Here is a 56,789-nt window from a genome sequence, read left to right on the forward strand (position 1 = left end):
GAGCCGCTCGACCGTGCCGTCACCGTCGATGACGATGACGTCTCCGGCGACGACGTTGCGGTCGCTGGCGATACCTTCGATGACCAGCAGGCGCCCGGCGTGCGCCAGCGGGTAGGCCAGCTGGCTCTCCTGCACCGGGCGGTAGGCCGTGCTGACCTGACCTGTCGGCAGGTGGATCCGACCGAGGTATGCCGTGTACCACCCGGTCTCCCCGGCCTGGTCAGAGACGATGGCGACCAGGTGATCTGCGTCGATCCAGCTCACCGACCACACCTCACGGTTGCCCAGGTCGACCTGCCTGGAGGTCCCGGTCCCGGCGTCCACCACCGTCAGCGTGCGTGGTGCCTGCGGTTCGTCGGTGTAGACCTGTGGCGGGTGAGACGCGGACGTCCCGGTCGCCGCCTGGCCGAGCACCCGTGCCGCCACGGGTGGAGCGACGTCGAAGTTGCTGGGCTGCTCACGAGAACAGACCACTGCGAACCGCGCGCCCTCGCCGGCCTGGTCGGCATACCCAGCAACGTGCTGGGCAGGGCCCGGAAGTGCGGTGCTGAGCAGCGTGGCACCGGCAGGGTCGACCACGGTGAACGTCGGCGCCCCCTGTCCGCCCGTGCCACCGACCCCGAGGACGGTGCCTGCCCACGCCAGGGCGGTGGGACGCAGGGCCAGGTTGCGCGAGGTCCTCTGCGACGTGTTCACGATGGTGACGACGGCGGTGGATCGTTGGTCCAGCGAGTCGATCACCCGCCCGACCCCGGCGCTGTGTGCCCCGTCGCTGCTCACCTGAAGGCCGGTGATCATGCTCACGACCCCCAGGGCTGGCCCTTCGGCCGCAGCGAGCCAGTTGTCGACGTAGTTCTGGGTGGCAGCGATGTCCGCGAAGACCGACATGGCTCAAACCTAGGTCGCGGAGAACAGCCAGCCCACCTGCCCGGGACGCAAGCCCACCGTCGGGACCCCTACTCGTGTCGAAGACCCGAGCTGCCTCTGCGCAGCCGGGCCATGGCCAGCCCGGTGTGCACTGCTGTGCGCACCCTGCCGTCGCGCAGATCGAGGCCGGTGATCTCGGTGAAGCGGCGGAGCCGGTAGTACAGGCTGGTTCGGTGGATGTTGAGCGCGGCGATGGCACCGTGCACATCCGAGCCGTGGTCCAGGTAGACCTCGACGGTGGACACGATGTCCGCCTGCGCCGGATCCTGGAGCGCCTCCCACAGCTGCGGCGGCAGAAGGTCCGCGAGGTCGGCCTCCGGTGGAAGGAGCGTCAGCATCTGGTAGACGCCGAGATCGGCCCAGGTGGCGCTCGTGCCGAAGGCGCCCGTCGCCCGCACGACGGCAAGCGTCGCGCACGCCTGCTCCCTGCTCCGCCAGGCCTCGGTCAGCCCGCCGACCGGGCCGCCGATCCCGGCCAGCACGGGGACGGGGAGTCCGTGTTGCGGTGCTGCCGCGAGCAGCCCGTCCGCCACCCGGGCAGCCAGCCCGGGCCGCCCGTCGTCCAGGGAGAGGACCAGGAGGGCATAGTCGTCCGTCAGTGCCGTGAGGACCGGGCGGCCGCTGTGCCGTGAGGCTGTGCGCTGCAGGTGAAGCTGCAACGGCGTGGCCTGGGCCGGTGGACACGGATGATCCAGGGCGAGCGCGAGCGTGCAGACCTGCCCTGAGAAGTCCAGCATTCCGCCCAGGGTGTGGGCCGCCTGTGCCCGGATGGTGGAGGCCTCCAGGAAGAGGTCCTCCGTCAGGGAACCGAGCAGCAGCTGCTCGCTGTCGGCCGGGAGTCCGCCTCGCCCCATCACCCTCGCGGCGGCCCGCGCCGCGTCGGCGATCGCCGCGAGCTGCTCGTCGGTCAGGGAGTAGTCCTCGTCGATCAGCCACAGGTAACCCAGTGTGCGTCCCTGCCAGCGCAACGGCGCACACACTCTCGACACGACGCCGAGGTGCGGGTTCTCCGGGAGCCGAACCAGGTCCTCGGGGGCGGTCGCAACGATCCCGAGGGCCCACTCGACCACAGCGGCTTCCGCCCGCAGGTACATGATCGACTGGCGCCGGCACTCGTCGACGGAGCCGTGGTGCGGCGTGTGCACGAGCAGCCGCAGGCTCGGGTCATCGATCGCGACGGCGCGGGAGACGCGTCGCGCCAGGGACTGGGCAATGCCATCCAGGTCAGCAAGCACGGCGCTCAGTGTGTCATCGGCTCCGGAGCGCTCTGGCACAGGCAGCCGCGCGTTTGTGTTGACACAAAGCGACCCCCCGGCTACCTTTGTGGCAACACAAACAGGGAGGGTTCACCCCATGCTCAACGACGCGATCGTCATCCTGGTGGTCGGCGCGGCCGCACTCCTGCTGCCGCTCAGCAGCGCCTACCGCTCGCGCCTGCGCCGCAAGCTGACGCGGCAGGCCGAGGCCACCGTCCCTCCCGAGCAGGAGGCGGCCCTCGAGACCCGCGTCACGCGTCGGGCCAGGGCGATGGGCGCCGGCATCCTGCTCGCCGGGGTTGCCGCCCTCCTGCTCAGCGGTCTCTGGGACGGAGCCGACCAAGCATCGGGTGGGTTCTTTGTGCTGTCGATCATGTTCGTCGCCGGCGCCGCCGGTCTCGCGCTGGCCGACATCTGGTGGCCGGGCACCACGACAGATGGTCCGCGCACCGCGCGTGCCACGTCGCCAACAGCCGAGGACTACCTGCCGCCGCAGTCCCGACGCGCGGCTCACCTCTTCGCCTGGAGTGGTCTGGTCGCCCTGACCACGACGCTGCTCCTCAGCCGCTCCGAGTGGTTCGACGCAGCGACCGTCCTGCACAGCCCGGTGCCCCTGCTCGCCGTCGCCATCCCGGTGCTGCTTCTGCTGTCGTGGCTCGCGACCCGACGGGTCCTCGCCGCCCCGCAACCCGCCCGGGACGAGGCCGAGCTCTACTGGCAGGACGCCGTCCGCGCCCAGACCCTGACCTCACTGTCGGTGGCCGCTCCGTTCGTCGGCCTGTTCGCCCTCGTGATCTGCGGCAGCGTCCTGGACGACGCCGCGTCCACCGCAGCCGTCGCGGCGGGGCAGGTCGGCCCGGCCTGGAGCCTGTGGTTGCTCATCGCCGGCTATGTCCTCCCGTTCGCCCTGGTCCTGGGGGTCGCCGCCGTCGCCACCACCCGGAACGGGCAGTGGAACGAGATGCGGCACTACCGCGAGCGCCTCTGGGGTGGGCAGCCGCCGCGCGCCGAGGTCGAGAGGGTGCGTGCCTAGTGCTCCGCATCGACCCGGCCTCCCCTGAGCCTCCGTTCGCCCAGCTCCACGAGCAGATCCTCGCCCAGGTCTCCCACGGCATACTCGCGCCGGGTGACCGCCTGCCCACGGTGCGCCGCCTCGCCGGCGACCTCGGCATCGCCCCCAACACGGTCGCCCGCGCCTACCGGGAGCTGGAGGCCGACGGCGTCCTCGAGGGCAGGGGCCGGGCCGGGACGTTTGTCCGGGCGACCATGGCGGCCGGGCAGGCTGCCCCCGCGGCCGCCTCGGCCCGGGCTGCGGCGCAGAGGTATGCCGAGGCGACCCGCTCCCTGGGTGTCACCCCGGCCGAGGCGCTGGCTCTGGTGCGTCAGGCGCTCGGCGCCTGACAGTGCGGCCGGAGACTGGCTGTGCGGGCGGCCGTGGCTGCAGCGCGACCAAGGGTAGACACATTGTCCACCGGCGGTAGACTTCTACCATGAGCCTCAACATCAAGAATCCCACCACGCACCGGCTCGTGCGCGAGCTCGCAGCGGCGACGGGCCAGTCGCAGACGGCCGCGGTCGAGGACGCCGTGCGGAGGCGTCTCCAGGAGCTGCGCTCTGCCGGTGGAGGGTCACCCGGACAGCAACAGAGGCGTGGCCAGGCGAGCCAGATCGCTGCGGCCTTCCGCGCGGACCTGTCCGACGAGGACCTCCGTCACATCAGGAGTGCGGATGCCTGGCTCTACGACGACCAGGGTCTCCCCCGGTGATCCTCGACACCTCCGCACTCGTCGCGATCCTGACTGACGAGGAGGACAGCGAGCTCCTGCTGAACGTCGCGACCGATGCACCGCGCCTGCGGATGAGTGCCGCCACCGCGCTGGAGGCCTCGATCGTCCTGGACAGCCGCTCATCACCTCAACAGCGTCGACGACTCGACGACCTCCTCACCGTCCTCGAGGTCGAGATCGTGCCCTTCGACGCCACGCACTGGGCTATCGCCCGCGACGCCTATCGCGACTTCGGCAAGGGGTCGGGCCACCCCGCCCGCCTGAACATGGGCGACTGCTATGCCTACGCCCTGCACCGCGCCACGGGCGAGCCGCTGCTCTACGTCGGCGACGACTTCGCCCGGGCCGGTGTCGCCCGAGTGGCGGAGTGAGCTGGTCGACTCATCGGACCCGGCATCACCGCGGGCAGCCCAGGAGGGGCACTTGCCCGTAGTTGTCCATAGATGTCTATACTCCTCTGAGTTTGAGTCTCAACGAAGAGGACACGATGCAGAAGCACCCGATCATCATTGACAACGACACCGCGCAGGACGACTGCGTCACGATCCTGCTCGCTCTGACGGACCCCGCCGCAGACCTGCGAGCGATCACGACGGTCGCCGGCAACGTGCCCTTCGACCGGCAGGTGGCCAACGCGCAGATGACGCTGTCGGTGGCCGGCAGGCTGGGCGACGTGCCGCTCCACCTGGGGTGCCGCCAGCCCATGCTCCGGCCGTGGGTGTCCGCCGAGGAGGTCCACGGAGACGGGTCGGGTGGGCTCGAGATCGAGCTCGACCCCGACGCCATCTCCGACGAGCACGCCGTGGATGCGCTCATCCGCCTCACCGCCGAGCAGCCCGGTGAGATCAGCGTCGTCGCCATCGGTCCCCTGACGAACATCGCGACCGCCGTGGTCAAGGACCGCCGCTTCGTCGAGAACGTCAAGAGCCTCTACATCATGGGCGGCTCCAACAACGGCCGCGGCAACACCACCTCCTCGGCCGAGTTCAACTTCTACGTGGACCCCCACGCTGCCCAGATCGTGATGGAGGCCGGCTTCACGGACCTGCACATCGTGACGTGGGACCCGATCACCATCCGCGACGCGACCTACTCCCGCGCGCGGTACGACCAGCTGACCTCGATCGACACCCCGATCGCCGCGTTCTTCAAGAAGGTCTGTGACGCCACGCTGAGCTTCAACGAGTCCGTCGGCATCGACGGCTCGACGCACCCGGACTCCATCACCCTGGCCGCCCTCCTCTATCCGGAGCTGGTGCTCGAGGAGGGCCGCTACCGCGTGGACGTCGACACCCAGTCGGAGCTGACCATGGGCTACTCGGCCATGGCCTGGGACAAGTTCGGCTCCGAGGCGAACGCCCACGTCGTCGAGCGCATGGACGGTGAGGCCTTCTACGACATCCTCGCCCGCATGCTCCAGACGCCGTCCGTGCCGAGCCGCCCCATCGACGGCCTGGCCGGCTGACCCGCCGGATCGGAGAGGAACAACCATGGCATTCTTCTGGGGCCTGGCAGGGGTCTTCCTGCTGCTCGCGATCGCCCTCCTGTTCTCTGTCGACCGTCGCAAGGTCCGCATCCGCACCGTCGGGGTGGCCCTCCTGGTGCAGATCGTCTTCGGCGCGCTCGTCCTGTACTGGCCGCTGGGTCAGCGCGCCCTCAAGGGCGCGAGCGACGGCGTGCAGATGGTGATCGACTCCGCCAACGCGGGCATCGAGTTCGTGTTCGGTCCGCTCCTGGACAGCGGCTTCAGCTTCGCCATCCAGGTGCTGCCGGTCATCATCTTCGTCGCCGCCCTGACGTCCGTGCTCTTCCACCTGGGCATCCTGCAGGTGCTCGTGAAGATCGTCGGCGGGGCGTTCGCGAAGCTCTTCGGCACGACGACGCCGGAGTCGATGAACACCGCGGCCAACATCTTCCTGGGGCACACCGAGGCCCCGCTGCTCATCAAGCCCTACCTGAAGCGCCTCAGCCAGTCGGAGCTGTTCGCGGTGATGACCGGCGGCATGGCCACCGTGGCAGGTTCCGTCCTCGTGGGCTACGCCCTCATGGGGGTGCCGTTGGAGTTCCTGATCGCGGCGGCCTTCATGGCTGCTCCGGGTGCCCTCGTGATGGCCAAGATCGTGATGCCGGCCGGCGCCGAGGTGCCGGAGGCCGGCGCCGAGGGGCGCCTCACGAAGGTCCTGGCCCGCAGCAGGAGCCGCGATGCCGTGGCCGTCTCCGCCGGGAGCGCCGGATCGGTCGCCGTGCAGGACCGGGACCGCCCGGCTGCTGCCGTGGACCCGGTCGAGGATGACCTCCAGGACGGGGATGAGCAGCCGGACGAGGCCGACACGCGTGCAGCGAACGTCGTGGAGGCCGCCGCCCGCGGCGCCGGCGAGGGGCTGCACCTGGTGCTCAGCATCGGCGCCATGCTCATCGCGTTCATCGGCCTGATCGCCCTGGTCAATGTCCTGCTCGGTGCCGTCGGCGGCTGGTTCGGCTACCCCGACCTGACCATGCAGGCCATCCTGGGCTGGATCCTCGCGCCCGTGATGTTCGTCCTGGGTGTCCCGTGGGGCGAGGCAGCGGCCTCCGGCAGCTTCGTCGGCCAGAAGATCGTGCTCAACGAGTTCGTGGCCTTCTCGGAGTTCGGTCCGGTGGTGGACACGTTCTCCGTCAAGACGCAGGCCATCGTGACCTTCGCCCTGACCGGCTTCGCCAACTTCGCCGCCATCGCCATGCAGATCGGCGCGCTGGGCGGACTGGCACCGAACCAGCGCACCCGCATCGCACAGCTGGGTATGCGGGCCGTGCTTGCCGGGACCCTGGCCAACCTGATGAGCGCCACGATCGCCGGCGTCATGGTGAGTCTCTGAGACACCTGCGCTCGCACCCGCGGCTCGGCCACGCGCAGGGGCTCAGCCGTTCGATCGACATGAAGGACTGACAGACCATGATCCTTGTTGTAGGAAGCTACGGCGCCGGCATCACTATCCGAGTGCCTCGCGTCCCCGACGCCGGTGAGACGATCAGCGGCTCGACCCTGAACATCGGCCACGGCGGCAAGAGCTCGAACCAAGCGGTGACCGTCGCCCGGCAGGGCGGTCAGGTCAGCCTGCTCACCGCTCTCGGTGACGACGCCTTCGCCGACGCGGCCCGGACCATGTGGACGCAGGAGGGGGTCGAGCACACGAGGGTGAAGACCAGCCAGGGATCCACCATGGCCGGGGTCATCGTCGTGGAGCCCAGCGGCGAGAACCGCATCGCCATCGCCCCGGGTGTCCTCGACGAGCTGACACCGGAAGATCTCGAGGCCCACCGCGAGGCCTTCGCCGCGGCCGACGTCGTCGTGGTGTGCCTCGAGGTGCCGGTCGCGACCGCGGAGCGCGCCATCACCCTCGCCCGGGAGAGCGGCGCCACCGTGGTGCTGAACCCCGCCCCCGCAGCGTCACTGCACCACGACGTCATCGCGATGGCCGACTACTTCGTGCCCAACGAGTCCGAGCACGAGTTCTACGTCCGCGAGGGCTACCGCGCCCCGGCCACGCAGACCGTCATCGTCACCCAGGGCGGCGACGGCGTGAGCGTCACCACCGGCGACGACAGTGAGCTCCTCGCGCCCCTCATCCAGGACACCGTGGTGGACACCACGGGCGCCGGTGACACCTTCGTCGGCACCTTCGCGGCCGCCCTCGACGCCGGGGAGGAACTGCGCACAGCGGTCCAGCGGGCCATCGTCGCCTCCTCCCTCTCGGTGACCGTCGCGGAGGTCATCCCATCCATCCCAGGGCGCGCCGCCGTCGATGACGCCCTGGCCGACTACCTGCAGAACAACTAGCACCTAGGAGATCAGCATGCAGATCAACAGCCCCCAGGACCTCGCTCCGTTCATCCAGCACACCCTGATCAAGGCCGGCACGACCCACGACCAGATCGTCGCCCACGCCGAGGAGGCCGTGGCCCAGAACTTCGGGGCCGTCATGGTCCCCGCCTCGTGGGTCCCCGAGGTCGCCGCGGTCGTCAGGGGCACCGGCGTCCAGGTCGCCAGCGCACTGGACTTCCCCACCGTGGGTGTCATGACGTCCTACGGCAAGGCCCGCGAGGCCGAGGCCATCGCCAAGGCCGGCGCGGACCAGATCGACATCGGCGTGCAGGTGGGTTGGCTGAAGTCGGGCCGTGAGGACGACTTCCGCAACGACATCGCCGGCGTCGTCGAGGCCTCCGGCGTGCCGGTCAAGGTCATGCTGGAGCTGCCCCTGCTCACCGACGAGGAGAAGGAGCGCGCCGTCGAGCTGGCGATGGATGCCGGCGCGAAGTGGCTCAAGAACGCCTCGTCCGGCGCGATCGAGACGGCGAGCCCGGAGTCCGTGCGCTACCTCGTCGAGCGCATCCGTGAGGGCGTCCTGGTCAAGGCCTCTGGCGCCATCACCGGCTACGACCAGGCAGTAGCCTTGGTCGAGGCCGGGGCCTCCGCACTGGGCACCAGCGCCGGGATGGAGCTCGTGCAGGGCGATACCGCCTCCACCTCCTACTGACGCAAAGGGGCGCAGCGTGCCGGAGACACCTCGAAACCTGATGCTGCCGATCCACGAGCAGATCTCCGAGGCGCTGCGCTCGCGGATCCGGTCGGGCGAGCTGCCGGTCGGCAGCCGCCTGCCGCCCGAGTCCACCCTGATGGAGGAGTTCGGCGTCGCGCGGGGCACGGTGCGCCGTGCCCTGCGCACGCTGAACGAGCAGGGCATCGTCCAGACGCTGCAGGGCAAGGGGACCTATATCCGCTCGGGCCGCCCGGAGCCCTCCATCGCCCAGACCCTGGTCGGGCTCAGTGAGTCCCTGTCCTACTCGGAGAAGAGCCTGACGACCACGGTGCTCACGCAGGAGGTCGTTCCCGTTAGTGCCTACCCCGAGTTCCCCACCAGCGTCGACCCTGCCGAGAAGCTCCTCTACCTGGACCGGATCCGCTACCTGGACAACGTGCCGGTGGCGCGGCTCCGGAACTGGGTGCGCCTGCAGCTCGCTCCGGGCATCGAGTCCACGGACTTCGTCACCACAGCCCTCTTCACCGCCCTGGAGGCGTGCGTCAGGGGCCGCGTGGCGTCCGGCCGGCGCACGTTCGAGGCCGTGCTGGCCGACGGAGACATCGCCGAGTCCCTGGAGATCTCGACCATCGTGCCGCTGCTCTTCCTCAAGCAGGTGACCTACCTGGACGACGGCGACGTCGTGGAGTGCTCCGACGTCTGGATGGACTCCCAGCACGTCACCGTGGCGATGAACCTCGTCAGGTAGCAGTCGACCTCAGGGGTCAGCTCGTCAACCGACGCTGGCTCTCATACAGATCGTTGACCGTCGACGGCTCGAGGCTGGACAGGCCCTCAAGGGCCTCCACCCCACCCGGGTAGTCCGGCCTGAGCCCACTGGAGTCGTCCGCGACGCCACTGATGCCCAACGTCACGCTGGCGGGGGCGATGTCACCCAGGCACACGGCATACGACCGGTCGTTGGTGACCTGCACACCCCAGTGGCTGGTGCGCGCACCGAAGTAGGGGCCGGACTGCGCCGACCCACCCACACTGCCCGTATTGGCAATCTCGATGTTGGTGCGGAGGTTCTCGAACGGCAGCGCGCGGTGGGAGTCGAAGGTGCCCTCGGCCATGACCCCCCGGTGATAGACGTTGCCGGAGGACAGACCCTCGGCGTTGAGCCCGTGCAGGCGGGCACCGTCGACCAACGGGACCGTGAACGGCTCGACCGTGAAGTCCTCGATCAGGTTGTCGTGGGACTGCATCCGGATCACGAACGGGTGGTGGCAGGCCCGACCGGCGACCGTGACGTGGGAGAGAGTCACCGACTTGGCGCCGGTCAGCCCGAAGCCGACGTCGACGTTCTCGACCCGCACCTGGTCCGCCCAGCAGTCGTGCGACGCCTGGAAGTGCAACCCGTTGGACCCCGGGTTCTGGTTGTGTCGGGTCTGGTCGATGAGCTGGTTGCGCACCGTCAGCCGTTCGATGCCGACCCCGGTGACAGCCGGCCCCAGCTCACGCAGGACGGAGGGCCACTCCTGGCTGAGGTCGTGCTTGAGGGGCTGGGCCAGACGCACCGTCCGGTCATCGAGCACCCGCTCGATCCGCACCGGCCACTGGAGCGTGCCGTACTGCGGATAGAAGCCATCGGTGCCGGGCACCAGCTGCGGTGCGCCGGCCACCCAGTCGTAGGCACTGGCGCCCTCGGTGTCACCCGCGAGGTGGACCAGCAGCCTGCTGTCCGGCCGGTTCTCGGTCTCCAACAGGACCAGCTGCCCCTTGCCGAGGCCGGCTGTGGACGACACCGTCACGTCCGTGTCGCCCCGACGTGCCTGCGCGAGGGACGCGAGGGCCGCTCCGGGGATCCACCCCTCGGTGCCGAGCCACTCCTCGGCCTCCAGCTTGGCCTTCACGGCCTCCGGGATCACCCAGATCTGTCCACCCGCCCAGGACCAGCGGTCCTGGTTCTTGGCGTCCTGCCAGTTGTCGCGGTAGCCCTCCTTGAGGGGCCGCGAGAAGTAGAGGACCGTCTCCCTCGTGCTGGCGCCGCGCAGCACCACGTTGGACCAGTGGATGAACAGCGGGCCGCTGAGGTGGTAGGTCCCCGGGGGAACCAGGACAGTGCCGCCGCCACCCTCGCCGGCCGCGCGGACGGCGGCCCGGAACGCGTCCAGGTCGTCGGTGACACCATCTGCGACCGCGCCGAACTGCTTGACGTTGGCGACCACCGGCGGCGTCGCGGGTCGCGCGCCCAGGCGGTAGCCAGCGTGCCGGAAGTCGGCCAGGAGCCGGTGCGTGCCGGGCGAGGTGCGCCACTGCGCGAGCAGCTGCTGGCCGAGGTCCGCACCGCTACTCCGGGCCGCGCCGAACGTCTTCGGTGCTGCCGTCGCGGCTGGGCCCACCAGTGCGGCGGTGGCGCCGGCTGCAGCGATCGAGATCAGGCTGCGACGGCTGAGCTGAGGCAGGGTCGGCTTGTCCACGAGGTCTCCTTCGACGTTGTCCCCACCGCCGTCTGACGTTGTGTCGGACCGAACCGTGGGCCGTCCCGGCAGTGGAGCACTGCCGGGGACGACACCACGAGCGGTTGCCGCTTGTTGCCTCCCACCGTTGAGGCGGCCAGGGTTGTCGCGCAGTCAGGGGCCTTCTGGCCCCCAGATGTCTCCCACCGTGTAGCCCTCCGGGAACGGGTCGTCCTCGGCCAGGACGTACTGGTTGTGCGCGATGATCCACCCTCTCCCCCGGATCGAGGGGAGGATCGCCTCGTGGGAGCCGACCTGCGTGGTCCCGCGCACCGTCCCGACGAAGGTCGTGCCGAGCAGCCCCTGGTGGGAGAACGTGTCGCCGACGGCCATCTCGCCCCGCGCGAACCGGGCGGCCATGCGCGCGGAGGTGCCGGTGCCGCACGGTGACCGGTCGATGACCCCGGTCCACGTCGTCGGGTCCTCGAGGTCGACCACGCCGTTGGGCATCACGACGGCGTTGCGGCCCGCATCAGTCGAGGGGACGTCGGCAGGACCGTGGATCATGGCCAGTCCGATCTCATCGATGCCCTCCTGCAGCGGGTGCCGGACGGCGAAGTGCTGGATCGCGGCGGCGCGGAGGACCGAGCCGGCACGGATCACCTGCGGTGTCTGCTCCTTCGACAGCTCGACACCGAGGTCCCGTGCCCTGGCCTGCACGTAGAACTGGCCGCCGAAGGCGATGTCCACCGGCACGGTGCCGTAGCCGGGCACCTCGAGCGGATAGTCCAGCTCCACGGCGAAGGACGGCACGTTGTCGAAGGTCACCGACATCGCCCGCCCGTTGGCGACCTCCACGTGTGCCTCGACCAGGCCGGCGAGGGTGTCGATGCGCAGCGTGAGCTGCGGGCTGTCCACGGTGACGGTCTGGGTCTCGACCAGGGCCGTGACCGCACAGATGAGGTTGCTGCCGGACATCGCCCGGAAGCCACCCTGCTCCATGACGATCATCGCGAAGTCGCTGTCGGTCTCCACCGGTGGCAGCACCAGCACCGCACACGCCGCGGGGTAGCCCCGGGGCTCGCGCAGCAGCAGCCTGCGCACACCCTCGAAGTGCTCCTGGGCGTGCGCCAGGCGCTCGAGCATGGTGGTGCCCCGGATCTGCAGGTGGCTGGCGATCACCACCTTGCCCAGCTCGCCCTCGGCGTGGACGTCGATGGTGTTGAGGACACGGCGGGTCAGCATGGTTCTCCCTCAGGTCGGGCCGCGGCACCGGTCGGTGCGCTGGCAGGGTGCAGGTGGTGGTCAAGGAGGGCGACACGCTCGGGCAGGTCCTCGACGCGGAGCGGCTCGCCCAGCGCCGGGTCGAGTGCCTCCACGGCCTCGCGTGCGGCGTCGGTCATCAGGACGGTCCCGTCGGGACGGATCTCCTGGACGCCGTCACCTCGCGCCCAGCCGCTGTTCAGGGACACCGCCTCCTCCAGGGTGATGTCCGCGGGGAGGTCCATCGTCACCGAGGCACCCTGCAGCCGCACGGGGTAGCCGCCCGGGAGCCCCTCGGGCGCCGGCACGGACCACCGCAGCGGCGCGGCGCCCGGGAGCAGCGCCTCGATCACGGGGGTGGCGGCCGCGACGGTGAGGCGGTCGAAGTCGCTGCCGGGCTGTCGCGCCGCCGGGAGATAGGGCAGGTCATCAGCCCGCCGGGGTGGGTCGCCGAGGTAGGTCCTGGGCGTCTCCTCCCCCGCCGGCGGCCGGATGCCCTGGGCGGCGGTGAACATCTGGGCGTGGTGACCCACCACCCGGATGAGGTCTCGGCGCGGGTCCAGCCCGGCTGCCTCGGCGGCGCGCAGCAGCAGCATGCCCACATTGCCCAGGCCGACCGTGGGCGCCAGCCCCTGGGTGGCCAGCACCGGACCGGTCACGTCCGGGAAGCAGAGGTTGGCCACCGGGGCGGTGATCCCGGCCTCCCGCACGGCCCGCATCAGCGCCAGCGGCAGGGACACCATGTAGGGCAGGCGGACCGCGAGCCCCGCCTGGGTGATCGCCGTGGCCTCCCGGTCCGAGCGGCCCAACAGGTCCCAGGCGCTGCGCAACGAGGCGCACATCACGAGGACGTCTGGCCTCTCGGTCGCGAGGACCTCGGCGGTGCGGTCGACAGCACTCACGTCGAGCGGGACGCCCCGCACGCGCGCACCAGGCACCTGGGCCAGGCACGCCTGCCGGGCCGCCGCCAGTCGCGCCTCGGAGCGGCCGGCGAGCACCACCTCCGAGACGCCCGCGAGCGCCGCGACCTCAGCGGCCAGGAGGGCACCGACCCCACCCGGACCGATCAGCAGAACCTTCGACACACTTCCCAGCTCCTTGTCATCATCGTGTTCACGTGCCTCAGCCGAGAGCGGCTGCGGCACCTGGCCTCTCCCCGACCTCAGCGGCTCCGACCGGCTCGCTCCGCCGGAGCAGGCCCCACAGGACCACCATGGCGACCCCCGCCGCAACCAGGAACAGGCAGAGGAGCATCCTCAGCACCGGCTCCTGGCTCGCCAGGCCGAAGAGCACCGGCACCAGGGCGGTCCCGCCGTACGCCACCCCCTGCACGAGCCCGGAGGCCGCCTGGGCCACCGCCACCGTGGGGCTCTTGACCGTGATGAGGGAGAGCACGACCGCCAGGCCCGAGCCGTTCCCGATGCCGAGGATGAGACTGCCGACGACGAGCGCGGTGGCGGAGTCCAGCAGGATCAGCGCTCCACCCACCGCCACGCCGGCGAGGAACACCGCCTCGAGCCACTCGAGGCGTCGGGACCGCCGGAGGGCATAGGTCAGGGTCAGGGCGGCCACCAGCTGGCCGACCTGGTTGAGCGAGACCACCACCCCCGCGAGCTCCAGGCTCACCCCCTCGCGCACGATCGCATAGGGGAACCAGGTCAGGAAGACGTAGTAGGCCGAGGACTGGACGAACATCAACACGGTCAGCAGGGTCAGGGTCCGTCGTCCCCGCAGGCTGCGCACGGAGACTCCCGCGCGGCCCGACGGCCGCTGGCTCTGCGCCGGCCGGCGGCCCGCCCCTGCCACCGCCAGCAGGACGAAGACGAGGGGAAAGCCGAGCGCGAGCCGCCAGTCGTCGACGAGGCGGTCGACGTAGACGGCCAGGGCCGCGGCGAGGATCGCCCCAATGTTCAGGCCGATCGCGACCAGGCTGCCCACCACCCGCGGGAGCGACACGAGCCCGGCGATGAAGTTCGGCACCGCGATGTTCAGCGCGCCGATCCCGACGCCCAGCAGCGCCGCCCCCGCCAGGAACGCCCAGCTGGGCCCGAGGCTCCGCAGCACGATGCCGCCACCGGTCACCACCAGCCCCAGGTGCACCATCGCGTGGGGTGTCCACCGGGTGAAGACGGACGGCACCAGCAGGGCTCCGAGCGCGAACCAGAGGAGGGTGGCACCCGCGGCGAAGCCGATGATCCCGGCGCTGATGGTGCTCTCCAGCAGGATGACGGGCACCAGCGGCGACACGACCACGACGGGGGCGCGCAGCACGACGGAGACGGAGAGGACGCGCGCGAGGTCCGGGCCGTGGATGGTCACCACGTCACCTGTCCCCCACTGACGTTGACGGTCTCCCCCGTGATGAACGACGCGGCGTCCGAGCACAGGAACAGCGCCACGTCGGCCACCTCCTGCACCGTCCCCTGCCGGCCCAGCGGGATGTCGTGGACCCGCTCCGTGGCGACCGAGAAGCCCCGCTCGCGGCTGATGGCGTCGGCATGGTCGCGCAGGGCCGTGCCGGTGATGTTGCCAGGAGCGATGGTGTTGACCCGGACGTCGGCCGGCGCCACCTCTGCCGCCAGGACCCGGGCGAAGGACTCGATGGCCCCCTTCGAGGCGCTGTATGCCGAGTAGCCGGGTCTCCCTGACCTCGCCAGCATCGAGGACACCGTCACGATGCTGCCCCTGCCCGCCCGGACCATCGGCCCCGAGGCCTCCCGGCAGGCCAGATAGGTGCCCAGGAGGTTGACCCGCACCTGGTGCTCCCAGTCGGTGGGCGCGGTCCGGTCGACCGTCTCGATGTCGATGACACCCGCCGAGTGCACCAGGTTGTCGAGCCGGCCGAACGCGCTCAGCGCCTGCGCGACGGCCGCCCCGACCGCTGCGGCGTCCGTGACGTCCGCTCCGACGCACAGGCAGGAGGCGCCGTCAGCGCGGGGCCAGGAGGCCGATCGTTCCTCCAGGGCTGCCTGGTCCAGGTCGAGAGCCAGCACGGAGCTGCCGGCCCGGAGGAGGCTGCGGGCGACCTGGGCGCCGATGCCGGACGCGGCACCGGTCACCATGCTCACCTGGCCGCCGAAGTCGAAGATCACCACCGGTCGGCCTCCTGGGCCCGGATCCGCTCGGCCGCCAGCCGGCCGCTGGTGAGGGCCCACCCCAGGTGGTTGCCGTGCCCGGGGAGAGCCAGGCAGGACTGCCCGGCCGCTCCCACGGCATACAGGCCCGGGACCGGCAGACCCCGGTCGGTCAGCACCCGCAGCGACTCGTCGACGTCGAGGCCGCCGTCGGTGAGGATCTGCACCGCTCTGGCCGGGCCGAGCAGCACGAAGGGACCGGGGCGGCCGGCGAGGGCGTCGGTGACACGCTCGGCCGGCGCGCCGATGGTGGCCGCGACCTCGTCAGCCGTCGCGCACCGGTGCCAGAGGTCCCTCCGGAACCGCCGGTAGTCGGACAGCCCGGCGTAGGCGATCCCCGGGGCGGTCGAGATGAAGGCCCCCGAGGTCTCGAACGTCCGGGTCGCGGCACGGTCGAGGACGATGGCGTAGTTCTCGCCGGGCACGAGGGCGTGGTCGTCCCCGGCACCCCAGTCGACCCGCCTTCCCCCGCCGCTCAGGAGCACGGCCCCGTGCTCCTGCACGCTCGGGGACGGCGCCAGATAGGTCGTGGACAGGGCGCTGACGAGCGCCCCGAAGACCCGGCGGGGCGCACGTCCCGCGAGGTGCGCGAGCACGGCGCTGGTCGCCCGGCTCGGCGGGACCCGGCGCAACAGGGTCCGCCCGGCGGGCGCGACGAACCGCAGCTCGTGCGCCCAGCCGGCCCGGCCCGCTGAGCGGAGCACCCCTCCCGCACTCGCGGCCAGGGCGAAGCCGGAGCCGTCGTTGGACGGGTTGATCGGTGGGTAGGCCGTGCCCAGGTGCTGCCGCTTCAGCTCGTCGTTGCCGCTGAAGTCACCCGTCGCCAGGACGACCGCGCGGCTCGCCCGGCACACGAGCTGCTCACCGTCCCGGGTCCTGCCCTCGACGCCGACGACCCGCCCGCCGTCACGCAGGAGCCGTCCGGCGCGGAAGCCGGTGTGCACCTGCCCACCCGTGCTGCGGACACGCCCTTCGAGAACGTGCACATAGATCCCCGCGTGCGGCAGTGCGTTGTAGAGCCGGTGGGCGCTGGAGCCGTCGTCGTGGACCGGCCCCACGAAGCGGATGCCCAGCGACCGCAGCCAGGCCAGGGTGCCGGGGGCGGAGCGCACGAAGGTATGCAGGAGGGTCTCGTGACCGACCCCGTCGCCGCCGGTGAGGGCGGCGATGTCGCGGGCGTGGAGGTCGGGTGAGTCGGGCGGGCCGGCGGCTGCCGCGACGGAACCGACGGCGCGCGCCGTGGTGCCGCCGAGCTGGTCCGCCCGCTCCAGTACCACCGCGGACAGCCCCAGCTCACCGGCCCGTGCCGCGGTCGCGAGACCGGCACCACCGCCGCCCAGGACCACGACGTCGCAGGTGAGCTGCGGCATACTCACTCCTCGTCCGTCGGCACGATCAGTCCGGCGTCGCGCACGGCGTCACGCAGGAACGCGAGCACCCGCTGGGTGATCTCCCAGCGCAGCTGGGCCGCCGGGAGGACGGACCAGTAGCGGCCGTGGTAGTTGATCTCCTCGGGGAGCACCCGGACGAGGGACTCACAGGTGGCGGCGGTGTAGGTCGGCATCACGGCCAGCCCCACCCCCGCCAGGGCCGCCTGCTCGTGCACGTTGAGGTTGTTGGACTGCAGACGGATGAGCTTGGGCAGCTTCTGGCGCAGCGCGTCGAACTCGGGGATCCCGGCGATCGGGTCCTCCGGGTACCAGCTGAGCACGTGGCCCTCGAGGTCGGCCAGCTCGCGGATGGGGCGGTGCCGCACGAGGTAGTCCTCCGAGGCGTAGAGCCCGATCTCGTAGCTGGCCAGGAGCCGGGACCGCACCGACGAGGCACTGGGCCGCGACCGCACGACCGCGACGTCGTAGGACACGCCCTCCCGGCTGGCGAGCGAGGGGGCCGAGACGATGTGCAGGATGATGCGCCCGTCGGCGAGCAGGTCACCGCACCGGGGTGCCAGGATGTTGGCGGCGAACCCGTCGGAGGCGAGCACCGTCCACTCCTCCGGGCCGATCCGGGAGGAGTCGCCCTCGGCGAAGACGTCCACGCCGAGGGCGACCATCCGGGCGGCCGGGAGCAGACCCTCACCGTTGGCGGTGAGGGTCCACCCCGTGCGCGTCCGGGTGAACAACCGGATGCCCAGCGCGTGCTCGAGGCGCTGGATGCGTCGGCTCACGGTGGTGTGGTCGACGCCCAGCTCCTGCCCCGCACGGACCAGGGTGCCGGCATGGGCCAGTACATGGAAGTACTTCACGTCCTCCGCGTCGACCCTCATGCCTGCTCCTCCTGGTCCGTGGGGACCGGTCACCTCACGACTGGGCGATCCAGACCGTCATCGCCTCCTGGTAGGCATCCAGCGCCTCCGGCCCGTTGTCCCGGCCCCAGAACCCGGACTGCCGCAACCCGCCGAACGGCGTGGCGACCGTGCCCTCGCTGTAGCCGTTGATCGCCAGTGTCCCGACCCGGATCTGGTCGGCCCACCACTTGGCCGTTCCCAGATCCTCACACCAGACGGTCGAGGCCAGACCATAGGGCTCGTCATTGATCGCGCTGACGGCCTCCTCCCGGGACGACACCCGCACCAGCTGGGTGACCGGGCCGAAGATCTCGCCCCGCCCGAGCTCGCTGTCCGTGGGGACGTCCGCCAGGATCGTCGGCGGGCACCAGTTGCCCTCCTGCGGCACCTCGGGTGTCGCGAAGACGACCGACGCGCCCTTGGCGACGGCCTCGTCGACCCAGCGCGTGATGCGGTCACGCGCCTCGGCGTTGATGACCGGCCCCATGACCGTGCCCTCGGCCAGCGGGTCGCCGACGGTGATGCTGCGCGCAGCAGCGACGAGGGCGTCCCGGAACTGACCGAACCGCTCGTCGTCGTCGCCGACGAAGATGACCCGGGACGAGGCGGTGCAGTTCTGCCCGCTCGTGCCGAACGCGGCGCCGACCACATCGGCGGCGATGCCCTCGAAGTCGGAGGCGTGCTCCTCGTCGATGAGGTAGCCGGCGCGGCCACCCAGCTCCAGGGACACCTTCTTGAGGTTGGAGCGGGCGGAGTACTCCAGGAACGCCCTGCCGACCTCACCGGAGCCGGTGAACGTCAGGACGTCGATGTCGGGGTGCAGCCCCATCGCCTGGCCGACGCTCGGTCCACCACCGGTCAGGACGTTGAGGACGCCGTCCGGCACTCCCGCCTCGGTCGCCAGGCCCGCGAAGTAGAGGGCGCTCAGCGTGGAGTCCTCGGACGGCTTCAGCACGATGGCGTTGCCCGCCGCCAGCGCCGGCGCGACCTTCCACCCGAGCATGGCGATCGGGTAGTTCCACGGCAGCACCGCCCCGACCACGCCGACCGGGATCTTGCGGACCCATCCCCAACCGCTGGCGTCCTGCAGGAATCGGCCCTCGTCCTGCGTGATGAGGTCGGCGTAGAACCGCAGGTTGGCCGAGACGTCCGGGACGTCCTCCGCCACGCTGTCGGAGAACACCTTGCCGGCCTCGACGGCGTCGAGGTAGGCGATCTCCTCCGCGTGCGCCTCGACGAGGTCCGCGAGCCTCCGGAGGGTCGCGGCGCGCTGCGGCCGGTCCTGCGCCCAGGTCCCGGAGGAGAAGGCGGCGCGCGCGGAGGCCACCGCGGCGTCGACCTGCTCCGCCGAGGCCTCGGACAGTGATCCGAGGACCTCTCCGGTGGCCGGGGCGATCAGCTCGAGGGCGGGACCCTCACCGGTGCGGCGCTCACCGTCGGTGTAGACGCCGCGGTCGTCCTCCAGCAGCTCCTTCAGTGCCAGGGCACCCTTCTCAGACATGGGCAGGCTTCCTCTCCAGCTCCTCGAGTGTGGCAAGCAGCGCCTCGACCGCCTCCGGCGGCGCGGTGGGCAGGGGGGACCGCACCGGTCCCTGCTCCGCACCCCGTCGGCTCAGCGCCTGCTTGATGAGCGAGATGAACGCGGGGCTGTCCTCGATCTGCCCCAGGGGCGAGGCGAGGCCGTCCCACAGGTCGACGGCATCGACCCAGTTCCCGTCCCGGGACAGCTCCCACAGTCGCTGGCACGGGCGGGGCAGCAGCCAGGCGGACGCCGCCACCCAGCCGCTCGCGCCCTGGGTGAAGCCCTCCAGGGCGATCCCGTCGGCGCCGACAAACACCTCGACCTCGTCACCGAGCTCGGCCCGCAGCTCGCGGACCCGGGAGGCCGCGCCCGAGGTCTCCTTGACGCTCCAGAACGTCTCGGTGTCCAGGAGGGTCGCGAGGTGCTCCGGACGCAGGTCGGTGCCGGTGGAGTGCGGGTTGTTGTAGACCATGACGGGCAGGTCGGACACCGACATGATCGAGTGCAGGGCGGCGACCGCGGAGTCGGGCTCGAGCCCTCCGTAGAACGGCGGGGTGACCATCACCGCGTCCGCGCCCCACTGGCCCGCCTGCCTGATCAGCTCGGACACCTTCGGCGGGGCGTAGCCCATGCAGCCCACGACGACGTGGGCCCGGCCGTCGGCGGCCTCGACCACGGCCCGGACCTGGGCCTCCCGCTCCTGGGTGCTGAGCGCCAGGGCCTCCCCGGTGGCACCGAGACAGAGCACCCCGCCGACCCCGGCCTCGATGACGTTGTTGACACCGGCAACCAGGCCGTCGATGTTCTGTGACCCGTCCTCGTGGAACGGTGTGGTGGGCACGGCGAACACGCCGCGCATCGTCTGTTGGCTCACTGCGGAACCATCCTTTCTGGGTATTCGGACATCACTGTGTGAGATTGGGCAACCACGTCAGCAACCAGGGGAAGAAGATCGCCAGGAGGACGAAGAGCAGCTGCAGCCCGATGAAGGGCAGGGTCGCTCGGTAGATGTGTTCGATGCGCACCGCCTTCGGCGCGACGCTCTTCAGATAGAAGATGGCGAAGCCGAACGGCGGGGTCAGGAAGGCCGTCTGCAGCACGACCATGAACAGCAGCGCCCACCAGAGCCCGTCGAACCCCTGGGCGAGCACCACCGGCGTCACGATGGGAGCCGCCAGCATGATGAGCGCCATCGTCTCCAGGAACATCCCCAGGAAGAAGATGAACACGATCGCAAAGGCCAGGACTCCCCAGCGTCCGCCCGGGGCCGCCTCGGCGGCCTTCGTCACCAGGGTCACGCCGCCGACACCGGCGAAGACACCGCTGAACCCGGCCGCTCCCGCGAGGATCCACACGATCATGCTGGAGGTCTTGACCGACGACCACACGGAGTCCTTGGCGACAGTCCACGTCATCCGGCGAGCCACGAGCGCCAGCAGGACCGTGCCGACGACGCCGATCCCGGCACCCTCGGTCGGCGTCGCCGCGCCGGAGAGGATCGACCCCAGCACGACGGCGATGAGGATCGCGGGCAGGATCAGGCCTCGCAGGACCCGGGTGAAGTTCACGGTCGGCTTCGCCTCGTCGCCCGTCGGTTTCGGCAGGGCGTTCGGCCGGAGGAGCCCGACGACGACGATGTAGATGATGTACATCAGCGCGAGGGCGACACCCGCCGCGAGTCCGCCGGCGAAGAGCGCGGCCACCGACACGCCCATCATGGCGCCGTAGACGACCATGTTGAGGCTGGGCGGGATCAGCTGGCCCAGGGTGCCGCCGGCCATCACGACCCCGAGGGACAGTGGCCGGTCGTAGCGGTACTTCAGCATCTGCGGCAGGGCGATGAGCGCCAGCCCGATGACACCGGCGGCCACCACTCCCGAGATCGCCCCGAGGACGGCACCGACGGCGATGCCGGCCATGGCCAGCCCTCCGCGCAGCCGCCAGCTCACCGAGTACAGCGAGTCGAACAGCTCCTCGACGATCTTGGACTTCTCCAGGAGGACCGACATGAGGATGAAGAGCGGGATGGCCACGAGCGTGAAGTTGTTCATCGCGCCGAACATGCTCGACACGACGATGGATGTGCCTCCCGTCCCCCACGCGAGCAGCGCGAAGCTGATCGCGACAAAGAAGAGCGAGAAGGCCACCGGGATCCCGAGCCCGAGGAGCAGGAAGAGCACGATGAACATGCCCAGCGGGATGATCTCCGCCATGCTCATAGCTCGATCTCCTCGTCATCGAAGTCCGGCACGCCGTCGATCCGCCGTGCGGCAAACAGCTGCCGCAGCGCCTCGAGCAGGATGATCGCGGCACCGATCGGGATCATCCACCGGAACCACCAGATCTCCGGGTTGAAGGTCGTCTGGAAGATGCTGCGCTCCCGGACCCTGGTCGACTCCAGGGCCACGAGGCTCCCGTCGTAGACGACGAAGACGCAGACGATGATGATGACGACCATCGAGATGATGTGCAGCACCCACCGCAGGCGCGGTCCGGCCCGCCGCGGCAGGATGTCCACCGCGACGTGCCCCTGGTCACGCAGGACCTGCCCTCCGGCGAGGAGCGCGAGGATGCCGAAGATGAAGATGGACACCTCGAACGGCCAGCTCGGGGCCCGGCTGAACAGGGCGCGCGCCAGGACGTTGTAGAGCACCACCACGGCCAGGACCGGCATCAGGATGGCACCGATCCAGGTGGCACCGCGCTCGATGCGCTGCAGCACGGCTAGCCCTTCGCGGACTCGATGGCGTCCGCCTCCGCGTCATATCCGAGGTCGCGCAGGACCTGGATGTAGCCGGTCACGTACCGCTCGGTGTACTCGTTCTCGTCGGCGTAGCCACCCAGCCACTCGTAGGCCAGCTGACGGGCCTCCTCGACCTCCGCCGCGGGCAGCTCGATGATCTCGGCTCCCTCGTCCACCCACTGCTGGACCGCGTCCTCGTTGTCCTTGGCATAGGCGGTCGAGGAGGCCTCGCGCGCCTTGTCGCGGGCATCGATCACGGCCTGCTGGTAGGACTCCGGGAGGGCGTCCCAGGCCTCCTGGTTGATGATGAGGTCCTTGTCCGAGGTCGGACCGGTGTGCAGGGCCGGCTCGATCACGAAGTCGGTCACCTCGTTCAGACCCATCTCGGCGTTGACGAGGTAGTCGTTGAACTCGGCCCCGTCGACCGTCCCGAGCTGCATCGCGCTGTAGAGCTCCGGCCCGGCGATCGACACCGAGCTGGCACCCAACGTGTCATAGAACTGCCCGGCCACGCCGGTGGCCCGGATGTTCATGCCCTTGAAGTCCTCGAGCGACTCGATCTTGCGGTTCGACATGAAGATCTCGCTCGGCGCGTAGTCGAACGCACCGAGGTGGTGGATGCCGGACTTGGCGTAGACCTCGCCGAAGATCGGGTCCAGGGCCTCCGCCCGCTGGAAGTGCTCCTCGGGACCGGTGAGCGGGTCGCCGGGCAGGCTGACCAGGTTGAAGACCGGGTCCTTGCTGGACCAGTACCCCGTGAAGATGGCGGCGGCGTCCACGGTGCCACGGGAGACGCTGTCATAGGTCTCCGAGATCGGGAACAGGGTGCCGCCGCCGTAGAGCTCGATGGTGAACTTGCCGTCGGTGGCCTTGGAGACCTCCTCGGCGAAGAGCGGCAGGGTGCTCTCGTAGCGGGAGGTGCCGGGGACCTGGTGGGTGGCCAGCCGCCAGGTGACCTCCTCGCCCTCGGCAGCCTCCTGGTCGAGCACGCCGCCGCCGCAGGCTGTCAGCCCCAGCGCCAGCACGAGCGTCACGGAGGTGATGGCTAGGTTTCGTCGCACGTTGTTCTCCTTTGTGGGTGGGGTTTCACAGTGACTGGGCGCCGTCGACGACGAGCGTCGCGCCGCGGATGAAGTCGGCTGCCGGCGAGGCGAGGAAGCTGACGGCCCGGGCGATGTCGGTCGGCACGGCCAGGCGGCCCGCCGGGATGCCGGACCGGAAGCTGTCCAGATCACCCCGGATCTGGCGGTCTGCGGTCACGCCCAGCTCGGCCCACTGCCGCCGCTGGAGCTCGGTGTCGCACGACCCGGGGGCAACGGCATTGACCCGTATGCCGTCCGGGGCCAGTTCGAGGGCGAGGCACTCGACGAGCATCTTGGTCGCCGCCTTGGACACGCAGTAGGCGCCGAGGTCCAGCCGGGGCGCGTGCGCGCAGTTGGACGAGATCGCGATGAGGGACCCGCGCCCCCTCGCCCGCATCCCGGCGATGTGCGGAGTGAAGGTGTTCAGCACGCCGAGGGTGTTGACCTGGAAGTGACTCGTGAGGCGCTCGGCAGGGTCGGTCGCGAGGCGTCCGGACTGGCAGCGGCCGGCGTTGGCGACCACCACGTCGAGGGGCCCACCGAGCTGGTCCGCCACGTCCTGAGCCGCCTGGCCCATCGCCGTGGAGTCGGTGACATCACTGCGGACGTAGGCCACCAGAGAACGGTGCGCGGGCTGTGGTTGCTCGAGGTCGACGACGGCGACGGCGGCTCCCTCGCTGAGGAGCTGCTCGACGATGGCGGCGCCGATGCCGGCGCTTCCTCCGGTGACGAGGCACCGGCGCTGGTCAGGCTGCATGGTGGGTTCCCTTCCACGCCTGGACATAGGCGCTGTGAACGGCCGCGGCGAGCTCGCCCGGCTCGGCGGCATCACCCACCCGCACCTGCTCCTGGCCCACGGTCCCGAGCTCTCCGTCCGGCCTGGGGAGCCGGAGCCGGTGGAGGAAGGCCCGGTGCAGCCTCCGGCTCATCGCTCGCGCAGCCGGGCCGGGGAGGAGGGGAAGCAGGTGCTCGGCGATCCGGGTGGGAGCGGCGGCCCACGGCACGTAGGTGGCGCCGCGGGCGTCGACGACGACGTCCGCCCGCTCGACCCGCGCCGGGTCCTCCTCGCCCTCGGGGACGATGTCGACGCCCCGCTCGAGGCACTCCTGCCACAGTCCGGTGTAGTAGCGGACCATCCGGTCGCGGTCCGGCGCGTAGCCGTTGAACGTCGGCGCCGACGCCGCGAGCCACTCTCGGTGCCGTGCCACGACACACACCCGATGGCCGGCACGGGCCGACTCCACGGCATAGGTCAGGCCGGCCGGTCCCCCGCCGTAGACCACACGGTCCTGAGGCCGGGACGGTGCCGACGGGCGGTCAGCGGTGAGGACGTCGGGGTTCACCGCGCAGGCGAGGCGTCCACCGGAGCGCATCTCCCGCACGCAGTGGTTGCATGCCAGGCACTCGCGCACCCGCTGCCCCTGCTGCGTCTTCCGCACCCAGTGGGGGTCGGCGATCTGCCCGCGCCCGATGGCCACGAAGTCGGCCTGCCCGAGGGCCAGTGCCCGCTCAGCCACCTCGGGGGTGTTCAGCCGGCCGGCGGCGATGACCGGGACCGGGACGGCCTGCCGGACCGCGCCCGCCTCCGCCAGGAAGGTCCCGTCGGGGTATGGCATCGGCGGGATCATGATCTCGGGGTCGTCCGAGAGGTAGTGGCCGCCGGAGACGGAGATGGCGCTGACGCCGGTGGCCGCCACGTGGGAGAGCAGCTCCAGGGTGTCGGCCAGGCCGTGGCCCTCCCGGTAGTAGTCCTGTCCGTTGACCCGGTAGGTGACGGGGATACCGACCGCCTGGACCACGCGGCGGGCCAGCTCCGCGAGGTAGCGGTAGCGGGCCGCTGCGTCGGGCAGGACCGAGTTCTCGTCCTGGTGGCTCAGCTGTGTCAGGAGGTAGCCGTGGGCACCGTGCAGCTCGACCAGGTCGAAGCCTGCCTCCTCGGCGCGCTGCGCCGCACGGACGTGATCGACGATGAGCGTCTCGAGCGCCTCCTCGTCGCAGACCTCGGGGAAGTTGGTGTGCGCGCCGCCCTCGAACACCGAGACGGGTCCCGGGACCGCTGCGAGCGGGTTGCCTCCCAGCTCTGCCGGCAGGGCACGCGCCCCACCGTGCCCCAGCTGGATCCCGGCCCTCGCTCCGTGGGCCGTGATCGCCGCGGTGAGCGCCTGCAGGCCCGCGAGGTGGCGGTCCGAGGAGATCCCCAGCTCGTTGCGGCGGTGCCGACCGCGCACCTGCGGCGAGGCCATCTCGACGACGACCAGGCCGCACCCGCCCCGGGCCCGCTCGCGGTAGTAGCTGATGAGGTCCGGCGTCACCCTGCCCTCGGGGTCCGCGAGGCGCGTGGTCATGCTCGGCAGGACGACACGGTTGCGGATCTCGAGACTCCCGATGCGGCCGGGGGCGAAGAGGCGTGGGAAGGGCATCACGCGATTCCTGCCGCGGCACACGCCTGCGCGAGCCGGGCACGTTCTGCCGGGTCGACGTCGACGAGGGGAGCGCGGACGGACGTCGCCTCCGCCGGGATCCGCCCGATCTCGCCCAGGGCTGCCTTCATCCGGTTGTGCTGGTCCAGGAACGGGTCGGCGTAGCACGCCACCGCCAGGGGGTAGATGCGGTCCCAGACGGCCCGTGCGGCGGCCAGGTCCTCGCGCTGCACCGCGGCGAGCAGCTCCGCCTGCAGGTCGGCGACGACACTCCCGTGACCGCTGAGGATCCCGTCGCTGCCGACCACCAGGGAGGCCAGCAGGGACCGGCTGAAGCTGCTCAGGACGGACACGCCGGGGGCCTGCGCCTTGATGGCTCGCCAGGTGTCCTCGTACTCGACGATGTCGTAGGACCACTCCTTGACGGCCGCGATCTGCGGGATCGTCTCGCAGAGGTCGAGTGTCGTCTCGAGCGTGACCTCCAGGGGGCTGCCCAGGGGGTACTTGAAGATGATGAGCGGGACGTCGACGGCCTCAGCGATGGCCTCGTAATGAGCGCGCTGCGCCTCGGGGCGTCGCTGCGATCCACCGGCGAAGACGCCCGACGGAAACACCAGCAGGGCAGAGGCCCCCGCCGCCACCGAGCGGCGGGCGTCGGCGGCCGCCCGGGCACTGCCGTCGTCATAGACGCCGGCCACCACCGAGACGGAGTCGGGAACGACCAACACGACGTGCTCGACCAGGCGCTGGCGCTCTGTCTCGGTGAGGGTGGCGACCTCGGAGGCGTGGGCGACCGTCGTGATCCACTCCACCCCGGGCACCGCGGTCAGCCAGTCCAGGTGGGCGGTGAGGGCCTCCCACGCGATCTCCCCGCCCTGCGACATCGGCAGGACGTGAGCGGGGATGAGCCCGCGGACGGCTGGTGTGGATGCGGTCGCCATGTGTCTGTCCCTCGTTGGACGGGTGGTTGGGGAGCAGCGTAGGAACAGTGCAGGTTGTTTGACAATAAGCACCGCTGCAGGCCGATGTGCGATCTTGCACACTCCCCGCAAGCGGTGGTCTGACGTAGATTGTCAGACACAGATGCCGTGGCCTCGACCAAGGACGAGGCCCCGGCCCGAGGGCAGGGAGTTGGGAAGTGGGCAAGCAGACCGAGGTCAGTCAGCCTCTGGCAGGTCCGCGCGTGGCACCGGTGACCTCGGTCTCGCGGCGCGAGGGCGTGGTCTCCGAGCTGCGGCGCAGCATCGTGCTGGGCCACCTGAAGCCGGGCGAGCGGCTCACCGAGTCCGGGCTGAGCACAGCGCTGGGGGTGAGCCGGCCGACGGTCCGCGAGGCACTCAACCAGGTGTCCCAGGAGGGACTGCTGCTGCAGGAGCCCTACCGCGGACTGCGGGTGGCGGACCTCACGCCGACGGAGGTGCTGGACATGGCCCGCGTCCGGATGGCGCTCGACCTGCAGGCCACCACCGACATCCTCAGCGACACCTCCGGGCGGCGCGTGGCCCGGGTCATCGAGGCGTGGGCGCGCTGCGCTCCGGACCTCGCCTCGCCGGACCCACTGGTGCAGCACGACGCCCACCTCGAGCTGCACCGCAGCATCTGGGCGGCCGCCGAGAACTCCTTCCTGATCCGCCTGTGGCCCGCGATCCAGGCGCACATGACGATCGCGCTGGCCCGCGACCAGGCCGCCCAGCAGGACCGGCACCGGAACGTCGCCGGTCACCAGGCGATCATCGAGGCGTTCCGCAGCCGGGACATCGAGGCCGTGCGCCGGGCCCTCGAGATCCACACGCTGGTGAGCGCCCGCGAGCTCGCGGACATCATGAGCCGGTCGAACGCGGGCGACAGCACCGAGGGGGCACAGGCATGAGGGTCCTCGTGGTCGGGGCAGGGGTCGTCGGGCTGTCCAGCGCCTACCGCCTGGCGCGGGCCGGGTGCGAGGTGACGGTGCTTGACGCCCACCGGGCCGGTGCCGCCGCGAGCCACGGGAACGCCGCCAAGATCGCCGTGTCGGAGAGCGGGCCGGTACCGGCCCCCGGGGTCCTGCTCCAGGGCCTCCGTTGGCTGCTCAAGCGCGACAGCCCGCTCGCGCTGCGCCCCTCGCTCTCCCCCGGCTTTGCCGCGTTCCTGCTGAGGATGGCCCGGCACTGCAACGAGCCGGACTTCCGTCGCGGCCTCGAGGTGCTGCTGACCCTCGCCGCGGATGCCAATGACCTCTTCGACGACTACACCGCCGACGGCATGCGCTTCGAGATGCACAGCGCCGGCGTGATCCTGGCGTTCGAGACGCGCGACCGGTTCGACGAGCACTGTCAGGCCCTGGACATCTATGAGGGCTTCGGGCACACGGCCGAGGTGCTGCACGGCGACGCGGTCCGGGAGCGCGAGCCGGTCCTGAGCGAGCGCATCCGGCACGGCCTCCGCTTCCCCGGGGACCGCCAGATCGAGCCCGACTCCCTCACCGAGGGTCTCCTGCAGCGCATTGCCGAGCTGGGTGGGACGGTGCTCGAGGACACGGCCGTCGAGACGATCGAGCGCGCGCCGACGGGTGAGGTCACGGGCGTGGTCACCGCCGACGGCGAGCGGCTCCGGGGTGACGCCCTGCTCCTGGCGGCAGGGGTGTGGGCGAGGCAGCTGTCCGGTCAGCTCGGCAGCCCGCTGCCGATCTACCCGGGCAAGGGCTACAGCCTGGACTACCGCCCGGCCCCGGTCCCCCTGCGCCACTCGCTCACCCTGGAGGACGCGCGCGTCGCGGTGACGCCGCTGGACGGCATGATCCGACTCGCCGGGACGATGGAGCTGGGTGGGTCCGGCGACACGATCGCGGGGCCGCGGGTCGCCGGGATCAGGCGTGCCGCACGGGAGTCCTTCGTCGGCTGGGACGACCCACCGGGAGAGGGCACCCCCTGGGCGGGGATGCGACCGCTGACCCCGGACGGGCTGCCCGTCATCGGCCGGGTGGACGGCTGCCCCAACGCCTACGTCGCCTCAGGCCACGGCATGCTCGGTCTCACCCTGGCACCGGCCACCGCAGAGGTCATCACGGCGATGGTGACCGGACAGGCTCCCGGCGTGAGCGACGCGGTGGTCGAGGCGGTCTCACCCGCGCGCTTTGCCCGCCGGAAGGCTTCAGGGAGGGACACCACTCGCTAGCCCGCCGGAAGGCTTCAGGGAGGGACCACCGCTCACTAGCCCGCCGTGGGGCCGCTCACCAGCCGCGCCGCGGGGCGCCCACCCTCAAGACCGGCAAGCCGGGCCCCGAGGCGATGCCGGACCTCGACGGAGCGCCGGCCCCGCGGCATACCGGCAGGTCTGACCCCCGGTCAGGAACCGTCCGCGGCCGGGACCCACGCCGGTGAGCGCTTCTCCCGGAAGGCGGTCAGCCCCTCGCGGGCCTCGTCCGCCTGCCGGCCGTCGCTGTGCTCCTGCACCAGGTCAGTGAACTGGTCGTCGTCGATCGAGGACCAGGACAGCCCACGCGCCAGACGCTTGGTGGTGGCGACACCACCGGGCCCGGAGGACAGGATCGCGTCGACGATCTCGGCACCGCGCGCAGGCACGTCCTCGCGGGCCACGACCTCGTGGACCAGGCCGATCCGGCGGGCCTCGGCCGCGTCGAACCGCTCGCCGGTGAGGGCATACCGACGCACCTGGCGCGGCCCGATCGCGTCCGCGAGCTGGGGCAGGATCACCGAGGCGTGCAGGCCCCACTTGACCTCGGCGATCGAGAACACCGAGTCCTCCCCGCACACCACGACGTCCGCGGCGGCGAGGATGCCCGTGCCACCCCCGAAGCACGCGCCCTGCACGAGGGCGACCACCGGCACGTCGAGCTCGGTGAGGCGGCGCACGGCGCTGCCGGTGAGCTCGGAGCCCTCGAAGTTCTCCTGCGGGTTGCCCTGCTGCACCGCGGTGAGCCACCGCAGGTCCGCGCCGGCCTGGAAGTGCCTGCCCTCCCCGCGCACGACGACGCACCGCACCGGCTGCTCGGTGTCCTGTGAGGCGAGCGCCGCGTCGATGGCGGCGTGCACCCCGCGGAGCATGGCCTCGTCATAGGCGTTGTTGACCTCCGGTCGGTTGAGCGTGACCGTGGCCACGCCCCGACCATCCACCTCGACCAGCACCTCGTCAGCCACTGTCATCTCCTTGTCGTCGGCGTCGAGGGGCACTCTAGGGCGTGCCCGGACCGCGCCCGCGGGTGGCCCTGATCCGGGCGCGTGTGGACAACCTCTTCCGCTCTTCGAACAGGTGTGCTATTGTTGTCCCGTCGGCACACGCAACGGGGTGCGTTCGCCCGGGGAGGAGGGGTCATGGAGGCCACGGACATCGCCGAGTTCACGGCGCTGCTCGCGACGGCTGACCTGGACCAGCTCCAACAGACCTCCCCCGCGGCCCTGTGCGAGGTCATCACCGCTCTCGAGCTGGCCAAGAACGCCGCCTGCGCCGCGCAAGCACGGGCGACCGTGGTCGCCGCCTCCGCCCTGCGCGAGCAGGCCATCGCCGACGGCGCGGCCCCCGAGCGGGCGGACAAGGGCATCCGTCAGCAGATCGGCCTGGCACGTCGGGAGTCGACGTATGCCGGTGGCCGGCACCTCGGATTCGCCCGGGCGGTGGTCCACGAGATGCCGCACACCCACGCCGCGATGACGGAGGGCTGGATCGGCGAGTGGACCGCGATGGAGCTGGTGCGGGAGACCGCCTGCCTGGCCCGCGAGCACCGTGAGGTCGTCGACGCCCGGCTGTCCGAGCGGCTGCCGGTCGACTCGCACAAGAAGCTCGTGGCCGCGGCCCGGGCGATGGCCTACGAGCTGGACCCCTACTCCTTCGTCAACCAGGGCCGCAAGGCCGCCACGCACCGACGCGTCAGTGTCCGGCCCGCACCCGAGGTCATGTCCATCGTCACCGGCTTCCTGCCCGTTGCCCAGGGCGTGGCCTGCTACAAGGCGCTGGACGACGCGGCCCGGTCCCTCAGGGCCGCCGGCGACGAACGCACCCTGGACCAGCTGCGGGCCGACCTGTTCGCCGAGCGGCTCACCGGCAAGAAGCCCGCTGACGACGTGGACATCGAGCTCGGTCTGGTGATGACCGACACCGCGCTCCTGGGGCTGGACGAGACCGCGGCGCGCCTGGAGCACTTCGGGCCACTGCCGGCGCCGATGGCGCGGGACCTGCTCCGCGGCAGGCGCGACGGCACCACCGAGGAGCCCGAGGACCCCACCGACGCCGGAGCCCTCAGGAGAGCCGCGACCGAGGCCGTGGTCTGGTTGCGCCGGCTGTATGCCGATCCCGTCACCGGAGTGCTGACCAGCCAGGACTCCCGCCGCCGCCTCTTCACCGGCGCGCTGCGCCGCTTCCTCGTCGCGCGCGACCAGGTCTGCCGGACACCCTGGTGCGACGCTCCGGTCCGGCACGCCGACCACATCCTCCCTTTCGCCCGCGGCGGCACGACCACCGAGGACAACGGGCAGGGCACGTGCGAGGCCTGCAACTACGACAAGGAGGCGCCGGGCTGGCGCCACGAGACCGTCGAGTCCGGCGAGGGCGCCCACGTCGTGCGGGTCACCACACCGACCGGCCACACCTATGAGTCGCACGCGCCACCGGTCCTGCCCACGCTGGGACTCACGCTCGCCCGACCACCGGCGCGACAGCCACGAGCCCCCAGTCAGCGGGTGCCGAGGGACACGCCCCACTCGTCCGGCGCGGCCCCGCGAGGGCCGAGGCCGAGCGGTGACAGCCCGCTCGAGCACTTCCTCAGCAGCCTCATCCCCGCCTGACGTCAGTCGCGAGAGCTCCTGCTCGCGCGTCCGTCGATGAGGTCCTCCTGCTCACGCGTCAGTCGGCGAAGGCCTGCTGCAGACGCTCGGCTGCGAACGCCTGCGCCTCCCGGGCCGCTGAGAGCCGCCGTCCGAAGAGCATGAAGGTGTGGAACATCCCCTCGCACCGCCGCACGTCCGCGGGCACCCCGGCCTCCCGCAACCGCACGGCGTACGCCTCGCCCTCGTCGCGCAGGACATCACACTCGGCGGTGATGATGGTCGCTGGCGGCAGCCCGGTCAGGTCGGCACACCGGAACGGCGAGACCTCGGGGTCGGCGTTGTCCACCGCGGGCGGCAGATACTGCTGCCAGTACCACTCCATGTCCCTGCGCGTGAGTGGCATGCCGGCGGAGAAGTCCGCGTAGCTCGGCCACTCCGCAGGTCGCGTGTCCAGCGCCGGGACCAGGAGCAGCTGGTGCACGAGTCGCGGGTGCCCCCGCAGCTGCTGAGCGGCAACGGCGACCAGGTTGCCGCCAGCACTGTCGCCGGCCACCGCAACCGGCAGGCCGCCCAGCCCCAGCTCGGCCTCGTCATCGAGCACCAGGCGGACGACGTCAACAACATCGTGGACAGCCGCCGGGAACCGGCGCTCCGGCGGCTGGCGGTAGTCCACGGCGACCACAGCGCACCCGACCAGGTCCGCGAGGTCGCGACACAGGACATCGTGGGTCTCCAGGTTCCCCAGCGCCCAGCCACCCCCGTGCGCGAACACCAGCACCCCCCGAGGATCTGGCGCGGGACGGTAGACCCTCACCGGGATGGGCCCGGCACGGCCGGCGACCTCGGCATCCCGAACGGACCACAGCCGCGCCCCCGGACCGAACGCCTGGCTGGACCTCAGCAGGGCCTGCCTGTTCTCCTCGACGCTCAGCTCGGGTCGCTCAGCTCGCGGCGGCGCCTCAGCCAGAAGCTGGGTGGCTTCCAGGCTGAGCGTCGGTTGTGCGTCCGCCATCGCCATCTCCTCGTGGTGTCGCCCGTCCCCGTCACGCCATCATGGCGCAGGGACCTGCCAGGATCACCCCCTACCCGCTCGCCCGTACGCTGGTCACGTGCCCGAGGACTTCGTCATCGCCCGCAACCCGGAGGAGGGCACGACGCTGCCCTACCTGTTGCGGATCCCGCTCGGGCCGGACGGCATCGTCCTGAAGGCCAAGGAGATGTGGCCGCGCACCGGCAAGGTCTACTGCCACCGGGCCGTCGGGTGGCCGCTTGAGCCGGAGGTCCTCGAGCAGACGCCGGTGCGGTCCTGCGTGCGCCGCGGCGCGAGCATCGACCTGGTGCTGGACCGCGGGCGGGAGAACCGGTCGCAGTTCGTGCTCACCCGGATCCGCGGCGGGCGGGAGGCGATCTTCTGGCAGACCTCGCGCACCGCCAAGCAGGCCCGACCCGCCGTGGCGCTGCCGACCGCGCGCGGTTCGGGGGTGTCCCAGCTGGAGATCGTGGTGGACAGCCACGAGCGCTACGCGTGGAAGTTCGAGCACCAGCAGGCGACCACGACCCGCCGGGCGCTCCACGCGGGCGACTACGGCGTCGTCGCCGGCGACCGCCTGCTCGCCTCCGTCGAGCGCAAGTCGCTGCAGGATCTCGTCGGCACGCTGACCAGCGGCAGGATGCGCTATGTGCTGGCAGACCTGGCCGCGCTGCCCGCGGCCGCGGTCGTGGTCGAGGACCGCTACTCCTCTGTCTTCAAGCTCGACCGGGTCCGGCCCGCCGTGGTGGCCGACGCCCTCGGTGAGTGCCAGGCGCGCTTCCCGTCGGTGCCGATCGTCTTCTGCGAGACCCGGGCGCTGGCGCAGGAGTGGACCTACCGCTTCCTCGCCGCCGCGCTCGTCCACCACGACGAGAGCACCCATGTGGACACCGAGGCCTCGGCCCTGCCCTCCGCGGCCCAACCCTCCCCCGCCCAGGTGCGGGAGTGGGCTCTCACCCAGGGGTATGCCGTGTCGCACCGTGGGCGCATCCCTCGCCAGGTCGTGGAGGCCTTTGCCCGGCGGAACCAGTGAACGACACCGGTGCCGGGAGGGCTCGATGACCCCATCGCACCGCGGCCTGATCGCGTCAGTGCTGGCGGCCCTGCTCGTCCTGACCGCGTGCTCGGGCGACCAGGACGACCCGCCCGGCAGCACCTCCGGCCAGCCACCAGGGACCGCGAGCGCGACAGCCACACCGCCACCGCCACCCGGCACGGCGGCCCCGGGTGAGCCGACCGCACCGGTCAGCGGAACCCCGAGCCAGACGGACCCGCAGACCCCCACCGGCCCGCAGACGCCGACCGACCCGCCGACCTCCGCGCCCGAGCACGCCTTCGGCGACTACGGCGTCGCCGCAGGCCATCCCCTGGCGGTCGAGGCCGGCATGGTCGTGCTGGAGGACGGTGGCAACGCGGTCGACGCCGCGATCGCGACCGCGTTCTCGATGGCCGTGATCGAGCCGCTGACGTCGGGTCCCGGAGGCGGGGGTGCCGCGCTCGTCGTGCCCATGCCCGGCAGCACCGCGCCCGGGTCGCCGGAGGCGCCGGTGGCCTACGACTACCGCGAGGTCGTGCAGGCCTCCGGCAGGGTGCCGGACAACGGGACCGGGATCCCGGGTTTCGTCGCGGGGATGGCACACCTGCACGCCGAGCACGGTCAGCTGCCCTGGGAGCAGCTCCTCGCCCCGGCGATCCGGCAGGCACGGGAGGGCGTGCCGGTCTCCTGGTTCGTCGCCCAGGAGCTGCGCACGGACGCGGGTCGTGCCGCGACCGGATCGCTGCCGCAGTTCACGACGGACGACGGCACCCCGCTGGCCGAGGGCGACCTGCTCGTCCAGCCCGACCTCGCCCGGACCCTCGAGGCGATCGCCGAGGAGCCGCGCAGCTTCTCCGAGGGCGACCTGGCCGGGCAGCTCACCGCGATCGACGGCATCGACGCCGAGGGCCTGGCGGCCTACGAGGTCGACGTCCGCCAGCCACCTCGCGGCCCCGTCGGGGACTACGAGGTGCTCGCCGCCGCACCGGCGCTGTCCGGGGCCGCGCTGATCCAGCTGCTCCAGGTCGCCGAGGCCGCGGGGCTCACCGACACCGAGCCCGGGTCGGCCGCCTCCATCGACACGCTCGCCGACGCCTGGCAGGTCGCCGACGACTCCATCGAGACCGTCCTCGGGGGCCCGCGCTTCACCGACGTCCCCACCGACGAGCTGACCGACCCGCGTGCCAACGCCGCCCTCGCCCGGTCCCGGGCCGTGGGTCTTGCCGGACCGGTGCACGGCCCCGGGCCCCACGGCATACCGGCAGGCCGTCCCGCCCCGGGCAACACCACGCACCTCAGCGTGGTCGACGCCGACGGGCTCACCGTGGCGATGACCAACACGATCACCTACTTCTGGGGCTCCGGGCAGGTGGTCGGCGGGTTCTTCGTCAACAACCACCTCATCCGGTTCGCCAGCACCGGGCGCACCGACGCCAACCAGCCCGAGGCGGGGCGGCGGCCGGTGAGCTACATGGCCCCGGCGGTCGTGCTGGACGACCGGCAGCGGCCGGTGCTGGTCGTCGGCTCGCCGGGCGGCAAGCGGATCCCGAACATCCAGGCCGGCGTCATCGCGCGCTGGGCGCTGCACGGGCAGGACCTGCAGGCGGCCGTCGACGCCCCCCGCGCCCATCTCGAGGGTGACCTGCTGCGCGTCGAGGACCTCCCGGCCACCACCGTCGAGGACCTGACCAGTCAGGGGTATGCCGTCACACCGGTTCCGTTGTCCTGGAGCCTTTTCGGCTCGGTCCAGGCCCTGGAGCTCGACCACCGGTCCGGCCGGCTGGTGGGCGCGGTGGACGACCGGCGCACCGGTGCGTGGGCGCGTCGTTCGGCGGACGGCGGAGGCTAGCGCCGGCCGGGCCCACGGCTGCGGGGAATGCCGGGCTGGGCCTGCCGTCCTCAGCCCAGGACGACCGTCACCTCGATCTCGATGAGGAGACCGGGCACGGCCAGACCGGTGATCCCCACGATGGTCTGGGCCGGGTGCTCCTGCGACCCCTGGACCTCCTCGATGCCGGAGGTGATGGTCGCGAACTCCTGGGGCTGCGTGGTGTAGATCGTCCGCCGCACGACCTGGTCCCAGGAGGCGTCGATCGCCTGCAGCACGACCTCCAGGTTGCGCATCGCGGCGACGGTCTGGGCCCGCAGGTCCTCACCGCCGATCACCGAGAAGTCCGGTGCGAGGGCGGTCTGGCCCGCGACATAGGCGACCCGGCTGCCCTCGGCGATCGCGACGTGGCTGAAGCCGGGTGTCGGGTGCAGGTCCGGCGGACTCAGCAGCTCACGAGCTGGCTTGTCGGACATGGGGGCTCCGTTCGGTCGGTGCCGGTGACGGTGCGTCGCGGCTGTCCCAGCATCCTGTCAGCAGGCCGGCCTCACGACGAGGGACCGGACGCCTCCCGTCGCTCCCGCATCAGCCGGGCGACCCTGCCCGCCACCCGGTCCAGGTCGGCACGCTCCTCAGCGGACAGCGTGGCCAGCAGCGCATCCTCCCCGCGGTGGATCCCGGCCCGGACCTGCCGCATCAGTGCCGTGCCGGCCGCCGTCGGCTGCAGGGCGTTGGACCTGCGGTCGGCGCCGCGCTCACGCACCAGCAGGCCACGCTCCTCGAGGGTGTCAAGGTCCGCGACGATCCGGTTGCGGCTGTAGTCCAGCAGGCTCGCCGCCTCGGCCTGGTTGATCCCGGGGCGGGCTTCGACGACCGAGAGCACGGCGTACTGCCACATGTTGAGGCCGTGCTCCGCCGCGGCAGCGTCCTCGGTGCGCCGCAGCTCCTTGGTGAAGGCGAGCAGCTGTCCCAGCAGGTCACGACGGTCGGTCACGGTCGCCCAACCTAGCCTGATGCGCCACCTATTGCAATCATCACTACTTAGTGATTATCTTTTTCTCATGATCACCACCACAGATCTCCTCTCGCTGCACGCAGAGTCGATCCACACGGCAACCACCTACGTGAGCTGGATCAAGGAGGAGGACCTGCCGCGCGCCACACCGTGCCGGGGCTGGGACCTCGCCACGTTGCTGGGGCACATGGTCGGGCAGAACCGTGGCTTCGCCCTGGCAGTCCGGGACGGCACGGCACCCAGGACCGCCTACCGGTCGGAACGGTTCACCCACGGACGCTGGCTCGACTCCGCCTACGGGCTCCTGCAGGCCTTCGCCCAGGCGGACCCGCACGCCACCATCCTGGAGGTGGAGCTGCACCCCACGAAGCAGCTCCCCCTCTCCCAGGTCATCGGCGCGCAGCTGCTCGACACCGCGGTGCACACCTGGGACGTCGCCCGCACCCTCGACCTCAGCTACGTCCCCACGCGCGAGATCGCCGACGCCGTGCTGCGGGTCGCCGAGACCGTGCCGGACAACGCGTCGCGCCGCCGCTTCGGGGCGGCCTTCGCCCCGGCCCTTCCGGAGCCGCCCGCCTCCTCCGCGTGGGAGCGGGCGCTCACCATGCTCGGCCGCGACCCGCAGTCCTGACCCGGCGCACCTGTCCCCCGCCGACCGGCACCCAGGCCCTCAGTGGTGCGGGTCCGACGCCTCGACCTGCACTCCGGTCGTCGCCACACCGGGCCGCAGCACCCGCCAGGTCCTCCCCCACGACCGCACCTCGGCGACGACCGCCTCGGCCACCGCGGCACGCGCGAGCACGAGCACTGCAGGCCCGGCACCGGAGACCATTGCGGCGTGCCCCAGCGAGCGCAGCTCGTCCACCACGCCCATCGACTCCGGATAGACCCCGCGACGCTGCTCCTGGTGCAACCAGTCCTGCGTGGCGTCCAGCAGGAGGGTCGGGTCCGCGGTCATGGCGTGGGTCAGCAGCGCGGCCCGCGCCGCCTGCTGGACCGCGTCCGCCCGCGGCACGACGGCGGGCAGGACACCGCGCGCGGTGCTGGTCGACAGCCGCGTGCTCTGCGGCAGCAGGACGAGCGGCTCGATCCCCTCGTGGACGGTGAGCCGCGCCGTGCGGACGGTCGTCGGCGAGGGCATCCACGACACGGTCATCCCGCCGTAGACGCTCGCCGAGGAGTTGTCCGGGTGCCCCTCGGCCACACCGGCGTGCGTGTTGACCAGGACGAGGTCCGCCTCGGTCAGCGACCCGCCTCTAGCCAACGCGAACCCCAGGGCCAGCCCGCCCACGAGCGCCGCCGCCGAGGACCCGAGGCCGGCGGACATGGGGATCGCGTTGCGGCACTGCAGGTGCAGCCCGAGCCCCTCCTCAGCCAGCTCCTCGGTCCAGCCCAGACCACACGCCTCGAGCGCCGTGCGCAGGGCCCGGGCCACCAGGTGCGTCTCGTCGACCGGCAGCTCCTCGACCCCCTCGCCGAGCGGCTCGACGACGAGCCCGGGCCCAGAGGTGACGTGCACGGCATACTCGTCGCGCAGACCCAGCCCGAGGCCGACCGCATCGAAACCCGGCCCCAGGTTGGCCGAGCTCGCCGGGACACTGACGGCGACCCGGTCCCCCGCCCGCAGCATCAGTCCTGCAGGCCCAGCGCGCGGGCCGCGGACACGGCGTCGACCGGCACGCGGGTCGGCTCCGTCTCTGCGCCGTCGAGGCCGCGCAGCGCCCACTGCGGGTCCTTCAGCCCGTGCCCCGTGACGGTGCACACGATGGTGGCGCCGGCCGGGACCAGGCCCGCGTCCGCCATCTTCAGCAGGCCGGCGACCGAGGCGGCCGAGGCCGGCTCGACGAAGACGCCCTCACGGGCGGACAGCAGCCGGTGGGCGATGAGGATCTCCTCGTCGCTGACCTTGTCGATCGTGCCGCCGGACTCGTCGCGCGCGGCCTCGGCCTGCTGCCACGAGGCGGGGTTGCCGATGCGGATCGCCGTGGCGATGGTCTCCGGCTGGTCGACCGGGTGGCCGAGCACGATCGGCGCGGCGCCGGCGGCCTGGAAGCCCCACATCGCGGGCCGGTGCGTGGCCGGGCCGTCGTCGGCGTACTCGCCGTAGCCCTTCCAGTAGGCCGTGATGTTGCCGGCGTTGCCGACCGGCAGGCAGTGGATGTCGGGGGCGTCCCCGAGGGCGTCGACGACCTCGAACGCGGCGGTCTTCTGCCCCTCGATGCGCGCCGGGTTGACCGAGTTGACCAGCTCGACCGGATACGCCTCGGCCAGCTTGCGCGCCAGCGTCAGGCAGTCGTCGAAGTTGCCGTCCACCTGCAGCAGCGTGGCGCCGTGCGCGATGGCCTGGCTCAGCTTGCCCATGGCGATCTTGCCCTCGGGCACGAGCACGCCGCACGTCATCCCGGCCTTGGTGGCGTAGGCCGCGGCCGACGCGCTCGTGTTGCCGGTGCTCGCGCAGATCACGGCCTTGGCGCCGCGGCCGGCGGCCTCCGAGATGGCCGCCGTCATGCCCCGGTCCTTGAACGAGCCGGTGGGGTTGAGCCCCTCGTACTTCAGGTGGACCTGCGCCCCGACCCGCTCGGACAGGTGCTCGGCCGGGATGAGCGGCGTGCCGCCCTCGCGCAGGGTGACCACGGTGCCGGTGATCGAGTCGGGCAACCGGTCGGCATACTCGGTGATCACGCCGCGCCACTGGTGAGCCATGGGAGAACCTTTCGGGTATGCCGGTGGGCCGGGTTGGTCGAGGACCCGCACGTGAGACTACTAAGGCTCGGGGCCGCCTGTGACCACGTCCCCGATCCGGTTGTGCGCAGACCGCGATCGGGAGAGGCTGGAGACCCGACGCAGGAGGCAGACCATGTGGCGTTCCCTTATCCGTCTCGCACCCCTGGCGTTCGCCGGCTACCAGTGGTGGCGGCGCCGCCAGCAGAAGAAGGCGGCCCAGCACCCGCAGGCCTCCCCCCGGCCGAACGCCCCGGGGGACCGGCGGCCCTCACCCCAGCAGCACGCACCCGGGGACCGCCTGCCCTGACCCTGTCGGACCGGCCTGCCCGGTGACCGGGTGGGTGCCGCGGGCGAGTGCACGTGGCCGGCCCCTGTGGTAGCGAGGGGAGATGACCTCCGAGACCGCTGACGCCCCACTGACCGCCCTGGCTCTCACCTGCTCGCTCAAGCCCTCGCCTGCGGAGTCCAGCACCGACCTGCTGGCGCAGCAGCTGCTCGACAAGCTGGCCGAGCACGGTGTCACCGGCGACCTCGTCCGCGTGGTGGACCACGACGTCCGCCCCGGCGTCGAGGCCGACATGGGTGAGGGGGACGCCTGGCCGGCCCTGCGCGAGCGGATGCTCGCCGCCGACATCCTGGTTCTCGCCACGCCGACCTGGCTGGGCAACATGTCCAGCGTCGCGCAGCGGGTCCTGGAGCGCCTCGACGCGGAGCTCTCGTTCAGCAACGACAAGGGGCAGCCGCTGACCTTCGGCAAGGTCGCTGCCGTGTGTGTCGTCGGCAACGAGGACGGCGCCCACGCCATCACCGCCTCGGCGTTCCAGGGCCTGAACGACATGGGCTTCACCATCCCCGCCCAGGGCGTGACCTACTGGAACGGCGAGGCCATGCACGGCACCGACTACAAGGACCTGGACGAGACGCCCGAGGTCACCGCCACGACCACGGCCACGGTGGCGGCCAACGCCGCCCACCTGGCCCGGGTGCTGCGCTCGGCGGCCTATCCACCGGCCTGAGCCGGGGTGGGTCGGCGGCCCTTCCCCTGCCTGGGCCGGGATGGCGTCACCCGAAGGCTCCGCTGGCGGCCTGGGCGATGAGGACGATGAACACCGCGAGGACGCCGAGCAGCCCACCCGTGAGGGCCTTCCACGGGTTCGTGGCCGTGCCGCGGTCGGCCCGGACGAAGCCGATGCTGCCCAGCACGACCGCGAGCGCCGCCACCGGCAGCGCCAGGTAGTCACCGATGATGGGCACCACCGCGCACAGGACCGCGAGCACGCCGGCCGTGAGCGCCGCGTCGCCGGCCCCGTTGCGGGGGTAGCGGACCGGGCGGTCTCGTGGCGGCACGGTGACCCCTCTCGCGGGCGGGAGCTGGTGCGCAGGACCGCCTCATGCTCTCACCGCCGCGGCCGCTCAGCAGAGCCACCACGCCCCCAGGCCCGCCGTGGCCCCGGATGCCAGGACCACGCCGAGCACGCACCACGCGGCGAGGTGGCGCACGTCGGCGGCGGGCGTCGGCCGCACGTGCGCCGAGAGCGCCGCGGCCAGTGTGGCCGCGAGTCCACCCAGGGCGCTCACCGTGGCAGCCACGGGCGCGAAGGTCGCGCTGGTCACCTCACACCCCCACCCGGCGGGCAGCGGCGTGGCGAGCGGTGCGGACCCCTGCGCCCCGACGTCCTCACCCATCACGACCAGGAGCGCTGTGACGACGAGGACTCCCGTCAGGCCCACCGTGGTCGCGAAGGTCGCCGCGTCGACCCGGCGCCGGCTCTGCCAGAGCCGGATGCGCGCCTCCGTCTCCGCGTCGTCGCCGGTGTCGGGGAGCCGTTCCTCGGCGGGCGAGCCGTGCTCGGTCTGACGCAGCCACCACGGCACCACGGCGGCGACGAGCACCGCGGAGGCCACGAGGGTCATCCACGAGCCCTGCAGCAGGGAGCGGCTCGCCCCGAGCACCGCGAGCGTGAGGATCAGGCCGGTGAGCACGGCGCGCAGCGTGGTCGGCCACCAGGCCGCCCCGTCGGCACCCGTCGGGCGACGGTGCTCCGGTCGGACCGTGCCGACCAGGGCGAGCGCCGCGAGGGCGGCGAGCCAGCTGGCAGTCGTCGCGACCGCCGCTGTGGGGAACGGGCTGACCAGCAGGGAGCCGGTGACCACCACGGCAACGAGCGCCGCCACGGGGCCGGTGGGCGCCGCCCGGACTCCGGTGGGCACCGGGCTGCCGCTGCCGTTCGAGCTGGTGCCGTTCGAGCTGGTGCCGTTCGAGCTGGTGCCGTTGCTGCCGGTGCCGTTGCTGCCGGTGCCGGTGCCGTGGGAGCCGGCGCGCCTGGCGCCCGGCCGTGCGCCGAGAAGCTTCATGTCTCCACGACACCACCGTCGCCTGTCCCTCACGGCGCTGGTGACGCGGTCTTTGGCTGCCTTGACGCGATCTTGACACCACCGGAGCGAGGCCGTGTCAAGATCGCGTCAAGGTCCGTCAGCGCCGCATCATGACGGCACCCCAGGCCTCAGTGGAGGGTTGTCCTGGGAGGCGTGACACAACCCACGACCCGCGGCTGGCACCCGGCCCGCCTGGTCACCCTGGGCTACGGCGGCGCCGTGGCCACCGGCACGGGACTGCTCCTGCTGCCGGTCTCGCGCAGCGAGGGCTCCGACCCGGACCTCCTGGTCGCCGCCTTCACGACTGTCTCGGCCGTCTGCGTGACCGGGCTGATCACCGTCGACACCGCGACCTACTGGAGCCCCTTCGGACAGGCCGTCATCCTGACGCTCATCCACATCGGGGGGCTCGGTGTCATGGCGCTGGCCACGATGCTGACCATCGTGGTCCGCGGTCACCTGGGCCTGCGGACCCGGCTGGTCGCGCAGGCGGAGACGCACACCACCGCGGTCGGCGACGTCCGGCGGGTGCTGACGCAGATGGTCGTCGTGCTGCTGGCCGTCGAGGCCGTGGTGACCTGCGTCCTGGCGGCCAGGTTCCACCAGTACGGGAACGGCTGGGGCAGCTCCTGGTGGCTGGGCTTCTTCCACGCCGGGTCGGCGTTCAACAACGCCGGGTTCTCCCTGTTCACCGACAACCTGGTCGGGTTCGCCACCGACCCGGTGGTGATCCTCTCGGTCTGCGTCGCCGTCGTGCTCGGCGGGCTCGGCTTCCCCGTGCTGCGCGAGCTGGCCACGAGGTGGCGCCGACGCACCACCAACGCCCGCCCCCGGCAGCTGTCGCTGCACACGACGATGACCCTGTGGGGCACCGCCGTCCTGCTCGTGCTCGGCGCCGTCCTGTTCTGGGCGTTCGAGGGGCGCAGCGGGGTGCTGGCGTCCTCGTCCGTGGGCGGCCAGGCGCTCGGCGCGGTCGCCGGCTCGGTGTTCCCCCGCACCGTCGGCTTCAACAGCGTCGACTACGGCGCCGTCGGCGACGAGACCAAGCTCGTGACGACGCTGCTGATGTTCGTCGGCGGTGGCAGCGCCGGCACCGCGGGCGGCATCAAGATCACGACCCTGCTGGTCCTGGTGTTCGCCGTGGTGGCGGAGGTCCGCGGCCGCTCCGACGTCACGGTCGGCTCGCGTCAGCTCCCCGCAGTCGTCCTGCGCCAGGCCCTGGCCGTCAGTGCCCTGGCCGCCGCGCTCGTCCTGGGCAGCACCCTGCTGCTCACCGCCCTGACCGGACTCCCGGTCGTCGACGTGTCGTTCGAGGTGGTCTCCGCCTTCGCCACCGTCGGCCTGTCCACCGGCATCACCGCCGGACTGCCCGCGACCGCACAGATCGTCCTGATGATCCTGATGTTCGTCGGTCGTGTCGGCACGATCACCGTCGCCGCGGCCCTGGCCGTGCGCACCACCCAACCCAAGTACCACTACCCCGAGGAGCGTCCCGTTGTTGGCTAGGAAGCACACCACCAAACCCGTCGTCCTGATCGTCGGTCTGGGTCGGTTCGGCTCTGCCGTCGCCGAGTCCCTGGTCAACCAGGGCATCGAGGTGATGGCCGTCGACGAGGACCTGGAGCACGTCCAACGGTTCGCCAGCGACTTCACTCACACCGTCCAGGCGGACGGGACCGACGGGGTCGCGATGCGCCAGCTGGGCGTCGAGCAGTTCGACCGTGCCGTCGTCGCGATCGGCAGTGACATCGAGGCCAGCGTGCTCACCACGATCACCCTGGTCGAGGCCGGCGTGCGCGAGATCTGGGCCAAGGCCATCACCCGCAAGCACGGCAAGATCCTGAGCAGCATCGGTGCCCACCACGTCATCTACCCCGAGTTCACGATGGGTCAGCGGGTCGCCCACATGGTCAGCGGCGGCATGAACGACTACATCGAGTTCGAGGACGGCTTCGCCATCGCCCGCACCTTCGCCCCGCCTGAGACGTGGGGACGCACCCTGGCCGAGGCCGGTGTCCGCTCGCGGCACCGGATCACGGTCGTGGGCGTCAAGCGGGCCGGGACCGACTTCGACTACGCGCTCCCGGAGACGCAGGTCGAGCAGGGTGACGAGATGGTCGTCTCCGGCACGACAGCCGACGTCGAGCGGTTCAGCGGGCTCAGCACGATCGAGGCCCCACGCGCACGACGCGCGGGGTGAAACGGCTCCCCCGGCCAGCGGTGGAGCACAATCAACGGTATGGAGCGGGGCGAGTTGCGCATCTATCTGGGCGCCGCACCCGGCGTGGGCAAGACGGTCTCGCTGCTCGCCGAGGGTGAGCGGCGCAGGTCACGCGGCAGCGATGTCGTGATCGGGGTCGCCGACGCCCGTGGCCGGGCAGGCACGGCGAAGCACCTGCACGGCCTGCCCGACCTGTCGGTCCCCGGTCGTGACGGTGCCGCCCCCGAGCTGGACCTGACGGCGGTGCTGCGCCGGCGGCCGCAGGTGGTGCTCGTGGACGACCTGGCCCACCGCAACCCGCCGGGCTCCCGGCACGCCCGTCGCTGGCAGGACGTCGAGGAGCTGCTGGCGGCCGGCATCGACGTGGTCGCCACCGTGAACATCCAGCACCTGGAGTCCCTGGCCGACGTGGTCGAGTCGATCACCGGGAGCGTCGAGCCGGACACCGTGCCCGACGAGATCGTCCGCCGCGCCGGGCAGGTCGAGCTGGTCGACATGACCCCGCAGGCGCTACGCCGACGGCTGGCCCACGGCAACATCGTCCCGGCCGAGCGCGTCGACGCCGAGCTCGCCGACTACTACCGGGTGGGCAACCTCACGGCGCTGCGCGAGCTGGCCCTGCTGTGGCTGGCCGACCGGGTCGAGGAGTCCCTCAGCAGCTACCGCCGCGACCACGGCATCCGGTCGGCGTGGGCCACCCGCGAGCGGATCGTGGTCGCGCTCTCGGGCTCCTCGGCCGACGAGATGCTGCTGCGTCGGGGTGCCCGGATCGCGGCACGCGGCGCGGGCGGGGAGCTGCTCGCCGTGCACGTGACGCCGACCGACCACCGGGTGGGCGACGGGCCGGACGCCCTCGCCGCGCTGCGACGGCTCTGTGAGGAGCTCGGGGGGACCCTCCACGTCGTCACCGGCGACGACGCCGCCGAGTCGGTGCTCCGGTTCGCCGAGGGCGTCAACGCCAGCGCGGTGCTGCTGGGGTCGGCCCGGCGCCGCAGGTGGTGGCCACCGCTGGCCCAGGGGGTGGGTGAGCGGGTCATCGCCGGGGCCGGCGACCTCAATGTGTATGTCGTCACGCACCCGCACGAGGCCCCTCGCCGGCACCCGGGGCCGGCCGCGGCGCTGCCCGCCTGGCGACGGACGACCGGCTTCGTGGTGGCGGTGCTCGGGCCGGCCCTGGTCACGGCCCTGCTGGTCGTGCTGCCCTGGGACCCCTCCGAGCTGCCCCTGGTGGTGCAGATCTACCTGTTGGTGACGATCGCGACGGCGGTGGTCGGCGGCATCTGGCCGGCCCTCACTGCCGCGGTGCTCTGCTCGCTGGCGACCAACTGGTTCTTCACCAGCCCGGTGCGCAGCCTGGCCATCACCGACCCGATCCAGGCGCTGGCCGTGGTCGGGTTCGTCGTCGTCGCGCTGGTGGTCTCCCTCGTCGTGCACCGCAGCGCGCGGCGGGCGGCGCAGGCCCTGTCCGCCCAGCGGGAGACCGCGTCGCTGGCCGAGCTCAGCCAGACCCTGCTGGGCGCCCAGGAGCAGCTCCCGATCCTCACCGCGGCCGCGGCCCGCGCCTTCGGCGCCGACGGGGCGGCCCTGGTCCGCGCGCCGCGGGACCCGTCCGGCGCCCAGCCGCCGGGCCGGGGCACGGTCGTGGCAGCCACCCCCGGGTTCGAGCCGACCGAGCGCTACGCCGCCGCGGTGCCGGTGGACGAGTCCCACCAGCTCGTGCTGGACGGAGATCCCCTGCCGGCCGACCAGCAGAGGCTCCTCACGGCATACGCCGCCCATGCGGCCGCGATCATCAGCCGCACCGGTCTGCAGCGCGAGGCGGAGTCCGCGCGCGCCCTGGCCCGGGACAACCGGGCCCGCACGGCCCTGCTGTCCGCGGTGTCGCACGACCTGCGCACGCCGCTGGCCGGCATCAAGGCGGCCATCGGCAGCCTGCGCAGCACCGACGTGGAGTTCGGGCCGGAGGACCGGGCCGAGCTGATGGGTGCCGTCGAGGACTCGGCCGACCGTCTCGAGCACCTGATCAACAACCTGCTGGACATGTCGCGGGTGCAGGTGGGTGCCCTGGTCGCCCGCCCCGCCCCGACCGACCTCGGTGAGGTGGTGCCCGGCTGCATCGCTGCCCTGTCCGACCCCGGCCGGGTCCCGTGGGAGCTGGGGCCGCAGGCGCGGTGGGTGCTGGCCGACCCGGGTCTGCTGGACCGGGTGCTCGGCAACCTGCTGGAGAACGCCCTGCGGCACGCTCCGGCCGGCACGCCGGTCCGCGTGGTCACCAGTGCCGTGCGCGACCGGGTCGAGATCCGCGTCGTCGACACCGGTCCCGGCGTGCCGGCCGCCGAGCTCGACCGGATCTTCCTGCCCTTCCAGCGGCGCGGCGACGCGCCGGAGGGTCCCGGCCACGGGGTGGGCCTCGGGCTGGCCGTCGCCCGCGGCCTCGCCGAGGCCATGGAGGGCACGGTGGAGCCGGAGGCGACCCCCGGCGGCGGCCTGACGATGGTCGTCGCGCTGCCGGCCCTGCCGCGCCGCGCACCCGGCCAGGGAGCGGCGGCCCGGAGGGAGGCGGTCCGGTGAGTGGCTACGTCCTGGTCGTGGACGACGACCCGACCATCCTGCGCACCCTGCGCATCAACCTGCGCGCCCGCGGGCACGAGGTCGAGTGCGTCACCAACGGCGCCGACGCCCTCGACAGCACCGCCACCCGCCGCCCCGACCTGGTGATCCTCGACCTCGGGCTGCCCGACATGGACGGCGTGGACGTGCTCCGGCAGCTGCGGGCCGGGTCCACCGTCCCGGTCGTGGTCCTGTCGGCGCGGCATGACGCCGACGACAAGGTCGAGGCGCTCGACGAGGGCGCCGACGACTACGTCGCCAAGCCGTTCGGGATGGACGAGCTCATGGCGCGGGTGCGCGCGGCGATCCGCCGAGGCGGCATGGACCTGCCCGAGAGCCCGACCTTCCGCACCGAGGCCTTCACCCTCGACTTCACCAGCCACACCGCGACCCGGGACGGCAGCACGCTGCGGCTCACCCCCACCGAGTGGCGGCTGCTGGCCGAGCTCGTGCGCCACGAGGGCAAGGTCGTGCCGCACCCGGTGCTGCTCCGGTCCGCCTGGGGGCCGGCCTACGGCCAGGAGTCCAACTACCTGCGCGTCTACGCCAGCCAGCTGCGCCGCAAGCTCGAGCCGGACCCGGCACGACCGCGCTACCTGCTCACCGAGCCCGGCATCGGCTACCGGCTGGTGGGCGACCAGTGAGCACCACGCCGACGAGATCGGCGACAACAGAGCCTGTCCGCTGAGGCACCCGAAGCGCGCGCCGAGCGGCGCCGCGCCTTCCTCGATCGGGGCACTGACCGATACCGCGGGCTGTTCCCGAGGGGGTTACCGCGAGGCTCGGGCACCATGCGTCGGTGACCTGGGCCACCGCCACCCTCACCCTCGCCGAGGTGATGGTCCGCGCTGCCGGTGACGACGAGCTTCTCGCGGCACTCGGCGAGGACCTGGCTGATCTCGAGCTGGAGGTCCTCCCCCTGAGTGGCCACGACGTCGAAGGTCTCGCCCGCCTGCGGACCTCCACCGGCCTCAGGATGCCCGACTGCTGTGTCGTCCTCGCGGCTCAGTCCGTGGGAGGCGCCGTGCTCACCACGGACCGGGCGCTGGCCGGGCACGCCCGGGACCTCGCGATCCCGGTGCTCCCGTGGGGAGCCTCTCCTCGGGCCGGTCTCAGCCGAGCACCCGGACCAGGTCCTCGGCCAGCAGGCGGAACGCCCGGCCGCGGTGGCTGATCTCGTGCTTCTCCTCGGCTGAGTACTCCCCCAGCGTCCGGCCGTCCGGCAGCACGAGCAGCGGGTCGTAGCCGAAGCCGTTGGCGCCGCGCGGCTCACGCCCGAGGACGCCGCGCACGGTGCCCTCGCGGACGATCGTCTCCTGCCCCGGGACGGCGAGCGCGGCCGCGCAGACGAAGCCGGCGGCGCGGTGCTCGTCGGGCACGTCGCCCAGCTGGGCCAGGAGCAGCTCGTTGTTGGCCCGGTCCTTGTTGTCACCGGAGACGCCCGACCAGCGGGCGGAGAACACACCGGGGCTCCCGCCGAGGACGTCGACCGCCAGGCCGGAGTCGTCGGCGAGCGCCGGGAGGCCGGTCGCCGCCGTGACGGCCTCGGCCTTGAGGATCGCGTTGGCCGCGAAGGTCACCCCGGACTCGACGACGTCCTCGACGTCCGGGAAGTCGGTCACGGGCACGAGCTCCAGGCCGGTCTGCTGGAGGACGTCGGCGAGGATGTCGCGCAGCTCCTCGACCTTGTGGGCGTTGCGGGTGGCCAGGACGAGGCGGTTGTCGTCGGTCATGGCCCAAGGGTATGGCGTGCCCCCGGACTCCCTGCCGGTGCCGGTAGCGTGAAGCGCGATGCAGACGCCACGCCACGCCTCGCCCCGTCGCCGGGTGGCCGCCACCGCCGTCGCCGTCGTGCTCCTGGCCGTGACCGCGTGCTCCGGAGGGGACCCCGCCGACGACGCACCGAGCCCGTCACCGACCACGGTCACGCAGGGTCCGCCGACGACCCGGACGGAGCCCCCAGCGACCCGCACGCCGCCGCGGGACGACGCTGGGGTGACGAGCGGCACGGCGGCCCCCACGGCGACCGCCGCACCGCAGCCCACCGCGACCGCGGCACCGGCGCCCACCGCGACAGCCACCCCGACGGAGCCGGAGGAGCCGGCGCACGCCTTCGGGGCCTACGGCGTCTCGGCAGGTCACCCGCTCGCCGTCGACATCGGGATGCGGGTGCTCGAGCAGGGCGGCAACGCCGTCGACGCGGCGATCGCCGTGGCCTTCGCCATGGGCGTCATCGAGCCCCTGACCTCCGGCGTGGGCGGCGGTGGCGTCGCGGTCGTCGTGCCGATGCCCGGCACCACCGACGACGGCGAGCCGGCGAAGCCGCTCTCCTACGACTACCGCGAGGTGGTCCAGTCCAGCGGGAAGGTGCCCAGGAGCGGCGTGGGCGTGCCCGGCTTCGTGGCGGGCATGGCCGAGCTGCACGGCGCCCACGGCACCGTGCCCTGGCGGGACCTGCTGCGACCCTCGATCGACCTGGCCGAGTTCGGCGTCCCGACCTCCTCCTTCGTCGCCCGGGAGCTGCGCACCACCAAGGGCCAGAAGGCGACCAAGGACCTCCCGCAGTTCCTCAACCAGGCCATCCGCCCCCTGGAGCGGGACGACCCGCTCGTCCAGACCGAGCTGGCGGACACCCTGGACACCATCGCGCGGGGCGGCCGCTGGGGCTTCTACCGGAGCCACATCGCCGAGCAGCTCGCCAAGGTCGGCGGCATCGACCGGGCCGGGCTGAACGCCTACGAGGTCGACGTCCGTGCTCCGGTCCGTGGCGTGGTCGGCGACCACTACGTGCTGGCCGCCGCGCCGGCGCTGGCCGGCGTCGGGCTCGTCCAGCTGCTCCAGGTCGCCGAGGCCGACGGGCTGGCGAAGACCAAGGCCGGCTCCGCGGCATACGTCGACACCCTGACCGACGCGTGGCGGGTGGCCGACAAGACCCTGGACACCCACCTGGGCGACCCCAACTTCGTCGACGTGCCGGTGGACAAGCTGACCCACCAGAAGACCAACGCCGGGCTGGTCGCCGCGCCGGCACCGGGCGGGGAGGTCGCCGCGCCGCAGCCCGCCGAGGGGAGCACCACGCACATCAGCGTCGTGGACGCCGACGGCCTCACGGTCTCGATGACCAACACGATCACCAACTTCTGGGGCTCCGGACAGGAGGTCGGCGGGTTCTTCGTCAACGACCACCTGATCCGGTTCGCGGTCGGCGGCAAGGCCAACCAGCCGGAGGCGGGGCGCCGGCCGATGAGCTACATGACCCCGGCCGTCGTCCTGGACGTCGACCAGCGGCCGGTGCTGGTCGTCGGCTCCTCCGGCGGGCGCCGCATCCCCAACATCCAGGCCAGTGTCATCTCCCGCTGGCTGGTCCACGGGGAGTCGCTGCAGGACGCCGTGAGCGCGCCCCGCTTCCACCTCGACGAGGGCAACCTCTATGTCGAGAAGATGCCCGGCGCGGTCACCAAGGCCCTGAGCAAGCAGGGGTATGCCGTGACCGAGGCTCTCCCCCGCTGGAATCTGTTCGGGTCGGTCCAGGCCCTCGAGCTGGACCACGAGCGGAGCAGGGTGGTCGGTGCGACCGACCAGCGGCGGACCGGGGCGTGGGACAGCGGTCCGGGCGTGCGCCCGTGACCTGCGACCACACCCTCTAGGGGGCTCGGCGCAGGTAGTCCTCGAGGTGGTCACGCTCGGCCGCGAGCGCGTCCAGGCGGGCCTTGACCACGTCGCCGATGGAGACGATGCCCGTGAGGGCGCCCTCCTCGATGACGGGCAGGTGCCGCAGCCGCTGCTCCGTCATGGTGGCGGCGAGCTGGTCGAGGTCGTCCTGTGCCGACACGGCATGGACGTCGGTGGACATCACGTCGGACAGCCTGCTCGTCTGGTCCCGGCCGCCGCGGAGGTGGTGGACGACGTCGCGCTCGGAGACGACCCCGACGACCGCGTCGTCGTCGACCACGACGACGGCACCGATCTTGTGGTCATCCAGGGTGGCCAGGAGCTGCTCGACCGTCGCGGTGGACGGCAGGGTGACGACGGAGCTGCCCTTCTTCTTCAGGAGGTCGGCGACACGCATACTCGACGCTAGCACTCCACGCACCCCGGCGGCAGGATCTCGCCCGCCGTCCCGAGGGCTAGAAGTTGATGGCGTCGCCGAGCGGGACGCCCGAGCGTCGCACGACCCACACGCCGACCAGCCCGATGACGGCGAACACCACGATGCCACCTGCCATCCACGGCCACTCGACCCGCTCGCCCTGCACCGTCAGGACGACACTGACGACCAGCATGAACGCGCTGATCGCAAACCCGCCCAGGACCAGGAGCCCCCCGAGGATCGCGAGCAGGAGTCTTTCCTTCTTCGGCTGCTTCCCCACCCCGACACAATAGGCCGAGTTGACCTTGACGCAGGGTCAGGGCTGCACCCTGCTGGACATGACCACCTCACCAGCCATCGAGATCACCGATCTCACCAAGTCGTATGCCGACACACCGGTCCTGCGGGGCGTGCACCTGAGCGTCCCGGCCGGGTCGGTCCTGGCCCTGCTGGGCTCCAACGGCGCGGGCAAGACCACGACCGTGCGGATCCTGGCCACCCTCCTGCGCGCTGACGGCGGCACGGCAACCGTCAACGGCCACGACGTGACGACCGAGCCGGATCAGGTGCGGCGCTCGATCAGCCTCACCGGCCAGTTCGCCGCCGTCGACGAGCTGCTCACCGGGCGGGAGAACCTGGTCCTGGTCGCCGAGCTGCGCCGGGTCGCCGACCCCGGAAAGGTGGCCGACGCTCTCCTGACCCAGTTCGGACTGGCCGATGCCGGCGGAAGGCGCGCGTCGGCATACAGCGGTGGCATGCGGCGCCGACTGGACATCGCGATGAGTCTGATCGGCGACCCACCCGTGCTCTTCCTCGACGAGCCGACCACCGGGCTCGACCCGCAGGCGCGCCTCGAGGTGTGGCGCACCGTGCGTGACCTCGCCGGGCGGGGCACGACGGTGCTGCTGACCACCCAGCACCTGGAGGAGGCCGAGCAGCTGGCCGACCGGATCGCGATCCTGCACGAGGGCCGGGTCATCGTCGAGGGCACCCTCGCCGAACTCAAGGCGCTCCTGCCGCAGGCGACCGTGGAGTACGTCGAGAAGCAGCCCACCCTCGAGGAGATCTTCCTCGCCGTGACCGGCGAGACCAGCCAGGGAGGCCAGCGATGAGCACCCACGTCCACGACACCGTCGTGCTGTCCAAGCGGTCCCTGCGGCACGTGCTGCGCAGCCCCGACACGATCCTCACGACCGCGATCACGCCGGTGGCGATGCTGCTGCTGTTCGTCTACGTCTTCGGCGGCGCGATCGAGGTCGGCGACGCGAGCTACGTCAACTACCTGCTGCCGGGCATCCTGCTCATCACGGTCGCCTCGGGCATCAGCTACACCGCCTTCCGCCTGTTCACCGACGCGTCCAGCGGCATCGTGGGGCGGTTCCGGTCGATGCCGATCAGCCGGTCCGCCGTGCTGTGGAGCCACGTGCTGACCTCCGTGGTGGCCAACCTGGTCTCCCTGGTGGTGGTCCTGGCGGTGGCGCTGCTGATCGGCTTCCGCTCCGGGGCCGGGGTGCTCGCGTGGCTCGCCGTGCTGGGGGTCATGACGTTGTTCACCCTGTCGCTGACCTGGCTCGCGCTGATCCCGGGCCTGACCGCCCGCTCGGTGGACGGCGTGAGCGGGTTCTCCTACCCGCTGATCTTCCTGCCGTTCATCAGCTCGGCCTTCGTGCCGACCGAGGGCATGCCGGGCCCGTTGCGGTGGTTCGCCGAGCACCAGCCGGTCACGCCGATCGTGAACACGCTGCGGAGCCTGCTGGCCGAGCAGCCGGTCGGCACCGACGGCTGGCTCGCGACGGGCTGGTGCCTGGTCATCCTCGCGGTGGCCTACCTGGTCGCGACGCGCATCTACGCCCGCCAGCTCGCACACTAGAGACGTGTTGACGATTGGCCAGCTGGCCGCCTACGCCGGCGTCACGGTGCGCGCGGTCCGGCACTACCACGCCAAGGGGTTGCTGCCCGAGCCCGAGCGCGACCACTCCGGCTACCGGCGCTATGACGCGGCGGCGGTCACCGAGCTGGTGCGGATCCGCACCCTGGCCGGTGCCGGGGTGCCGCTGTCGCGGGTCCGGGAGCTGCTGACCGCCGACGAGGCCGCCTTCGCCGAGGCGGTCGCGCAGATCGACCGGAGGCTGCGCAGCGAGATCCGGGAGCTGCAGGGGCACCGCGCGCGCATCTCCCAGCTCGCCGCCGGCGACAGCCTGGCTCTGCCGCCGGAGGTGGTCAGCTATCTGGAGCGGATGCGCGAGTTCGGCTTCCCCGAGCGGCTCATCGAGCTCGAACGGGACAGCTGGATCCTGCTGGCCGCGCAGGTGCCGGACCAGGTGTCGACGCTCATGGCGCACAAGCGCTCCCAGATCGAGGACGAGGGGCTGCGGCGGCTCTATCTCGACATCGCCGAACTCGCCGACTGTGAGCCCGACGACGCCCGGCTGCCCGCGCTGGCCGACCGTGTAGCCGCCTTCATCGAGGCGGCCACTGCCTACGGCGAGGACGTCGAGGTCGAGGAGGACATCAGCGAGGAGCTCATCGCCCTGCTCGACGAGGCGTTCCTCGAGGCCCTCCCCGCCGCACCCCGGCTCCTCGAGCTGCTCGAGGAGCGCGGCTGGACGGGGTGGACAGGCATCCGACGAGTGGAGGACTGAAGCGGGCTGAGGCGGCCCGGGACGAGTGGACGCATCCTCCGCGGCCCCCTGCTCACCGGGTCGGCGGCCCCTGGTCCACGTCGGCGCCGGCCTCGTGGGAGTCGGCACCACCCATGTCGTCGCCACCGAGGGCGGCGGACTGCCGGGCGATCAGCTCGGCGCAGCCCTCGCCCGCCAGGTCGAGCAGCGCGTCGAGCAGCTCCCGGTCGAAGGGCACGCCCTCGGCGGTGCCCTGCACCTCAACGAACCTGCCGTCGCCGGTCATCACGACGTTCATGTCGGTGTCGGCGTCGACGTCCTCGACGTAGTCGAGGTCGAGGACCGGCTCGCCCTCCACCACACCGACGCTGACCGCGGCGACCTCGCCGGTGATCGGCTCGGCGTCAGGCTTGATCAGGCCGAGGGAGCGGCCCTTCTCCACCGCGTCGACCAGGGCGACGTAGGCGCCGGTGATCGCTGCCGTGCGGGTCCCGCCGTCGGCCTGCAGGACGTCGCAGTCCAGGTGGATGGTGTTCTCGCCGAGCTCGCCGAGGTCGATCACGGCGCGCAGGCTGCGGCCGATCAGCCGGGAGATCTCGTGGGTGCGCCCGCCGATGCGGCCCTTGACCGACTCGCGGTCGCTGCGGGTGTGGGTGGCGCGCGGCAGCATGGCGTACTCCGCGGTCGCCCAGCCCAGCCCGCTGCCCTTGCGCCAGCGCGGCACGCCCGCGGTGAAGGAGGCGACGCACAGGACGCGGGTCCGGCCGAACTCGATCAGGACGCTCCCCTCGGCGTGGTCCAGCCAGTTCCGCGTGATGCGCACCTCGCGGAGCTGGTCGATCTGGCGTCCGTCGTGGCGGGGTCCGTCCGTCGCGTTCGTCATAAGAACAGGGTATGGCGTGGTGCCGGTCGGCAGGACACCACGGGGCCCGGGGGCGGTCCCGGTCGGGAGATAGTCTGCTGCCCGCCGACCGACCCGAGGAAGGACCACGCCCCGATGTATGCCGTGCACGCGCTCTGGTCCCCGGGCCGCGGGCTCTGCCTGTGGGCCGAGGATGCTGACCGTGCCGTGACGAGCCGCAGCCAGGCGGTGCGCCGCGCACGCCCGCACCCGTTCGCGGTGCCGTCCGAGGAGCTGGCTGCGATCCACCCGGGCACGCCGGGCAGCGCCCTCCTGCTGCTCCCCTCGCTGCTCACGGCGCCGCTGGACTCCCCGGAGCTGGTGCGGACCCGGCCGCGCCGTCGGTCCACCCGGCAGCGGGTGCTCGCGGCCTGGTCGGTGCCCGTGGTGACGCTCGGGCCGGCGGCAGCCCTGGCCCTGCTGGAGGATCCGGGCCAGGAGGCGCGGTACGGCGCGACGGTGCAGCACCTCACCGAGCTGGCCGCGACCGCCCGGGACCTCGTCGAGCGCGGTCGGGTGCTGCCCAGCGTGCAGGACGGTCCCCACGGTCCCGCAGCCCGCTGGCGGCCGGTCCTGCAGGGGCCGGACGTCCCCGGTGCGCAGGCCCTGGTCGACGCGCTGCCACCCGTGGGCCGCGCCGAGACGACCTCGGCCGAGGACCACACAGGACAGCACCCCGGCGAGCTGGTGTCCGACGCGCTGGAGGCGCTCGTGGACGCGGCCGCCCGGGAGCGGTTGGCGACCGCCGGGGTCTCCCTGCTGGACGCCCTCCCACGCCGCCGGGGCAGACCGCCGCGCCAGGTCCCTGCTGCGGAGGCCTGGCTGCCTGCACTGAGCAGCCCGGAGGGACTCTTCGAGGCCGACCCCACAGATGTGGCCGCGCTCCGGGAGTCGCTGGAGCCCTGGGACGCCCTGGGCCGCGAGCAGAGCGGTCCCGCCCGACTGGTCCTGCGCCTGTCCGAGCCGGACCCCGGCCAGCCGAGTCGCGACCAGGCGAACCCCGACCCGACAGACCCCGACCAGCAGTCCGGTCCCGAGCCGGGCGGCGGGAGTGCTGACAGCTGGCGGCTGGACTTCCTGCTCCAGTCGGTGCAGGACCCGAGCCTGGTGGTGCCGGCCGACCAGGTGTGGCAGTCCGGCACCGGACTGCAGCGGTGGCTCGAGCGGCCCGAGGAGCTGATGCTCGGCGAGCTGGGCCGGGCCAGCACCCTCTATCCGCCGCTCGGCACTGCCCTGCGCGACGCCCGACCGGCGGGGATGACGCTGACGGCCGACACGGCATACGACTTCCTGGCGCACCAGGCGGGCCTGCTCGACCAGGCCGGCTTCGTGGTGCAGCTGCCGTCCTGGTGGACGAGGCGTCGCCGCCTCGGCCTGCGCGGGTCGGCGACGCCGGCGCCCGACGGCGGGGTGGCCGAGGGGATGTTCAGCCGGGAGTCGCTGTCTGCCTTCTCGTGGCAGCTGGCCATCGGCGACGACCCGCTCACCGAGGAGGAGCTGGCGGCCCTGGCCGCGGCGAAGGCCCCGCTGGTCCGGCTGCGTGGGGAGTGGCTCGCCGCCGACCCCGAGCAGATCCGGCGCGGGCTGGAGTTCCTGAGCACGCAGGGCCGTGACGGCTCCGCGCTGACCGCCGCTGAGGTGCTGGCGCTGGCGTCGAGCCACCCCGACGACCTGGACACCCCGCTGCCGGTGGTGGGGGTGCACGCCACCGGGCTGCTCGGCGACCTGCTCTCCGGCGTCGCGGACCAGCACCTCGCGCCGGTCGCCCCACCGGACACGCTCCGGGCGGAGCTGCGCGGATACCAGCAGCGCGGACTGTCCTGGCTGGCGTTCCTGGCCGACCTCGGGCTGGGTGCCTGCCTGGCCGACGACATGGGGCTGGGCAAGACGCTGCAGCTGCTGGCCCTGGAGGCGCTGCAGCGCTACCGCCACCCGGAGACCGGGCCGACGCTGCTGCTGTGCCCGATGTCGCTGGTCGGCAACTGGCAGCGGGAGGCCGCGCGGTTCGCCCCGGAGCTGCGGGTCCACGCCCACCACGGCCCCGGCAGGTTGCACGGCGCCGCCCTGGACGCGCAGCTCACCCAGGTCGACCTCGTGGTGACGACCTATCAGACGGCAGTCCGCGACATCGACGAGCTGGCGGAGCGGCAGTGGGCGCGCGTCGTGCTGGATGAGGCGCAGGCCATCAAGAACGCCCGGTCCCGGGCCGCCAGGGCGGTGCGCCGGATGCGGGCCGACCACCGGGTCGCGCTCACCGGGACGCCAGTGGAGAACCGGCTGGCCGAGCTGTGGTCGCTGATGGACTTCCTCAACCCTGGGATCCTCGGCACCCCCGAGCTGTTCCGCTCGCGGTACGCCAAGCCGATCGAGCGCTATGGGCAGACCGAGCCGGCCGAGCGGCTGCGGGCCGTGACCCGGCCCTACGTGCTGCGCCGCCTCAAGACCGACCGGACGATCATCGACGACCTGCCGGACAAGATCGAGATCAAGCAGTACTGCAACCTCACCGCCGAGCAGGCCTCGCTCTACCAGGCCGTCGTCGAGGAGATGATGCCCAAGATCGAGGAGAGCGAGGGCATCGAGCGGCGCGGAAATGTGCTCGCCGCGATGACCAAGCTCAAGCAGGTGTGCAACCACCCCGCCCAGTTCCTGCACGGGGCGTGGCACGCCGGGCACCGGTCGGGCAAGGTGCTGCGCCTGGAGGAGATCCTCGAGGAGGTGCTGGCCGAGGGCGACAAGGCGCTGCTCTTCACGCAGTATGCCGGGTTCGCCGACCTGCTCCTGCCTCACCTGTCGGCGCGGTTCGGCCAGGACGTGCTCTATCTACACGGCGGGACCCCGCGGGCGCGCCGCGAGGAGATGGTGCAGTCCTTCCAGTCGCCGGACGGGCCACCGTTGTTCCTCCTCTCCCTCAAGGCAGGCGGCACCGGACTCAACCTGACCGAGGCGAGTCACGTCATACATCTGGATCGGTGGTGGAACCCGGCCGTGGAGAACCAGGCGACGGACCGGGCCTTCCGCATCGGGCAGCGGCGCAACGTGCAGGTGCGCAAGTTCATCTGCACCGGGACCCTGGAGGAGCGGATCGACCAGATGATGGAGCAGAAGCAGGCGCTGGCCGACCTGGTCGTCGGCGACGGCGAGGGGTGGCTGACCGAGCTGTCCACCCAGGAGCTGCGTCAGGTCCTCGAGCTGTCCC

The 56,789-nt window shown here is 72.0% G+C and carries 56 protein-coding genes (2 of these 56 cut by a window edge); 27 read left to right on the forward strand and 29 right to left on the reverse strand.

Annotated features, from left to right (window positions below; translation table 11 throughout):
- Positions 1 to 888, reverse strand: the start of a protein-coding gene (locus DA085_RS05150) for an alpha/beta hydrolase family protein (RefSeq protein ID WP_109471885.1). 1,134 nt of this gene lie to the left of the window's left edge; only the first 888 of its 2,022 coding nucleotides appear in the window; the start codon lies at positions 886 to 888; its stop codon lies beyond the left edge, outside the window.
- Between the two features lie 68 nt (positions 889 to 956).
- The gene (locus tag DA085_RS05155; protein ID WP_109471886.1) at positions 957 to 2,162 is read right to left on the reverse strand and encodes a PucR family transcriptional regulator; all 1,206 of its coding nucleotides are present in this window, start codon (positions 2,160 to 2,162) and stop codon (positions 957 to 959) included.
- 118 nt (positions 2,163 to 2,280) lie between these two features.
- On the opposite strand from DA085_RS05155, the gene DA085_RS05160 reads away from it, so the two are divergent.
- The 9 genes from DA085_RS05160 to DA085_RS05200 all read left to right on the forward strand — a co-directional run bounded on the left by DA085_RS05160 (position 2,281) and on the right by DA085_RS05200 (position 9,235).
- Entirely contained in the window at positions 2,281 to 3,216 is a 936-nt protein-coding gene (locus tag DA085_RS05160) for a hypothetical protein (protein WP_109471887.1), read from the forward strand.
- Positions 3,216 to 3,584 carry a GntR family transcriptional regulator gene (locus DA085_RS05165; RefSeq protein WP_109471888.1) on the forward strand — a complete coding sequence of 123 codons (369 nt, stop codon included), beginning with the start codon at positions 3,216 to 3,218 and terminating at the stop codon, positions 3,582 to 3,584. Before DA085_RS05160 ends, DA085_RS05165 begins: the two co-directional genes overlap by 1 nt.
- 89 nt (positions 3,585 to 3,673) lie before the next feature.
- Entirely contained in the window at positions 3,674 to 3,949 is a 276-nt protein-coding gene (locus DA085_RS05170) for a type II toxin-antitoxin system VapB family antitoxin (RefSeq protein ID WP_109471889.1), read from the forward strand.
- Entirely contained in the window at positions 3,946 to 4,341 is a 396-nt protein-coding gene (locus DA085_RS05175) for a type II toxin-antitoxin system VapC family toxin (RefSeq protein ID WP_109471890.1), read from the forward strand. Before DA085_RS05170 ends, DA085_RS05175 begins: the two co-directional genes overlap by 4 nt.
- A 92-nt stretch (positions 4,342 to 4,433) precedes the next feature.
- A complete protein-coding gene (locus DA085_RS05180) occupies positions 4,434 to 5,435 on the forward strand; it encodes a nucleoside hydrolase (protein WP_237565328.1) in 1,002 nt (333 codons plus the stop codon).
- A 25-nt stretch (positions 5,436 to 5,460) separates the two neighbouring features.
- Positions 5,461 to 6,825 carry a NupC/NupG family nucleoside CNT transporter gene (locus DA085_RS05185; protein WP_109471892.1) on the forward strand — a complete coding sequence of 455 codons (1,365 nt, stop codon included), beginning with the start codon at positions 5,461 to 5,463 and terminating at the stop codon, positions 6,823 to 6,825.
- A 77-nt stretch (positions 6,826 to 6,902) separates the two neighbouring features.
- Positions 6,903 to 7,787, forward strand: coding sequence for a ribokinase (locus DA085_RS05190; RefSeq protein ID WP_109471893.1), 885 nt, complete (start codon positions 6,903 to 6,905; stop codon positions 7,785 to 7,787).
- A 16-nt stretch (positions 7,788 to 7,803) separates the two neighbouring features.
- Positions 7,804 to 8,484 carry a deoxyribose-phosphate aldolase gene (gene deoC, locus DA085_RS05195; RefSeq protein ID WP_109471894.1) on the forward strand — a complete coding sequence of 227 codons (681 nt, stop codon included), beginning with the start codon at positions 7,804 to 7,806 and terminating at the stop codon, positions 8,482 to 8,484.
- A 16-nt stretch (positions 8,485 to 8,500) separates the two neighbouring features.
- On the forward strand, positions 8,501 to 9,235 hold the full coding sequence (locus DA085_RS05200; protein ID WP_154402103.1) for a GntR family transcriptional regulator: 735 nt from the start codon (positions 8,501 to 8,503) through the stop codon (positions 9,233 to 9,235).
- A gap of 16 nt (positions 9,236 to 9,251) precedes the next feature.
- On the opposite strand, the gene DA085_RS05205 is transcribed toward DA085_RS05200, so the two are convergent.
- The 15 genes from DA085_RS05205 to DA085_RS05275 form a co-directional block, all read right to left on the reverse strand.
- Entirely contained in the window at positions 9,252 to 10,949 is a 1,698-nt protein-coding gene (locus DA085_RS05205; RefSeq protein ID WP_161958415.1) for a glycosyl hydrolase family 28-related protein, read from the reverse strand.
- A gap of 153 nt (positions 10,950 to 11,102) precedes the next feature.
- On the reverse strand, positions 11,103 to 12,173 hold the full coding sequence (locus tag DA085_RS05210; protein WP_109471897.1) for a proline racemase family protein: 1,071 nt from the start codon (positions 12,171 to 12,173) through the stop codon (positions 11,103 to 11,105).
- Positions 12,167 to 13,276, reverse strand: a complete 1,110-nt coding sequence (locus DA085_RS05215) for a saccharopine dehydrogenase NADP-binding domain-containing protein (RefSeq protein WP_154402104.1) — start codon at positions 13,274 to 13,276, stop codon at positions 12,167 to 12,169. The genes DA085_RS05210 and DA085_RS05215 overlap by 7 nt, the downstream gene beginning before the upstream one ends.
- Before the next feature lie 37 nt (positions 13,277 to 13,313).
- Positions 13,314 to 14,510: an MFS transporter gene (locus DA085_RS05220; RefSeq protein ID WP_109471899.1), complete on the reverse strand. Its 1,197-nt coding sequence runs from the start codon at positions 14,508 to 14,510 to the stop codon at positions 13,314 to 13,316.
- Complete coding sequence (locus DA085_RS05225; RefSeq protein WP_109471900.1) at positions 14,507 to 15,286, reverse strand: SDR family NAD(P)-dependent oxidoreductase; 780 nt, start codon at positions 15,284 to 15,286, stop codon at positions 14,507 to 14,509. The genes DA085_RS05220 and DA085_RS05225 overlap by 4 nt, the downstream gene beginning before the upstream one ends.
- On the reverse strand, positions 15,280 to 16,695 hold the full coding sequence (locus DA085_RS05230) for an FAD-binding protein (RefSeq protein WP_109471901.1): 1,416 nt from the start codon (positions 16,693 to 16,695) through the stop codon (positions 15,280 to 15,282). Before DA085_RS05230 ends, DA085_RS05225 begins: the two co-directional genes overlap by 7 nt.
- 2 nt (positions 16,696 to 16,697) lie before the next feature.
- Positions 16,698 to 17,591 (reverse strand): LysR family transcriptional regulator, encoded by an 894-nt coding sequence (locus DA085_RS05235; RefSeq protein WP_109471902.1) that lies wholly within the window; start codon positions 17,589 to 17,591, stop codon positions 16,698 to 16,700.
- 34 nt (positions 17,592 to 17,625) lie between these two features.
- On the reverse strand, positions 17,626 to 19,113 hold the full coding sequence (locus DA085_RS05240; protein ID WP_109471903.1) for an aldehyde dehydrogenase family protein: 1,488 nt from the start codon (positions 19,111 to 19,113) through the stop codon (positions 17,626 to 17,628).
- A complete protein-coding gene (locus DA085_RS05245) occupies positions 19,106 to 20,008 on the reverse strand; it encodes a dihydrodipicolinate synthase family protein (protein WP_109471904.1) in 903 nt (300 codons plus the stop codon). The genes DA085_RS05240 and DA085_RS05245 overlap by 8 nt, the downstream gene beginning before the upstream one ends.
- 31 nt (positions 20,009 to 20,039) lie before the next feature.
- Positions 20,040 to 21,353 carry a TRAP transporter large permease gene (locus DA085_RS05250; RefSeq protein WP_109471905.1) on the reverse strand — a complete coding sequence of 438 codons (1,314 nt, stop codon included), beginning with the start codon at positions 21,351 to 21,353 and terminating at the stop codon, positions 20,040 to 20,042.
- Positions 21,350 to 21,856, reverse strand: coding sequence for a TRAP transporter small permease subunit (locus DA085_RS05255; RefSeq protein ID WP_109471906.1), 507 nt, complete (start codon positions 21,854 to 21,856; stop codon positions 21,350 to 21,352). The genes DA085_RS05250 and DA085_RS05255 overlap by 4 nt, the downstream gene beginning before the upstream one ends.
- A gap of 2 nt (positions 21,857 to 21,858) precedes the next feature.
- Complete coding sequence (gene dctP, locus DA085_RS05260) at positions 21,859 to 22,938, reverse strand: TRAP transporter substrate-binding protein DctP (protein ID WP_109471907.1); 1,080 nt, start codon at positions 22,936 to 22,938, stop codon at positions 21,859 to 21,861.
- Positions 22,939 to 22,963: 25 nt separating this feature from the next.
- Positions 22,964 to 23,716, reverse strand: coding sequence for an SDR family NAD(P)-dependent oxidoreductase (locus DA085_RS05265; protein ID WP_161958416.1), 753 nt, complete (start codon positions 23,714 to 23,716; stop codon positions 22,964 to 22,966).
- The gene (locus tag DA085_RS05270) at positions 23,706 to 25,379 is read right to left on the reverse strand and encodes an NADH:flavin oxidoreductase (RefSeq protein ID WP_109471909.1); all 1,674 of its coding nucleotides are present in this window, start codon (positions 25,377 to 25,379) and stop codon (positions 23,706 to 23,708) included. The genes DA085_RS05265 and DA085_RS05270 overlap by 11 nt, the downstream gene beginning before the upstream one ends.
- On the reverse strand, positions 25,379 to 26,320 hold the full coding sequence (locus tag DA085_RS05275; protein ID WP_109471910.1) for a dihydrodipicolinate synthase family protein: 942 nt from the start codon (positions 26,318 to 26,320) through the stop codon (positions 25,379 to 25,381). Before DA085_RS05275 ends, DA085_RS05270 begins: the two co-directional genes overlap by 1 nt.
- Positions 26,321 to 26,517: 197 nt before the next feature.
- On the opposite strand from DA085_RS05275, the gene DA085_RS05280 reads away from it, so the two are divergent.
- Both DA085_RS05280 and DA085_RS05285 read left to right on the forward strand, forming a co-directional pair.
- Entirely contained in the window at positions 26,518 to 27,249 is a 732-nt protein-coding gene (locus DA085_RS05280; protein ID WP_109471911.1) for a GntR family transcriptional regulator, read from the forward strand.
- Complete coding sequence (locus DA085_RS05285) at positions 27,246 to 28,532, forward strand: NAD(P)/FAD-dependent oxidoreductase (protein ID WP_109471912.1); 1,287 nt, start codon at positions 27,246 to 27,248, stop codon at positions 28,530 to 28,532. Before DA085_RS05280 ends, DA085_RS05285 begins: the two co-directional genes overlap by 4 nt.
- Positions 28,533 to 28,702: 170 nt before the next feature.
- Here the strand turns inward: DA085_RS05285 and DA085_RS05290 are convergent, their stop codons facing one another.
- Positions 28,703 to 29,515, reverse strand: coding sequence for an enoyl-CoA hydratase-related protein (locus tag DA085_RS05290; protein ID WP_202619113.1), 813 nt, complete (start codon positions 29,513 to 29,515; stop codon positions 28,703 to 28,705).
- Positions 29,516 to 29,689: 174 nt separating this feature from the next.
- On the opposite strand from DA085_RS05290, the gene DA085_RS05295 reads away from it, so the two are divergent.
- A complete protein-coding gene (locus tag DA085_RS05295) occupies positions 29,690 to 31,156 on the forward strand; it encodes an HNH endonuclease (RefSeq protein WP_109471913.1) in 1,467 nt (488 codons plus the stop codon).
- Between the two features lie 58 nt (positions 31,157 to 31,214).
- Here the strand turns inward: DA085_RS05295 and DA085_RS05300 are convergent, their stop codons facing one another.
- The gene (locus tag DA085_RS05300) at positions 31,215 to 32,150 is read right to left on the reverse strand and encodes an alpha/beta hydrolase (protein ID WP_161958417.1); all 936 of its coding nucleotides are present in this window, start codon (positions 32,148 to 32,150) and stop codon (positions 31,215 to 31,217) included.
- A 97-nt stretch (positions 32,151 to 32,247) separates the two neighbouring features.
- Here DA085_RS05300 and DA085_RS05305 point away from each other — a divergent pair, with 97 nt between their 5' ends.
- On the forward strand, positions 32,248 to 33,201 hold the full coding sequence (locus DA085_RS05305) for an ERCC4 domain-containing protein (RefSeq protein ID WP_109471915.1): 954 nt from the start codon (positions 32,248 to 32,250) through the stop codon (positions 33,199 to 33,201).
- Between the two features lie 25 nt (positions 33,202 to 33,226).
- On the forward strand, positions 33,227 to 35,053 hold the full coding sequence (locus tag DA085_RS05310) for a gamma-glutamyltransferase family protein (protein ID WP_161958418.1): 1,827 nt from the start codon (positions 33,227 to 33,229) through the stop codon (positions 35,051 to 35,053).
- 50 nt (positions 35,054 to 35,103) lie between these two features.
- On the opposite strand, the gene DA085_RS05315 is transcribed toward DA085_RS05310, so the two are convergent.
- Together DA085_RS05315 and DA085_RS05320 are read right to left on the reverse strand one after the other, a co-directional pair.
- Positions 35,104 to 35,508: a RidA family protein gene (locus tag DA085_RS05315; RefSeq protein ID WP_109471917.1), complete on the reverse strand. Its 405-nt coding sequence runs from the start codon at positions 35,506 to 35,508 to the stop codon at positions 35,104 to 35,106.
- Between the two features lie 71 nt (positions 35,509 to 35,579).
- Entirely contained in the window at positions 35,580 to 36,026 is a 447-nt protein-coding gene (locus DA085_RS05320; protein WP_161958419.1) for a MarR family winged helix-turn-helix transcriptional regulator, read from the reverse strand.
- Positions 36,027 to 36,093: 67 nt separating this feature from the next.
- Here DA085_RS05320 and DA085_RS05325 point away from each other — a divergent pair, with 67 nt between their 5' ends.
- The gene (locus tag DA085_RS05325; protein ID WP_161958420.1) at positions 36,094 to 36,678 is read left to right on the forward strand and encodes a TIGR03086 family metal-binding protein; all 585 of its coding nucleotides are present in this window, start codon (positions 36,094 to 36,096) and stop codon (positions 36,676 to 36,678) included.
- A gap of 39 nt (positions 36,679 to 36,717) precedes the next feature.
- On the opposite strand, the gene DA085_RS05330 is transcribed toward DA085_RS05325, so the two are convergent.
- Together DA085_RS05330 and thrC are read right to left on the reverse strand one after the other, a co-directional pair.
- On the reverse strand, positions 36,718 to 37,677 hold the full coding sequence (locus tag DA085_RS05330) for a homoserine kinase (protein WP_237565329.1): 960 nt from the start codon (positions 37,675 to 37,677) through the stop codon (positions 36,718 to 36,720).
- Complete coding sequence (thrC, locus tag DA085_RS05335) at positions 37,677 to 38,750, reverse strand: threonine synthase (protein ID WP_109471920.1); 1,074 nt, start codon at positions 38,748 to 38,750, stop codon at positions 37,677 to 37,679. Before thrC ends, DA085_RS05330 begins: the two co-directional genes overlap by 1 nt.
- Before the next feature lie 154 nt (positions 38,751 to 38,904).
- Between thrC and DA085_RS05340 the strand changes: the two genes are divergently transcribed.
- Positions 38,905 to 39,078 carry a hypothetical protein gene (locus tag DA085_RS05340; protein ID WP_154402106.1) on the forward strand — a complete coding sequence of 58 codons (174 nt, stop codon included), beginning with the start codon at positions 38,905 to 38,907 and terminating at the stop codon, positions 39,076 to 39,078.
- An 82-nt stretch (positions 39,079 to 39,160) separates the two neighbouring features.
- On the forward strand, positions 39,161 to 39,787 hold the full coding sequence (locus tag DA085_RS05345) for a flavodoxin family protein (RefSeq protein ID WP_109471922.1): 627 nt from the start codon (positions 39,161 to 39,163) through the stop codon (positions 39,785 to 39,787).
- A 46-nt stretch (positions 39,788 to 39,833) separates the two neighbouring features.
- Here DA085_RS05345 and DA085_RS05350 read toward each other — a convergent pair whose 3' ends face one another.
- Positions 39,834 to 40,118 (reverse strand): hypothetical protein, encoded by a 285-nt coding sequence (locus DA085_RS05350; protein ID WP_109471923.1) that lies wholly within the window; start codon positions 40,116 to 40,118, stop codon positions 39,834 to 39,836.
- Positions 40,119 to 40,184: 66 nt separating this feature from the next.
- Positions 40,185 to 41,126, reverse strand: a complete 942-nt coding sequence (locus tag DA085_RS20875) for a hypothetical protein (protein ID WP_154402107.1) — start codon at positions 41,124 to 41,126, stop codon at positions 40,185 to 40,187.
- 174 nt (positions 41,127 to 41,300) lie between these two features.
- Between DA085_RS20875 and DA085_RS05360 the strand changes: the two genes are divergently transcribed.
- From DA085_RS05360 to DA085_RS05380, 5 genes are all read left to right on the forward strand, one after another.
- Complete coding sequence (locus tag DA085_RS05360) at positions 41,301 to 42,653, forward strand: TrkH family potassium uptake protein (protein ID WP_109471924.1); 1,353 nt, start codon at positions 41,301 to 41,303, stop codon at positions 42,651 to 42,653.
- Entirely contained in the window at positions 42,646 to 43,347 is a 702-nt protein-coding gene (locus DA085_RS05365) for a potassium channel family protein (RefSeq protein WP_109471925.1), read from the forward strand. Before DA085_RS05360 ends, DA085_RS05365 begins: the two co-directional genes overlap by 8 nt.
- Before the next feature lie 39 nt (positions 43,348 to 43,386).
- Positions 43,387 to 45,939: an ATP-binding protein gene (locus DA085_RS05370; RefSeq protein WP_109471926.1), complete on the forward strand. Its 2,553-nt coding sequence runs from the start codon at positions 43,387 to 43,389 to the stop codon at positions 45,937 to 45,939.
- Complete coding sequence (locus DA085_RS05375; protein WP_109471927.1) at positions 45,936 to 46,622, forward strand: response regulator; 687 nt, start codon at positions 45,936 to 45,938, stop codon at positions 46,620 to 46,622. Before DA085_RS05370 ends, DA085_RS05375 begins: the two co-directional genes overlap by 4 nt.
- 155 nt (positions 46,623 to 46,777) lie before the next feature.
- Positions 46,778 to 47,152: a PIN domain-containing protein gene (locus tag DA085_RS05380; RefSeq protein WP_109471928.1), complete on the forward strand. Its 375-nt coding sequence runs from the start codon at positions 46,778 to 46,780 to the stop codon at positions 47,150 to 47,152.
- On the opposite strand, the gene rdgB is transcribed toward DA085_RS05380, so the two are convergent.
- Complete coding sequence (gene rdgB / locus DA085_RS05385) at positions 47,091 to 47,711, reverse strand: RdgB/HAM1 family non-canonical purine NTP pyrophosphatase (RefSeq protein WP_109471929.1); 621 nt, start codon at positions 47,709 to 47,711, stop codon at positions 47,091 to 47,093. The genes DA085_RS05380 and rdgB overlap by 62 nt on opposite strands.
- Before the next feature lie 58 nt (positions 47,712 to 47,769).
- On the opposite strand from rdgB, the gene DA085_RS05390 reads away from it, so the two are divergent.
- Complete coding sequence (locus DA085_RS05390) at positions 47,770 to 49,605, forward strand: gamma-glutamyltransferase family protein (protein WP_154402108.1); 1,836 nt, start codon at positions 47,770 to 47,772, stop codon at positions 49,603 to 49,605.
- Between the two features lie 16 nt (positions 49,606 to 49,621).
- Here the strand turns inward: DA085_RS05390 and DA085_RS05395 are convergent, their stop codons facing one another.
- On the reverse strand, positions 49,622 to 50,047 hold the full coding sequence (locus tag DA085_RS05395; protein WP_109471931.1) for a CBS domain-containing protein: 426 nt from the start codon (positions 50,045 to 50,047) through the stop codon (positions 49,622 to 49,624).
- Between the two features lie 58 nt (positions 50,048 to 50,105).
- Positions 50,106 to 50,348 (reverse strand): hypothetical protein, encoded by a 243-nt coding sequence (locus DA085_RS05400; protein ID WP_109471932.1) that lies wholly within the window; start codon positions 50,346 to 50,348, stop codon positions 50,106 to 50,108.
- A 58-nt stretch (positions 50,349 to 50,406) separates the two neighbouring features.
- Here DA085_RS05400 and DA085_RS05405 point away from each other — a divergent pair, with 58 nt between their 5' ends.
- From DA085_RS05405 to DA085_RS05415, 3 genes are read left to right on the forward strand one after another with little or no spacing between them, the layout of a single operon-like run.
- Positions 50,407 to 51,180 carry an ABC transporter ATP-binding protein gene (locus tag DA085_RS05405; RefSeq protein ID WP_109472094.1) on the forward strand — a complete coding sequence of 258 codons (774 nt, stop codon included), beginning with the start codon at positions 50,407 to 50,409 and terminating at the stop codon, positions 51,178 to 51,180.
- Positions 51,177 to 51,938, forward strand: coding sequence for an ABC transporter permease (locus tag DA085_RS05410; protein ID WP_109471933.1), 762 nt, complete (start codon positions 51,177 to 51,179; stop codon positions 51,936 to 51,938). Before DA085_RS05405 ends, DA085_RS05410 begins: the two co-directional genes overlap by 4 nt.
- Positions 51,939 to 51,942: 4 nt before the next feature.
- Positions 51,943 to 52,710 (forward strand): MerR family transcriptional regulator, encoded by a 768-nt coding sequence (locus DA085_RS05415; protein ID WP_109471934.1) that lies wholly within the window; start codon positions 51,943 to 51,945, stop codon positions 52,708 to 52,710.
- A 52-nt stretch (positions 52,711 to 52,762) separates the two neighbouring features.
- On the opposite strand, the gene rph is transcribed toward DA085_RS05415, so the two are convergent.
- The gene (gene rph, locus DA085_RS05420) at positions 52,763 to 53,572 is read right to left on the reverse strand and encodes a ribonuclease PH (protein WP_109471935.1); all 810 of its coding nucleotides are present in this window, start codon (positions 53,570 to 53,572) and stop codon (positions 52,763 to 52,765) included.
- A 114-nt stretch (positions 53,573 to 53,686) separates the two neighbouring features.
- On the opposite strand from rph, the gene DA085_RS05425 reads away from it, so the two are divergent.
- Positions 53,687 to 56,789, forward strand: the 5' portion of a protein-coding gene (locus tag DA085_RS05425) for a DEAD/DEAH box helicase (RefSeq protein ID WP_109471936.1). The gene runs 20 nt beyond the window's last position; only the first 3,103 of its 3,123 coding nucleotides appear in the window; the start codon lies at positions 53,687 to 53,689; the stop codon falls past the right edge of the window.

The sequence above is a fragment of the Ornithinimicrobium cavernae genome, assembly GCF_003121625.1.
Lineage (GTDB): Bacteria > Actinomycetota > Actinomycetes > Actinomycetales > Dermatophilaceae > Ornithinicoccus > Ornithinicoccus cavernae.

Coding starts and splice junctions, on each gene's coding strand:
- DA085_RS05190 (WP_109471893.1), top strand. CDS start 6,903: ATGATCCTTGTTGTAGGAAGCTACGGCGCCGGCATCACTATCCGAGTG.
- DA085_RS05270 (WP_109471909.1), bottom strand. CDS start 25,379: ATGCCCTTCCCACGCCTCTTCGCCCCCGGCCGCATCGGGAGTCTCGAG.
- DA085_RS05325 (WP_161958420.1), top strand. CDS start 36,094: ATGATCACCACCACAGATCTCCTCTCGCTGCACGCAGAGTCGATCCAC.
- DA085_RS05310 (WP_161958418.1), top strand. CDS start 33,227: ATGACCCCATCGCACCGCGGCCTGATCGCGTCAGTGCTGGCGGCCCTG.
- DA085_RS05160 (WP_109471887.1), top strand. CDS start 2,281: ATGCTCAACGACGCGATCGTCATCCTGGTGGTCGGCGCGGCCGCACTC.
- DA085_RS05315 (WP_109471917.1), bottom strand. CDS start 35,508: ATGTCCGACAAGCCAGCTCGTGAGCTGCTGAGTCCGCCGGACCTGCAC.
- DA085_RS05275 (WP_109471910.1), bottom strand. CDS start 26,320: ATGGCGACCGCATCCACACCAGCCGTCCGCGGGCTCATCCCCGCTCAC.
- DA085_RS05295 (WP_109471913.1), top strand. CDS start 29,690: ATGGAGGCCACGGACATCGCCGAGTTCACGGCGCTGCTCGCGACGGCT.
- DA085_RS05370 (WP_109471926.1), top strand. CDS start 43,387: ATGGAGCGGGGCGAGTTGCGCATCTATCTGGGCGCCGCACCCGGCGTG.
- rph (WP_109471935.1), bottom strand. CDS start 53,572: ATGACGAACGCGACGGACGGACCCCGCCACGACGGACGCCAGATCGAC.
- DA085_RS05265 (WP_161958416.1), bottom strand. CDS start 23,716: ATGCAGCCTGACCAGCGCCGGTGCCTCGTCACCGGAGGAAGCGCCGGC.
- DA085_RS05185 (WP_109471892.1), top strand. CDS start 5,461: ATGGCATTCTTCTGGGGCCTGGCAGGGGTCTTCCTGCTGCTCGCGATC.
- DA085_RS05230 (WP_109471901.1), bottom strand. CDS start 16,695: ATGCCGCAGCTCACCTGCGACGTCGTGGTCCTGGGCGGCGGTGGTGCC.
- deoC (WP_109471894.1), top strand. CDS start 7,804: ATGCAGATCAACAGCCCCCAGGACCTCGCTCCGTTCATCCAGCACACC.
- DA085_RS05210 (WP_109471897.1), bottom strand. CDS start 12,173: ATGCTGACCCGCCGTGTCCTCAACACCATCGACGTCCACGCCGAGGGC.
- DA085_RS05300 (WP_161958417.1), bottom strand. CDS start 32,150: ATGGCGGACGCACAACCGACGCTCAGCCTGGAAGCCACCCAGCTTCTG.
- DA085_RS05240 (WP_109471903.1), bottom strand. CDS start 19,113: ATGTCTGAGAAGGGTGCCCTGGCACTGAAGGAGCTGCTGGAGGACGAC.
- DA085_RS05405 (WP_109472094.1), top strand. CDS start 50,407: ATGACCACCTCACCAGCCATCGAGATCACCGATCTCACCAAGTCGTAT.
- thrC (WP_109471920.1), bottom strand. CDS start 38,750: ATGGCTCACCAGTGGCGCGGCGTGATCACCGAGTATGCCGACCGGTTG.
- DA085_RS05345 (WP_109471922.1), top strand. CDS start 39,161: ATGACCTCCGAGACCGCTGACGCCCCACTGACCGCCCTGGCTCTCACC.
- DA085_RS05235 (WP_109471902.1), bottom strand. CDS start 17,591: ATGAGGGTCGACGCGGAGGACGTGAAGTACTTCCATGTACTGGCCCAT.
- DA085_RS05395 (WP_109471931.1), bottom strand. CDS start 50,047: ATGCGTGTCGCCGACCTCCTGAAGAAGAAGGGCAGCTCCGTCGTCACC.
- DA085_RS05285 (WP_109471912.1), top strand. CDS start 27,246: ATGAGGGTCCTCGTGGTCGGGGCAGGGGTCGTCGGGCTGTCCAGCGCC.
- DA085_RS05170 (WP_109471889.1), top strand. CDS start 3,674: ATGAGCCTCAACATCAAGAATCCCACCACGCACCGGCTCGTGCGCGAG.
- rdgB (WP_109471929.1), bottom strand. CDS start 47,711: ATGACCGACGACAACCGCCTCGTCCTGGCCACCCGCAACGCCCACAAG.
- DA085_RS05250 (WP_109471905.1), bottom strand. CDS start 21,353: ATGAGCATGGCGGAGATCATCCCGCTGGGCATGTTCATCGTGCTCTTC.
- DA085_RS05410 (WP_109471933.1), top strand. CDS start 51,177: ATGAGCACCCACGTCCACGACACCGTCGTGCTGTCCAAGCGGTCCCTG.
- DA085_RS05330 (WP_237565329.1), bottom strand. CDS start 37,677: ATGCTGCGGGCGGGGGACCGGGTCGCCGTCAGTGTCCCGGCGAGCTCG.
- DA085_RS05340 (WP_154402106.1), top strand. CDS start 38,905: ATGTGGCGTTCCCTTATCCGTCTCGCACCCCTGGCGTTCGCCGGCTAC.
- DA085_RS05390 (WP_154402108.1), top strand. CDS start 47,770: ATGCAGACGCCACGCCACGCCTCGCCCCGTCGCCGGGTGGCCGCCACC.
- DA085_RS20875 (WP_154402107.1), bottom strand. CDS start 41,126: ATGAAGCTTCTCGGCGCACGGCCGGGCGCCAGGCGCGCCGGCTCCCAC.